This window comes from Hyphomicrobium sp. (assembly GCF_036833075.1).
Classification (GTDB): domain Bacteria; phylum Pseudomonadota; class Alphaproteobacteria; order Rhizobiales; family Hyphomicrobiaceae; genus Hyphomicrobium_C.
This window is the reverse complement of the sequence record NZ_DAITQL010000015.1, coordinates 1-55489: the sequence shown is the minus strand read 5'-3', so window position 1 is coordinate 55489 and position 55489 is coordinate 1. Positions and strand designations below refer to the sequence as shown.

Below are 55489 nucleotides of genomic sequence, written 5' to 3'. Positions count from 1 at the left end.
GAGACCGAAAACGGGGGCCGGCCCCCGTCGGATCGGGCCCGGATCTCGTACGAGGCGAAGGCATGGTGCAGCACAGGCGAGTCCGCGCGGCGCGGAGAGGCGGCAGTCCCGTGACATCGTCGGGGCTGCGGCTCGGCGCGTGCGCCGGTCGCGCGGGCTTGGGCGGGTGCGCTCGCGATAGGGGCATCACTTTCGATGGGGTTCGGCCGTGGCGTTCGGGCTGACCGTCTCCATCCTCATGCATGGCGGAGCCCTTCTGTGGATGTTGCTCGCCATGGCCAACACGCCGCCGCTGAAGGACCCGGAGCCGGAGCCGATCGCGGTGGCGCTGATCACGCCTTCGGAGCTGCTCGCTCTCAAGAAGGGCAGCGAGACGGCGACCGAGCTCGAAGCAAAAGCCAAGGAGGAGCCCAAGCCCGAGGTGTCGAAGGTCGAGGCCGAGAAGCCGAAGCCCATCGTCGCGCCGGAGCTTCCCGTCGAGCCCACGCCGCCTGAGCCGCCGACAAAAGAGGCCGAGGCGCCGCCGCCCGAGCCGCCGAAGAGCGAGCCGCCGCCCAAGTCCGATCCGATCGCAGAAAAGCTCGCCGCGCTGCCGATCGAGCAGCCGCCGCCCGGGCCCACGCCCGAGGAGCTGAAGAAGATCGAGGACGAGAAGCGGGCCGAGGAGCAGCGGCAGGAGGAGAAACGCAAGGCCGAAGAGCAGAAGAAAAAAGAAGAAGAGGCGAAAAAGAAGAAGGCCGAGGAAGAGAAAAAGAAAAAGGAGCAGGAGCGCAAAAAGAAGCTCGCCGAGCAGAAGCGCAAGGAGGAGGAAAAGAAGAAAAAGCAGCAGCAGGCCGATCGCCTGGCCGCGCTCCTCGACAAGGACCCGACGCGCAAGGGCGCTCCCAACTCGGCGACCCAGCCCCAGAATCCCACAGACTACATGGGACCGACGGCGGGCGCGCGCGAAGGCGATGCGCCCGTGCTCTCGGTGCGCGAGCAGGATCTCCTGCGCTCCCAGATCAGCGCCCAGCTCCGGCAATGCTGGAAGCTGCCGGGCGGCGGCGGTGGCATCGAGACGATGGTGGTCACGCTGCGCTGGCGGCTCAGGCCCGACGGGTCGCTCGACGGGGAGCCGGTGCCCGAGGCGCCGCAATCCGGCCCGGTCTATCAGATAGCCGCAGAAGCCGCGATGCGGGCGGTGAAAGCCTGCTCGCCGTTCACGCTTCCGCCCGACAAATACTGGGCCTGGAAATCGATTATCTGGGATTTCGATCCGCGCGAAATGCTTTAGGTCATGAACTCATTACGGATGATGCATTGATGAGCCAAAGCGAGCGAAGGGTTAGGAAAACCGCGCAGGTCGATGCCTGCGCATCGGCTAAGCGGTCTTGGCTTACCCCGCAGGGGCGCGGTCCTTTTGCGCCCCTGGTTCGTCGCGAGACCTTGCAAACCATGGCGGTTTGCGGCGCTCTCGCTCCTGCCAGCGACGCAAAAGTCCTCGCGTCAATGCGTCATCCATAGTGAGTTCATGACCTAAATGAAGCCATCCGGTATGCATCGCAGGTGACAATGACTGACGCCCTTCCTCCTTTCGCCTGCGTGTTCCGCCGGCCGTTCTCCGCGCTCGCCTTCGTGCTTCTGGTGCTGGCCTGCCTCGGCGCGAGGCCCGCCTCGGCGCAGGTCGACGATGCCTATCGTCCGCCGCCCGTCGGCGGTGGGGGCGGCGGGTTCCAGGATCAGCTCCGCCAGCAGGGCTACGACGTGCCGCCACCGCCCCCGCCGATGGGCGGGGGAGGCGCCAGTCAAGGCGTCTACCAGGGCGGCGGCCAGGACGGGTTCAGCTCGGAAGGGCTGCGCGGCACACAGCGCCACGGCGTCGTGGCGCCGATCCCGATCGCGATTCCGGTCTTCTCGGGCGACGATCCCAAGCTCGCGCAAGAGGTGGCTCAGGTGCTGACCGCCAACCTCGAGCGCTCAGGGCTGTTCCAGCCGCTCGATCCGGCGTCGTTCCTGGACAACATCCGCGACGTCAACGCCCTGCCGCGGTTTCCGGACTGGCGCCAGATCGGCGCCGAGGCGCTGGTCGTCGGGCGCGTCACGCGCGGCGCCGACGGGCGGCTCACGTCCGAGTTCCGGCTTTGGGACGTGACGAGCGGCAAGCAGCTCTCGGGGCAGCGGTTCACGACGGGTGCACAGAACTGGCGGCGCGTGGGACACCTCGTCGCCGACCAGGTCTACGAGCGGCTCACCGGCGAGAAGGGCTACTTCGACACGCGCGTGGTGTTCGTCGACGAGACCGGGCCCAAGACCCGTCGCGTGAAGCGACTCGCCATCATGGACCAGGACGGCGCCAACGTTCGGCTTCTGACGCAGGGCCAGCAGATCGTGCTGACGCCGCGGTTCAACCCGGTCGCCAGCGAGATCGCCTACATGGCCTATACGAAGGACCAGCCCGAGGTCCTGCTCATGAACCTGCAGACCGGGAAGACGGAGGCGGTGGGCGAGTTTCCGGGCATGACCTTCGCGCCGCGATTCTCGCCCGACGGCCAGAGCGTCATCATGAGCCTGCAGGACGGGAGCGATTCCAACATCTACGTCATGGACCTCAGGACGCGGCAGTCGCGCCAGCTCACCCGGTCGGGCGCGCTCGATACCAGCCCGAGCTTCTCGCCGGACGGACGCCAGATCGTCTTCGAATCCGATCGCGAGGGGACACAGCAACTCTACGTCATGGGCGCCGACGGCTCCAACGCGCGCCGTATCAGCATGGGCGAGGGGCGCTACTCGACGCCCGTCTGGTCGCCGCGCGGCGACTACATCGCCTTCACCAAGCAACTCGCCGGCCGATTCCTGATCGGCGTGATGCGCCCCGACGGATCGGGGGAGCGGGTGCTGACGGAGGGCTACCACAATGAGGGACCGACCTGGGCGCCGAACGGACGCGTGCTCATGTTCTTCCGCGAGAGCCAGGGCGAGGAGGGGGGCGCGCGAATCTATTCTGTGGATCTCACGGGGTACAACGAGCGAGTCGTGAGCACGCCGTCGTACGCCTCGGACCCCGCTTGGTCGCCGCTCCTGAACTGATGCGTGGCTTTACGTCTCCTTAACGCAAAGAGAGCTATTCTTGCCTCAATGCCCCTCTGTCGAGATGGGGAAGTTTTGCGTTTTTAATCAATTGCTTCCGGGCGCGGCGCGGCGGCCGTGCATAGACCTGCGGAGCACAAACAACGGCGTGGCATTTTCGCATCTACGAGGGGGGAAAACAGTGCCAGGGAACCCTCAGTTCTTGATCAAATCATGCCGTGCCGGTACCCCAATATTCGGCTCGTCGCCGAACAAGCATCAGGAGATTAGACTATGCAGGGTGTGAAGGGGCTGATCGTTCTCTCGGCTGCCGTGGTCGCTGTTGCCCTCGGTGCGTGCCGTCGTGAAGAAGCGGCACCGCTGAAGCTCGGCGCCGAGGTTCCGACTGCCACGGAAGTGGCTCGTTAACGTCCGAAATTCACTTTGGGACACAACAGGAGATACTACCATGAAGGGCGCTATCGTTCTCGCTGCCGCTATCGTTGCTGTCGCTCTCGGCGCTTGCCGTCGTGAAGAGGCCGCTCCGCTGAAGCTCGGCGCGGATGTTCCGGCTGTCGCCGACGTTCGCTAAGCGAATTCAAAGTCCGGCCTGAGCTTCGACTCAGGCGGGCTTGGAGATTGGAGCTGTCACAGCCTATGCTGCGGCAGCTCTTTTCTATTTTTGCGGCCTGTCTGTGCGTGAACGCACCCCGCGCCACGCTGCAAAAGGCGCGATGTCCACCGCTGTCCCCAGACTATTTGACCGCCGGCATCTTCGCGCTTGCTGCTCCCGACGCGATCGCTCATTTTCGCCCCGAGCGCCGCGCAAGATGCGCTGTCTGGCGGCGAAGCGGATCGTCGGGCCTCGGTCCGAATCGTATCCGCAGCAGACAGGGCGTCGCCCGCGGTTTCGCGGCAGCGGATGGGAGTTCGGCATCCGGGCACCGATGCATGCGAAGGCATGCGGGGCCGGCGTCCTTCGGAAGGCATTCTTGTGCGGATCTCTGCCGTACCGAGGGGAGTGGCCACATTTTCGTACTCAAGCCTCGGGTATCTGAGGGGCCGGGTAGGGTTCACGGGGTGGTTTGAGCTCCGGCGTCACGCCGTCGAGCCGATGAAAGGATAATTTGATGGCGCCTGTTTTTCGGGCCTTCAGGTTTGCCTGTGCCGTGCTGCTTCTCGCGGGGATGGCGGGCGTCAGCGGCTGTGCGAACAATCAGAACGACCCCAACTCGCAGCTCGGCCCGGACGGCAAGGGGCCGATCACGCCCGGCACGAGCCGCGATTTCAGCGTCAACGTCGGCGATCTCGTCTACTTCTCGTCGGATAGCTCCGACCTCACGCCCGAAGCGCAGTCGACGCTGCAGAGGCAGGCGCAGTGGCTCCGGCAGTATCCGCAGTTCACGGTCACCATCGAAGGCCACGCGGACGAGCGCGGCACGCGCGAGTACAACATCGCGCTCGGTGCACGCCGCGCGACGACGGTGCGCAACTACTTGGCGCAGAACGGCGTGGCTGCGAATCGCATCCGGACGATCTCCTTCGGCAAGGAGCGGCCGGTGGCGGTCTGCAACGACATCTCGTGCTGGTCGCAGAACCGCCGCGCGCAGACCGTGCTCAACAGCCGGGTCGCCTCCTGACGGGCTCGTGCCCGGCCGGGAGACACCCGTCGGACACCTTTTGCTCGGTTATCGAAAAACTTTGTTTTTGACGTAAGAATGCCCAGCCTCCGGCGCGTGCCCGGCAAAGTTTGGCCGTATTGCGAGCGCACAGCTTTTTTCTCGTGACATCATTGGCGTTTGGCCTGTCCCAACGCATGTGAAAAAGCAGGAAGCCAACCATGCGTGCGGGATGTGCGGGGGGCGGGGAGTTGGTAAGGCGCATCGCGCTCCGCTTCGCGGTTGCCGGCCTCTGCGTGGCGCCTCTCGCGATCGGCGCGGCAACCCTCGGGATCGCGCAGGCTCACGAGCAGGAGGCGGACGGCGCGGAAGTCCCCATCGGCACGTTCACGCTCGGCCCGCGCGAGGCGACCCCTCCTCATGATGGCTTCTCGATCGTTGAGCCGCCGGCGGGTGTTCCCGAACGTCTGCGCGATTCCGCCGACGATGGCAGCGGCCGCTGGTTCTTCCAGGGCTGGGACACGCCGCGCTCGCGCGGGGCCTCGGCGGAGGATCTCTACAGGGACGGGAAAGCCGCGCTCGACCAGGGGCGGCGCGACGAGGCGCAGCGGCTTTTCGAGCGCCTCATCGCGGAGGCTCCGGATAGCCCGCGCGTGGCCGCCGCCCGGCAATACCTCGGACAGATCTATCGCAGCGTCGAAACCGCGGCGCCGGTCGCGCCCGCTCGCGGACAGCCCGGCGACCCGAGCGCGGACGCGGAGCTGCCATGGCGGAGCGGCGGGACGGCGTCGGCGGATGCGAGGACGGGGGTGGCCGGCGTTACGCAGGCCGTGCCGCGCGCCGTGCTGTACCAGGCGCGTGTGTCGCCGGTGGTCGACAGCGAATTTCTCTCCGATGCGGGCGACCGCGTGTTCTTCGGCGCCGGGAGCACCAATCTCGGCGCGCGGGCGCGGGGCGTGATCCAGGCCCAGGCGCGCTTCCTCATGCGCTATCCCGACCTTTACGCCGCCGTGGAGGGGCATGCCGACGATGGCGCCATGTCCGACATCGAGACGCTGCGCATTTCCGAGGAGCGGGCCGCCGTCGTGCGCGACCGTCTGGTTGCGGAGGGCGTGGATGCGGCGCGTCTCGTGGCCTACGGCCGGGCGCGCGAGGAGCGCGTCTCCGATTGCCCGGCGCCCGAGTGCCTCGCCCAGAACCGGCGCGCCGTGACGGTGCTTCTGAGCCGCCGGGTCGAAGCCGCCCGGCAGCCCTCGCGCCGCGCCCAGGGCGGTGCGCCGAGCTCGTCGGCCGTGTCGCCGACCCAGTGAGGGCGGGCGCACGTCGGCACGGAGGCGTTGCGAGTTGACAGGGACGGGCGAAGGGCGGACAGCAGGATGTCGACGGTCGAGGGCGTGAGCGATCCCCGTGGACCTCCATCCCGTCGCATTGGCGTTGAGGCCCCAAGGGGCCTAGGTCATGAACTCATTATGGATGATGCATTGATGAGCCAAAGCGAGCCAAGGGCCAGGAAAACCGCGCAGGTCGATGCCTGCGCATCGGGCAAGCGGTTTGACGACGCCATTGGCTCGCTTTGGCTCACCCCGCAGGGGCGCGGTCCTTTTGCGCCCCTGGTTCGTCGCGAGACCTTGCAAACCATGGAGGTTTGTGGCGGTCTTGCTCCTACCAGCGACGCAAAAGTCCTCGCGTCAATGCGTCATCCATAATGAGTTCATGACCTAAGGTGGTCCCAATCGGAACGTTGAAGGAGGAGGGCGCTTCGCCCATGGGTTCGTCCACGCCAGTCTCGAGAGGGCGCGCAGCGTCGGCGGTGGCCGGTCTTTTGCTCGCGGCGCTCAGCGTCGCAGGGCCGGCTGCGGCCCAGGGCGTGCAGAGCCAGACGCTGCCGGCGGCGCAGGGCGCCCAGGGAAAGGCGCCGAAAGGCGCGGCGGCCGGCGGCGACAGCGGTCTGCGCGGGCGCGTGGAGCAGCTCGAAGGCCAGCTCGTCGATCTGCAGGTCGTGATCGGAACGCTCGAGTCGCTGGCGCGCACCGGAGGGACCGCCCCAGCCCCCGTGCGCTCGGAAGCCGCCGGCGGCGTCGCGGCCGGCGATCGGGCGCGGCTCGACAGCATGGAAACGCAAATCCGCGCGCTGACGGCCCAGGTCGAGCAGCTCGCGGCCGAGCTCCGTGCGCAGGGGGGCGTACAGCGCCGCTCCGAGGCTCCGGGCTTCGACATGGAGACGACCCGCTTCGGCTCCACGACGGTGACGTCGGACCACGCCGATCCGATCGGGGCGTTGGCCGGCTCCGGGGATGCCTATGGAGCGGAGGGGTACGCGGGCGGCATGACGGCGCCAGGGGCGCCGGATCCCTTCGCGGGCGCGGCCCCGCCGCCGACCTATGGTTCCGAATCGTTGCCGCCTCCCGGCGGGTTCGCAGCGGTCGATCCCGGCGCGGGCGGCAGTCCGAAGCAGGCGTACGAGACGGCCTACGGGCATCTGCTGCAGCAGGACTATGGCGCGGCCCAGGCCGGGTTCCGCGACTTCCTCAAATCCTATCCGCGCGATCCGCTGGCGCCCAACGCGCTCTACTGGCTTGGCGAGTCGCATTACGTGCAGCGCAACTACGCCGATGCCGCCGAGGCGTTCGATCTCGTCGTCGCGAGCTATGGGACGAGCAGCAAGGCGCCCGATGCGCAGTTGAAGCGCGGGATGGCGCTCGCCCAACTCGGCAAGCGGCAGGATGCGTGCACGGTGCTGCGCGCCGTCGGCTCGAAGTTTCCGAACGCACCTGCTCAGCTCAAGGCGAAGGCGGACGGCGAACGGCAGAGGATCGGTTGCCCGTGACCGATCGCAGGTGACCGATCGAACGGGGCTTTGATGAGGCCGGCGAGAGGCGCTTCGGACGCGATCCGAGGCGATCCGGCCCGGGACGCGCTGGCCGTGTACGATCTTCCGGATCTCGAAGCCCTGTTCGGCGTGCCGCTGGCGCCGTTCAAGCGCGCGGTTCTCGCCGTCTCGGGCGGGCCCGACAGCATGGCGCTGATGCTGCTCGTCGCGCGCTGGGTGCAGCGGGGACTTGCGCCCGGCGGGCTTACGATCGAGGTGGCGACCGTCGATCACGGGCTCAGGGCAGCCTCCGCCCGCGAGGCGGAATGGGTGGCGGAGCGTGCGAAAGCGCTGGGCTTTCGGCACACGACGCTGGTGTGGGGCGGCAACACGCCGGGCTCTGCGCTCCAGGCCCGCGCGCGGGAAGCGCGCTATGCGCTGCTGGTCGCCCACGCGCGGACCGCCACACCCGCAGCCGTCGTCACGGCGCACACGTCGGACGATCAGGCCGAGACGCTCCTCATGCGGCTCGGGCGCGGCAGCGGGCTCGACGGTCTGGCGGGGATGGCGCCCGCGCGGACGCTCCTGGCGGATGGCTCGGTCTCGCTCGTACGCCCGTTGCTCGGTGTCCCGAAGAGCTCTCTCATGGCACTGCTTGAGGCGCAGGGCGAGGGATGGATGGACGACCCCTCGAACCAGCGGCTCGATTTCGAGCGCGTGCGGATCAGGGCGGCGCACGGCCACCTGGCGCCTCTCGGCCTCTCAAACGAGAAGCTCGCGCTCAGCGCTCAGCGCCTCACGAGGGCGCGCGATGCGCTCGAGCAGGTAACCGGCGCCCGGCTCGCCGAGCTCGTCGATGTCCACGAGGGCGTATTCGCCTCGATCGACCGGGCGGCCTGGGAGGGCGAGCCCGAGGACATTCGCGTGCGTCTCCTCACGCGCCTCATCGCGACGTTCGGGGGCGAAGCGAAGCCTCCGCAGCTCTCGCAGGTCGAGGCGCTCGTTGCCGCCATCGCGCGCGGACGGGCGCTCGCGCAAACGCTCGGCGGCTCAATCGTCTCGCAGGGACGCACGAGGCTGCGCCTCTATCGCGAGCCGGGCCGTCGCACGCTGCCCGAGGTCACGCTCATGCCGGGCGAGGAGGTGGTGTGGGACTGGCGATTCCGCATCCGTTACGCCGGCGCGGCGGATGAGGACGCGTCCGAGGCTCGCGATGATGCGTCGGCGGAGGGCGTTGTCGTCCGCCCGCTCGGGCTCGCCGCCTATGCAACCTTGAGGGGGGCGCTCACTCCCCGGGATCGCCCGCCGGCGCGGGCGGCCGCGTCCCTGCCCGCGGTGTGGTCGGGCGAGCGGCTGGTCGCGGTGCCGGGCCTCGCGGGCGCGCTGCCCCCCGACGACCGCTTCAGCGCCGTCTTTCTCGGCTTCAAGCGCGCCCCGCGCTAAGGTCTGATGAGAGGGGATCACGCTTCGAGGGGCTGCTGCGGCGTCCTCGCACGCCCCGAACCGGCCATTAAACTTGGCAAAGATGGGTGCGGCACCTATCTTAGGGCGCAGTCAGAGGTGGATCCAAGCCGGCAGCCCTGATTTCGTGCCGGCTCGCTCGGGAAAGCAAATGAATCCGAATTTTCAGAAGCTTGCGATTTGGGTGGCCGTTTTCGTGCTGCTGGCCGCGCTTTTCAACCTGTTCAATAGCCCCACGCAGAGCCGCCGGGGTTCCGAGATCAGCTATTCGGATTTCTTGAGCGCGGTCGATGCGGGAACGGTCGCGGAGGTGACGCTGGCCGGAAACCGCATCTACGGAACGATGCGCGACAACGCCACGCCGTTCACGAGCTATGCGCCGTCCGACCCCTCGCTCGTCGAGCGCCTCAAGACCAAGGACGTGAAGTTCAAGGCGCGGCCGTCCGACGAGGACGTGCCGTCGATCCTGTCCGTGCTCCTCAACTGGTTCCCCATGCTGCTCCTGATCGCGGTGTGGGTGTTCTTCATGCGGCAGATGCAGTCGGGCTCCGGCCGCGCCATGGGCTTCGGCAAGAGCCGGGCGAAGCTGCTCACCGAGCGGCAGGGCCGCGTCACGTTTGAGGACGTGGCGGGCGTGGATGAAGCGAAGGCCGACCTCGAGGAGATCGTCGAGTTCCTGCGCGATCCGCAGAAGTTCCAGCGGCTCGGCGGACGCATCCCGCGCGGCGCGCTGCTGGTCGGCCCTCCCGGCACCGGCAAGACGCTGATCGCGCGCGCGGTCGCGGGCGAAGCCAACGTGCCGTTCTTCACCATCTCGGGCTCTGACTTCGTCGAGATGTTCGTCGGCGTCGGTGCGTCGCGCGTGCGCGATATGTTCGAGCAGGCGAAGAAGAATGCGCCCTGCATCATCTTCATCGACGAGATCGACGCCGTGGGCCGTCACCGCGGCGCGGGCCTCGGCGGCGGCAACGACGAGCGCGAGCAGACGCTGAACCAGCTCCTCGTCGAGATGGACGGCTTCGAGGCCAACGAAGGCATCATCATCATCGCGGCCACCAACCGGCCGGATGTTCTCGACCCCGCGCTTCTGCGCCCGGGCCGCTTCGACCGGCAGATCGTGGTGCCGAACCCGGATATCGCGGGACGCGAGAAGATCCTCAAAGTCCATATGCGCAAAAGCCCGATCGCGCCCGACGTCGACGCCAAGACCATTGCGCGCGGCACGCCGGGCTTCTCGGGCGCGGATCTCGCCAACCTCGTCAACGAGGCGGCGCTGCTCGCCGCACGCCGCAACAAGCGGCTCGTGACGCAGGTCGAGTTCGAGGACGCCAAGGACAAGGTGATGATGGGCGCCGAGCGGCGCTCCATGGTTATGAGCGAGGAAGAGAAGCGCAACACCGCCTATCATGAGGCGGGGCATGCCATCGTCGGCCTCAAGGTGCCCTACGATCCGCTGCACAAGGTGACGATCATTCCGCGCGGCCGCGCCCTCGGCGTGACGATGAACCTGCCGGAGGGCGACCGCCACAGCCGCACGCGGCAGTGGTGCGAGGCGCGCCTCGCCGTGCTGTTCGGCGGCCGCGAGGCCGAGATTCTGCTCGGCGGCCCCGAGAACGTGACCAACGGCGCCACCGGCGACATCCAGATGGCGACGCAGCTTGCGCGCGCCATGGTCATGGAGTGGGGCATGTCCGATACGCTCGGACGCGTGCGCTACAACGGCAACGAGCAGGAGGTGTTCCTGGGTCACTCGGTGACGCAGACCAAGAACATCTCGGACGAGACGGCGAAGCTCATCGACGAGGAGATCCGCAATCTCATCCATACCGGCGAGGAGAAGGCGAGGAAGATCCTCACCGAGAACATCGACAAGCTGCACGCCGTCGCCAAGGCGCTGCTCGACTTCGAGACCATCTCGGGCGAGGAGGTGGCGGCGATCATGCGCGGCGAGACCATCGTGCGGCGCGACGACGATTCGTCCAAGGGATCGACTGGGCCGGCCGTGCCGACGGTCGGGCGTCCGCGCCCGCGCGAGGAGCCGGGCACGGGCGGCATGGAGCCCCAGCCGCAGGCTTGATGGCCGGGGCCAGGCTCGCTTAAGTTCGGACGGCCGCGACGGTATCGCGGCCGTTTCCTTTTGATCATCGGCTCGGCACTACGCGGCTGATGCCGGGAGTCCCCCACCTGACCCCTCCCCACGTCGAGTCGAAGACTCGCCTTCGGCGAGAGGGGGAGGGGAAACGCAGCTTTTTCTGGGAGCCCCATGCAGCGCTCGATCTATATCCGTCCACTCGGCGTCTATGCGGCGCGCCGGGATGCGTCGCCGGAGACGCCGCAGGAGGTTTGGGGCGGGTTGCCGCTCGCGGGCGGCCCGCTCGCCTTCTCGGCGCTTGAGGTGCTCGAGCGCGCGCCGGGCGGCACGATCCGCCGCACCGTCGGGCTCGGCGAGCTCTTCGAGCGCGACTGGGGGCGCAATACGCTGGCGGCCTCCGACCTGCTCGAGGCCATCCGCGCGCCGCGGGCGCGGCTTGCCGGGCTCTCGCTCGACCGGCCGCGTATCATGGGAATCGTCAATGTCACGCCCGACAGCTTTTCCGACGGCGGGCAGCACGACGGGGCGGCGGCTGCGATCGCGCATGGGCTGAGGCTCGCGGAGGAAGGGGCCGACATTCTCGACATCGGCGGGGAATCGACGCGGCCGGGCTCGGACGCGGTCGCCGTCGACGACGAGATCCGCCGCGTCATTCCGGTGATCGAGGGGCTGAGAGCCAGGACCGATGCCCTGATCTCCGTCGACACGCGTAAGGCGGACGTGATGCGCCGCGCCGCGGCGGCAGGGGCCGATATCCTGAACGACGTGTCGGCGCTCACGCACGACCCCCGGTCGCTCGAGGTCGCGGCGGAGAGCGGGCTCCCCGTCATGCTGATGCATGCGCAGGGCGACCCCAAGACGATGAACGACAATCCGCAATATGACGACGTGGTGCTCGACGTGTTCGATTTTCTCGAGCAGCGCATCCGGGCCTGCGTCGCGGCCGGCATCCCGAAGGCGCGGCTGGTGGCGGATCCCGGCATCGGCTTCGGCAAGCATCTGCACCACAACGTGGCGGTGCTCAATGCGATGAGCCTCTATCATGGCCTCGGCGTGCCGGTGCTGCTCGGCGCCAGCCGCAAGAAGCTGATCGGGCAGCTCTGCAATGTCGAGGATCCCAGGGCCCGCGTGCCGGGCTCGCTCGCCGCCGCGCTGCATTCCATCGCCCAGGGCGTGCAGATCGTGCGGGTGCACGACGTGAGGGAAACCCGGCAGGCCGTCGCCGTGTGGGAGGCTGTTCAGGCGGGTTCGGAAGCCGCCCTTGCGCGCCCCGCGGCCTCCTGATGCTGTGAAACGGCCGCGCGGCCAGTCTTTTCGCAATTCTTCTTCGAAGAATGGATTAGAATGAGGGGCTTGCAACCGGCAGGGGAATTTCCCCGGGCACGCCTTGGCGTGCGCGGGACGGGCCCGTAAAATTGTCGGGGCGGGGCTCATCCGCCATCATACGAGGGGACCAGATGACACGCCGCTATTTCGGGACCGACGGCATCCGCGGGCAGGCCAACAGGCACCCGATGACGTCGGAGGTTGCGCTCAAGGTGGGCATGGCGGCGGGGAGGCTGTTCCAGAACGGCACCCACAGGCATCGTGTCGTCATCGGCAAGGATACGCGCCTTTCCGGCTACATGCTCGAAGCCGCGCTGATGAGCGGGTTCACGTCCGTTGGCATGGACGTGTTCCTGCTCGGGCCGATGCCGACGCCCGCCGTCGCCATGCTGACGCGGAGCCTGCGCGCCGACCTCGGCGTCATGATCTCGGCGTCCCACAATCGCTACAGCGACAACGGCATCAAGCTGTTCGATCCGGACGGCTACAAGCTGTCCGACGAGGTGGAGCTGCAGATCGAGCAGCTGATCGAGGGAGCCTCCGAGCCGCTGCTGGCACCCGCCGACCGCATCGGGCGGGCGACACGGGTCGACAGCGCGCAGGAACGCTACATCGAGTTCGCCAAGCGCACGCTGCCCAAGAACCTGCGGCTCAACGGGCTCCGGATCGTCATCGACTGCGCGCACGGCGCGGCCTACAAGGTGGCGCCCGAGGCGCTGTGGGAGCTCGGCGCCGAAGTGATCAAGATCGGCGTCGATCCCAACGGACACAATATCAACTACAAGTGCGGCTCGACGGCGCCCGAGGCGCTGATCGACAAGGTGCGCGAGGTGCGCGCCGACATCGGCATCGCGCTCGACGGCGATGCGGACCGCGTGGTGATCGTCGACGAGAAGGGACATATCGTCGACGGCGATCAGCTGATGGCCGTGATCGCGGAGAGCTGGCACCGCCGCGGCAAGCTCAGCGCCGGCGGCATCGTCGCGACCGTGATGAGCAACCTCGGGCTTGAGCGCTACCTCAAGGACCATGGCCTCTCGCTCGCCCGCACGCCGGTCGGCGACCGCTATGTCGTCGAGCACATGCGCCGGCACGGCTACAACGTCGGCGGGGAGCAGTCGGGACACATCGTGCTCTCGGATTTCACGACGACGGGCGACGGGCTCGTCTCGTCGCTGCAGGTGCTCGCGTGCGTGGTGGCGACGGGCAAGCCGGTCTCGGAGGTGTGCGCGCGCTTCACGCCGCTGCCGCAGATCCTGCAGAACGTGCGCTACGCCAGCGGCAAGCCGCTCGACGACACGCGCGTGCGGAGCGTGATCGAGGGTGCGAGACAGCAGCTCGGCAACAGCGGCCGCCTCGTCATCCGTCCGTCCGGAACGGAGCCGGTGATCCGCGTGATGGCGGAAGGCGATGACGAGACGCTCGTCTCGACGGTCGTCGGCGACATCGTCGAGGCCGTGAAAGCCGCCGCTGAGGCGGCATAAGCGCATTCCTCATCGATGCCGGGCGGGTGGCTGCGGCCCGCCGCGCCACGCCGTGCTTGGGCGACGTGCGCCCCCGGCGTGCGGGGTTGGAGCACAGCTTAAACTTCCATTAAGGATTGCGGGCCCAGAGTTCCTCTCGCGAACCGTGCTGCGTTGTTGCCAGATCCCGCGCAGCCCCGGGACAGCCTTCGAGAGGACCGTCATGAGATTTTCACGCGCTTGCGCCGCCGTCGGCGCAGCCGTCGGTATTGTTGTGCTCGCGGGGCCGGCCGTTCCGGCGCGCGCTGCGGACCTGGGATACGGCAGCATCAAGGATGCGCCCGTGCCCGTTGCGGGCCGGACCTGGTACCTCAAAGGTACTGTCGGGGTGAAGAACGAGGACGCGAGCTCGATCTGGACCAGCGGCGGCGGCACGGAAGGCCCCGGCTACGAGAGCGGCAACTTCATCGTTGAGAGCATCGACATCGAGCGCAAGGCGATCTTCGGCGTCGGCGTGGGCCTCGAGTACAATCGCTGGCTGCGCTTCGACGTCACGGGCGAGTACCGCGGCAATCAGCGCTTCAAGGCGCGCGACTACAATCACGTTGATGGCTACAACAACGACTACTCTGCCGACCTCGATGGCTGGCTCGGGCTCTTCAACGCGTACGTGGACCTTTATAGGTGGCGCGGCTTCACGCCCTACGTCGGCGGCGGCATCGGTATCAGCGCGTTCGAGGTGGAGAACTTCAAGGACGTCAACGTCGTGAAGGTTGCCACCTTTACGGGCGACGCGAGCAAGACGACGACCAACTTCGCCTGGGCGCTCTATGCGGGCGTGGGCTACGACGTGACACCCAACCTCGCGCTCGACGTGGCCTACCGCTATGCGGATCTCGGAGACGCCAAGACAGGGCGCGCTTCTGACGGTCTCGGCGGGTGGTACACAGGACTCGAGATCCAGGACATCACCTCGCACGACGTGCTGGTCAGCCTGCGCTACCGCTTCGGTCAGTCCGGCGCGTCTCCCGTGGCTTTCAAATAGGGTTTGAAAAGCGGGCGCCCGGCAAAGGTTTCGAAACCGGCGTGCCCGCCATCGCGATGCTGCTTTGGGAGCGGACTACAGGACAACGACCCGGGCGCCGTCCCGGACGGTTCCGAACAGCTCGAACACGTGCTCGTTCAGCATGCGAATGCAGCCGGAGGAGGCGGACTTCCCAATGCTCCACGGCTCGTTGGTGCCGTGGATGCGATAGAGCGTGTCCCGGCCGTCGCGATAGAGGTAGAGCGCGCGGGCGCCGAGCGGATTGCGCGGCCCTCCGGGCACGTGAGCCGGCAGCGACGGGTTGCGCCGGCGCATGTTGGCGGTCGGTGTCCAGCCCGGCCATCTGGCCCTTCGTCCGATGATGGCTTCGCCGCTCCAGCGCCGCCCATCCTGGCCAACGGCAACGCCGAAGCGAATGGCGGTTCCCGGCCCGTCGATGTAATAGAGCATCCGCTCCTGCTTATTGATGAGGATCGTGCCGGGCTGCTCCGGTCCCGTGTACCGTACCGACTGGCGATGGAACTGCGGCGGGATACGCGTCTTGTCGACCAGCTTGATATTGAACGGGTGGTCGGGGATTTTCCCGATGTACCAATCCGATCGCGCCGCCAGAGCCTCGCGGGGAAACGCGAGGGCGGCGGCTGCGCCCATCAGAAAACCGCGCCGATCGAGTGACAGGCTCATACGCATTCCCCCCTACAAAGTGCGCCGGAGGGGCACCATACATGCGCGATCCCAGGCCAGCAACGGATCGTGCCGCAGCTGTCCTGCGTCAGGTCCGGAGACTTGCCGATTTGCGCCGGGTGAACGCAAAATCGGGATGCCGGTCATAAATTCGTCGCGAACCGACCGCAGGCAGGGATGGGTCCAGGATGCGTCGCTTGGCGGGTGCAAGCTCCGCGGTATCCCATTCTCTTCTTTAGGATAATTCTCAACTACATCCCGAGAGGTCGCCCCGTGAAGCAGGTGCTTGCCGTCGCGCTTCTTTCCCTTGCAGCCTCCGCAGGCGTCACCCGCGCGGCAGAGGTTGAGGCCGTGTCGCGGATCAATGCCGTCACCGTGTTTCCCATGGGCGCCGAGGTGACGCGCGTCGCGAAGGTCCAGCTCGAAAAGGGCGAGCATACGATCGTGTTTCGCGATCTGCCGGCCGGGGCCGTCGAGGGGTCGATCCGCGTTGAAGGGACCGCATCGGGTAAGCTCGAGATCGGATCCGTGGATACGCGCCGCCTGTTCGTGCCGCGTGCCGATGCCGAGGCGGCCGCCTCCGAGCGCCGCCAGCTCGAGACGGAGATCGAGGCGTTGCGGGACGAGCGGGCACGGCTCGATGCGCAGGTCCAGGCGGCAGAGACGCAGAAGTCCCTGATCGGCAACCTCACGCAACTGCCGACGCGGCCCGCGCCGACCTCGGGAGACGGGCGTACCGAGGACTGGACGGGTGTTCTGGCATTGATCGCTGCCGGCTCGGCGGAAGCGCAGCGCGCGATCCAGGACGCTGAGATCCGCATTCGCGAGACGGACCGAAAGGTCACGGACCTCGAGAAGAAGCTTTCCGAGATGGCGCCGGAGCGGACGGAGCTCACGGAGGCCAAGGTGTTCGTCGTCGCGCAGTCGCCTCTCGAGGCGGACATCACGGTGCGCTACCAGGTCTCGCACGCGTCCTGGACGCCGCTCTACGACGTGCGGCTCGCGACCGGCTCCAAGACGGTGGCGCCCAAGATCGATCTCACCCGGCGCGCCTCCATCAGCCAGAGGACGGGCGAAGCCTGGGATGCAGTCGCCGTCACGCTCTCGACGACGCGGCCCTCGGCGGGGGCAGCGGCGCCGGATCTCCAGCCGCTGATCGTGGATTTCGAGCCTCCGCCGAGGCCCGCGCCGACGATGTCCATGGCTCCGGCTCCGGTCGGGCGGGCCGCAGAGGATGGCATGGTCCAAGCCGCGCCCGAGGCCGAAGCCGCCGATACGCACGACGGTCTCGGCGGCGAGACGCTGCGGTACAAGAAAGCGATCGTGGCCGAACGGCCGGCGAGCGTCGTGCAGGCGCCGTTCCATGCGCTTTACACCGTGCCGGGACGGCTCTCCATTCCCGAGACGGGCGAGGCCAAGCGCGTGCAGCTCGGCGAAGAGACGATTGAGCCGCAGCTCACCATCCGCACCGTGCCCAAGGTCGATCCCAAGGCGTATCTCTATGCCAAGTTCGCCTTGCCGAAAGGCTCGCCGCTGCTTCCCGGGGCCGTCTCGCTCTTCCGTGACGGCACGTTCGTAGGCTCCGGCCGACTGCCGATCCTGTCGCCCGGAGAGGAGCACGAGCTTGGCTTCGGCATCGACGATCTCGTCCGCGTGCGCCATACGATCTCCGAGGAGACGCGGGGCGAGACAGGGCTGATCTCCACCTCACGCACGGACAACCGCAACTTCATCATCTCGGTCAAGAGCATGCACGAGCGGCCGGTGGCGCTGGTCGTCTTCGATCAGGTGCCGGTCTCGGCCAACCAGGACATCAAGGTCGAGTTGACGGGCAAGGCACCTACGAAACAGAACGTCGACGACAAGCGCGGCATCGTCGTGTGGGAGAGCAAGCTCGAGCCCGACCAAGAGCAGACCATCGCGTTCGGGTATCGGGTGTCGTGGCCGTCGGCGAAGGGCGTAGTGTATCGGCAGTAGGGAGTGGGGCAGCAGGCAACGGGCAGCAGGCAGGATGTGTTAAGGATTTTGGGGTGCTGAGATCAGCGTGAGGGGCTGGGGCAGGGGCGAAAACTGCTTCCACTTTTCCGCGGGCGCTATAAACCTAGGCTTTTGGTTCGGCCCCGGCTCGATCAGCCGGGGCCATTTCATGACACGTGGTGAGAAGAATGGCGAACGTGGTGGTCGTCGGCGCCCAGTGGGGCGACGAGGGAAAGGGCAAGATCGTCGATTGGCTCTCGGAGCGGGCCGATGTGGTCGTGCGATTCCAGGGCGGCCATAACGCGGGCCATACGCTCGTCATCGGCGACACCACCTACAAGCTGTCGCTGCTGCCGTCCGGTGTGGTGCGGCCCGGCAAGCTCGGCGTGATCGGCAACGGCGTGGTCGTCGATCCGTGGGCGCTCATGGCGGAGATCGAGAAGCTCAAGAAGCAGGGACTCGAGATCGGCCGCGAGAACCTGCGCATCGCGGAGAATGCAACGCTGATCCTGCCGTTCCACCGCGAGCTCGACATCATGCGCGAGGAGGCGGCGGGCGATGGGAAGATAGGGACCACGGGACGCGGCATCGGCCCGGCCTACGAGGACAAGGTCGGGCGCCGCGCGATCCGGGTGCAGGACCTCCGGAACCAGGCGACGCTCGGATCCAAGGTCGACCGGATGCTCCTGCATCACAACGCGCTGAGGCGCGGGCTCGGCAAGTCCGAGGTCAGCCGGGAGGCGGTGATGGCGGAGCTCGCTGAGATCGCGCCCAAGGTGCTGCCTTATGTCGACGTGACGTGGGAGCTGCTCGACCACGAGCGCAAGGCCGGCAAGCGGATTCTGTTCGAGGGCGCGCAAGGGGCGCTGCTCGACGTCGACCATGGAACGTACCCGTTCGTCACGTCGTCGAACACGGTGGCGGCGCAGGCCGCGACAGGGGCGGGTATGGGACCCGGCGCGCTGGGCTTCGTGCTCGGCATCGCCAAAGCCTACACGACGCGCGTCGGCGCGGGACCATTCCCGACGGAGCTCACCGATGCCATCGGCGAGACGCTCGGTGAGCGCGGGCACGAGTTCGGGACGGTGACGGGGCGCAAGCGGCGCTGCGGCTGGTTCGATGCCGTGCTGGTGCGGCAGGTGGCCAAGGTCTCCGGCATCAGCGGCATCGCGCTGACCAAGCTCGACGTGCTCGACGGCTTCCCCGAAGTGAAGGTATGCGTCGGCTATAAGCTCGACGGCGAGACGCTGACGCGGTTGCCGGCCGGCCAGAACGCGCAGGCCCGCGTCGAGCCGATCTGGGAAACGTTCGAAGGCTGGTCGCAATCGACGCGTGGCGCGCGGCGCTGGGCGGACCTCCCGGCGCAGGCGGTCAAGTACGTCCGCTTCATCGAGGAGCTGATCGAGTGCCCGGTCACGCTGCTCTCGACGAGCCCGGAGCGCGACGACACGATCCTGATGAAGGATCCGTTCGAGGATTGATGGAGTGGGCAGCGGGTAGCCGGGCAGCAGGCAGGGAAGTGAGACGTGGGCAGTAGGCAGTAGGCAGTAGGCAGTAGGCAGTAGGCAGTAGGCAGTAGGCAGTAGGGATCAGCGGCCGGAGATGGGGCCGTGGTATTCGGAGAGGGCGCCGTTCTCGAGCTCGGCGGCGAGAAGGCGGGTGGGGTCGACGGGGCCGGGGAGCGTGATCGTGCCCGGAGCAACGGGCGCGAAGCCGAAGCGGCCGTAATAGGATTCGTCGCCGACCAGGATGACAAGGCGGTTGCCGGCGGTGCCCGCGGCATCCATGGCCTCCTTGATCAGCGCGCGGCCGTACCCCTGCCCGGCGTATTCGGGCGCGACGACGAGGGGGCCGAGCAGCACGGCGCCGGGCCTGCCGCCGATGAGGATCTCGGACAGGCGGATCGCCGCGACGATGCGCTCGCCGGCCATCGTCAGCCGGCAGAAATCCGAGATCTCGCGGCCAAGTCCCATCTGCTCGCGCACACGGTAGGCCGTGCGTGCGAAGCGACCGGGGCCGAAAGCCCGGTCGTGGAGGGCGGAGATCAGGGGGATGTCTTCCGGCGCGGCGGGCCGGGTCGTGATTTTGGCGAGCATCGCTTGGGGTCCTGGCGTGCGTTCAGACAGGTGGCGCATCAACGCGCGCGGCGCGGCGGGCGCGCTCGTCGGCGGCAGCTTTCGCTCAGGATGGTGGACCGGGTGCTCATGGGCGGCGCTTTAGCATGGCGGACCCCGAGGGTCCAGAGTGCGGAACGGCGTGCCGGCCGTGCCCGAGCGGATCCCGATCCCGCGGCCGGAGGCGTCCGCCGTGCAGCAGGCCCGTCAGGGGGACCAATGCGGTGTGCGGGGCGCGGCGCTCATGATCTCGCGGATGCGCTGGCGGGTCGGCGGGTTTATGGTTTCCGGCAGCGCATCCCAGGGGACCAGGACCTGCTCGGCGATCTCCGCATTGGGCTTCGGCACGGCCTCCTGGTGCCAGGCGCGGACGACGAAGAGGGCGATGTGATCGCCGGGAAACAGACGATGGTTGGCATAGAGGCCGAACAGCTCCGGCGGGCCGGTCAGCGTGACGCCGGCTTCCTCCCGAAGCTCGCGGCGGAGCGCGTCCTCGGCCGTCTCTCCCTTTTCGACGCCTCCGCCCGGGAAGTGCCAGCCCGGGCGATAGGTATGCCGGATCAGAAGCACACGGTCCTGAGCGTCGAGCACGACGCCTTGTGCGCCCAGCGTCAAGCCGCGAGAGTAACGCCAGTAGCGCTGCAACGCCTTGTGGATCATCTTCTCCGGCGACACCACGGCATCTCCTGGGGCACAGCCTCGGGCCCCGAGGGCCTATGACCGAGACCTTCACGCTTGTCCACATCTCCGACGTGCACCTGGGGCCGCTCGATGGATTTCATCTCCGGCACCTCAACACCAAGCGCGCCCTCGGATACCTCAACTGGCAGCGCGGGCGGCGGCACGTCCATTCGCGCGGCGTTGCGGACCGCATCGCGGCGGATGCGCTCGCGCAGGCGCCCGATCATATCGCAGTGACCGGCGATCTCGCCAATCTGGGACTGCCCGGCGAGTATGCGAACACGCTCGCCTGGCTCGAGGCGCTGGGCGATCCGCGGCGGGTTTCGGTCGTTCCCGGCAATCACGATATCTATACGCGACGGCTCGGCGGCGCCTCCTGCCTCGAGACATGGGCACCGTTCATGCGCGGCAACGAGACGCCGACGGACGAGACGGGGCCGGTGCGGTTCCCCTACGTGCGCCGGCAGGGGCCGGTGGCGCTGATCGGGCTCAACTCGGCCGTGCCGACGCCGCCGTTCGTTGCCGCGGGACGGCTCGGGGAGGCGCAGATTGCCGCGCTTTCGCAGACGCTCGTGCGGCTCGGAGAAACGGGGCTCATCCGCGTCGTGCTGATCCATCATCCTCCGCTGCCGGGGCAGGCGCCGCCGCGGCGCGCGCTCGAGGATGCGGCGGCGCTCGCCGAGGTGCTCGAGCGTTGCGGCGCGGAACTCGTGCTGCACGGGCACAACCACCGGCAGATGCTGGCCTGGCGCCGGCATGGGGTGCGCGGCATTCCGGTGCTCGGCGCGGCGTCGGCCTCGGCTGCAGCCGCGCACAAGGCCGAACCGCTCGCGCGTTATCACGTGCTTCGCATGCGGCGCGAGAGCGGGCTTGCGCACATCGATTGCGAGATCCGCGGACTGGCCGAGACGGAGGGCGAGATCGTCCGTCTCGCGCGTGAAGATCTCGTCATGCCCGGCCGATGACCGATGCGTCGCGCCTCGATGCTCCGTGCTGAGCGGTGCCACAATTCGCGCACATTTTGTGCACGCTCAAGACGGCGTTCCGAGGTCCATGCGGCCGATTGCGAGGGTCACCCGGGTCCGGTTCGTGCTAGTGTCCGCACCTTCGGAAACGGATGCGGAACAACACCGATTGTCGCGTTTCAGGCGTCATCTCAAGATCAATCTGGCCTTGCAGGGCGGCGGCGCGCACGGCGCCTTCACCTGGGGCGTGCTCGATCGCCTGCTCGAAGAAGAGCATCTCTCTTTCGGGTGGATCTCGGCAACGAGCGCGGGTGCGGTCAATGCAGTCGCGCTGGCGTCGGGCCTCGTCACCGGCGGCCGCGAGGGTGCACGCGCCAAGCTGCGCGAGGTATGGGAAGGCGTGCACAAGGCAGGCGTGCCCGATCTGTTGCGGCTCAATCCATTCCTGGCCGGCCTCAGCAGTCCCAACGCGCTCGCGCATGTCACGAGCTTTCTGTCGCCTTACGACTTCAATCCGCTGGGCTACGATCCGCTGCGCACGCTGCTGTCCGATACCATCGACTTCGAGGGCATCCGCCAGCGCGCCCCCGTCGAGCTTCTGATCGCCGCCACGGAGGTTGCGACCGGGCGCCCGCGCCTCTTCCGGCGTGCGGAGATGTCCGTCGAGGCCGTGCTCGCGTCCTCATGCCTGCCGACGCTGCACCGGACGGTCGAAATCGACGGCGTCGGCTATTGGGACGGCGGCTTCTCCAAAAACCCCGATCTCGTGACGCTGGCGACGGAAAGCCCGGTCAAGGACACGCTGATCGTCGAGCTCAATCCGCTCGAGCGGCGCGAGCTTCCCAAGGGTGTCCGCGAGATTGCAGGTGGGGTGAACCGGCTTACCTTCAATGCGCCGCTGCTGAGGGATATCGAGATGATCCTCGCGGTGCGCAATTCCGTCGGGGGATGGTTCGGCACAAAGCGCGGACCGCAGGGGGCGCTCGCGGCGCATCGGTTCCACATGATCGAGGCGGGGCGCTACACAGCCTCGCTCTCCGATGACAGCAAGCTCAAGCCGGATCTCGGGCTCCTTACCTATCTCCATTCGGCGGGCCGCACGCAGACCCACAAGTGGATCGGCCAGCATATGCGCGCCATCGGGCGGCGCGAGACGGCCGACCTTGCGCACCGCTTTCAGGGGCGGGGAGGGATGCCAGCATCGGAGGACGAAAGCGACAGCGGAACCGCGCCCGACGTCGCGGCATCGCGGGCTTGAATGCGGCGACATGCGGCGGGCGTGTCTGAACCCCGATCGTCCATGCGGAGCATGGCTCCGCCATGATGTCGGGGCGATGTTGCTATGTGTCCCGGCGGATCGCCGTAAATACTCCGTCATCCCGGCGCAGGCCGGGATCCAGACACGTGGAACCCCGAGCGCTTCCGACGAGGAGTGTCAACTGTCAGGGACCGACAAGGCGGGCGTAGCCTTCCTCGATCGAGGTCTCGAGCATGCCCTTGTAAAGCCTGTACTCGGGGGCCTTGGGCGTGATCTCGCCGAGGGCGAGCGATTTGAACTCCTGGCGCTTCATGTAGACGATCGGCGAGGCGACAGGCATGAACGTCGCGCGCTGCTTGTTGAGCGTCGTGATGATGCCGCGCATCTCGTCGTTCTGATCGATCTGGGACACCAGGACCATGCGCATGGCGCCTTTGGTCAGCGAGACCAGATGAATGTACATGGAGGCGGCCGGCACGTAGAGGCGTCCGCGGTGCGAGAAGGGCGCATCGGGGCGCTCTCGCTCCTCGAACAGCAGGCTCGGCCATTCCGGATCCCAGACGATGTCCGTGCGGTAGGCGACGATGGCGTCCGGCTTGGCGAATGCCGGGCGGATCGTGAGGTAGCTGCCGATGTAATGGTCCACGGCGGCGCGCGTATAGGCACCCATGTAGACCGGTGCGACGACGCCGCCCTCGCCCTTGAGTTCCATGGGCTGGGCGGTGGACATGGAGCCGAACCAGGACTCCTTCAGGCGCTGGTAGTCGAGCCCCAGCACCATCGCCACGTCGAACAGGGTCTGCTCGCGGACCGGCTTGCCGTGTAGGAGGTTCTGGATGGTCTTCTCGTGGCAGTCGGCCGCGTCGGCGAGCTCTGCTTGGGTGAGTTTCTTCTCGACCATTGCGGTGCGAATGATCTGCACCGCCGCAACGCGCTCCTTGCTGCTCGGCGTCAGTTTCATGCGGCGGCCCACCCCGTGGATAGCAACTTTCTGCAATATACTGGATTTTTCCGCTACCCCAAGGCTCCTGCGGAACAGAGTCAACGTCAACGAGGGTCCGCCGGCCATGAAAAAGGCGGGCCGTTTGCGCGGCCCGCCCCTGCAACTCGAACGTGCGACAGATGTCAGCCGCGGCCGAGTACCGCGATCGTGACCGGAGCCACGCCCGACTGCGTCATGCCGATGACGCCGGCAGCGCCGCGGGAGAGGTCGATGATGCGGCCTTTGATGAAGGGGCCGCGGTCGTTGATGACCACGGTCACCGAGCGGCCGTTGTTGCGGTTGGTGACGAGAACGCGCGTGCCGAAGGGCAGCGTGCGGTGTGCGGCCGTCATGGCGCCCGGGTTGAAGCGGGCACCGGACGCCGTCATCTGGCCCTGCCAGTAGTAGGACGCCATGCCGTGCGAGCCGCCCGAGGAGCCGACGCTCGCGACCGGGTGGTGCTTGGCCGAGCGGCGATCCACGCCGCCCCGGCGAGAAGCCTTCTTGTGGCTGGCCTTGCTCGCATGGTGGTGGGCCTTTTTGTGGGCCATCTTCCTGCAGGATGTCTTCTTCGCCTTGTGCGTGCTGCCACAGGCAGCCCGCGACCCCGTGTACTCCGAATGGGCCGCGCTCGCCGGGCGAGCGTCAACGAAACCAACCGAAAGTGCAGCCAGGGCTGCAAAAGCGAGATACCGCATAATTGTCTCCATCTTCCCAGCGACAGTGCTGCGGCTCGAATGCGGCTTTACCCCCGTCAGGCCGCCGGCTCCCCCGAGGAACCAAGGTCGGGCCTTCCGCCTCTTGGGCGGGTCGTCACTTGTTCACCAAAGTGATGGGCAACCGATACGCAGAGAATTCCTCAGCACAACTCCAGAACGTGTTCTGTCGCTCCGATATTCCGGGGCTCCCTTATCGAGCACCCGTTCTGGTGGCGCGCACCTGATCAGCCGAATTGGGCAAAATCAACGGTTGGAGTTGAACGTCGTTTTATTTCGATACATGTTGTGTTGATTTAATTTCGTTTTTTATTTTGCACTGCAAAAACTGCGACGGCAGGTCGCACAATATGGTTTATAAAGCTTGCTTCGCAAGCCTCAGAAAATGCGGCTCTTTTGTGGCAAACGGAGCGATGCGGCAAGAGTTTGAATGGCGTGCAGGAGTTCCTGCCCGCCTTGAACTTCCTCCGCTGCGCACCATACTTTTCCGCAAGCTTTCCAGGAGAGTATCGGCTGCTATCCGGTCCTCTCCCGCCTCGGTCCTTCCGGGCGCCTTACCGTCTCGTGCGAGCCGGCGGGCTGCCCGCATTGCCGCTTTTCTCATTGGAGCTCCCCATGACCTCACCTGCGGACACCCGGTGCCGGCGGACGCTGGGCCAAGTCCTCGCTCTCGCCGCGCTTCTCGCCGTGCCGCTGCTCGCCTTTGCGCCGACGCCGGCGGACGCGGCGGGCATCAAGTGCATCGACGGTTTCCAGATCGTCAGCGGATCGCGGATCGCTACGCCCTATTGCCAGGACAAGCTGGTGGCGCAGGTCGCGCGCGAGCACGGCATGAAGGTCTCGGAGGCCGAGATACGAAACAACCCGAACTACAAGCGGCACATCTGCCAGTTCGTCGGCCGCGATATCCGCATCTATCAAGCCTGCATCGACGCCAACAGCCTCGGGCGCCGGCCGTTCTGACACCCGCGCGCCGATCCAGAGACATCGAGCCCCGCCCAGGATCCTGGGCGGGGCTCGTTTGCTGCTTCCCTCAGCGTTGCGCTTTGCGCGAACCTTATCCGGCCGCGGGCTGGGATGGCGCCGGGTAGCTGTTGACGTCCAGATTGGGGGCGATCTCGGCTGTGTCCTTCGCGCGGCGCACGCGGCCGTCGAACTGTGCGCCTTCCGAGATCGAAAGCGTCTGATGGAAGATGTCGCCCTCGACCACGGAGGTCGGGTGCAGCGTCACGGACTGGGCTTTGATCGCTCCCCGCACGCCGCCGCGCACCTCGATCTGCTCGGCGCAGACGGTGCCGATCACCGAACCGTCCTCGCCGATGACGACCTGCTTGCCGGTCACGTCGCCGCGGATGTCGCCGTCGATCTGCAGCTTGTTCTGGGAGATGATGGTGATCTTCTCACCGAGGATGGTGAGGTCGGTGCCGATGACGGAGGTGCCCATGGCGGCAGCGGCGCCGAAGGGAGATGCGCGTCCGTTGCCGGATGACGGCACGGGTCCGGCCAAGCCGCTCGGCGGGCTCGGAGGCTTCGGTAGACTGGGATCGGAACTGGAACCGCGACTGAACACACTAACCTCCCCTGGTACTCACAAGCCTGATTGGCGTCCAATATGGACGGAAACACGGTGAGATGGAGGAAATTTGTCGTCAGAGAGTGAAGTAAGGCGAAACAGGCGGGTTCCGGTGGAAGAGTAAATTATTCCGGCTGACGTGCAAAAATTTCAAACCGCGCGTCAATCCTCGCCGCTCGCGCCAGCCAGCTCGCCGGTCAGGAACTGGGCGCGCCCATGCCCGAACGACCAGTCCTCGTCCGTGTTCTCGACCATCGACACCATGACGTCGCTCGGGGCGATGCCGCAGCTCCGCTCCAACTCCTCCACCAGCAGGCGATAGAAAAGCTCCTTGGCCTCGCGCCCACGCGGACGCGTCGTAACCTGCAGAATGATGACGTCGTCGGTGCGCGGAATGTCGAGGCCCGTGTCCTCCACGATCATGCGCGAGCGCTTGTGCTCGTGGACGATCTGGTAGCGATCGCGCTCGGGCACCTTGAAGGCGGCCAGCATGGCGCGGTGGGCCGCGTCGAGAAGCGCCTTGAGCTCGGACTTGGAGCGGCCTTCGATGAGGTCGAAACGCAGGAGGGGCATGGGGACACCAGGGGTAAAGGCAGGGCCGGACGATTAGGCCGTAGGGAGTTTGCGGCGTGGCGGCAATTGGAAATAGGTGGTGGGGGGAGGGAAGTGGGCAGCAGTAGGCAGTAGGTCGGCAGCGGGCCGCAGGCAGGAAGTGGGCAGTGGGCAAGGTTTGCGGTGGGAGGAATGCGGGGCGGAAAAGCAAAGGGGCCGCCCTGTGGGCGGCCCCCGTGAGATTCGGGCGGCGTTGTCCGGCGGTTGTGGCGCCGGGCCGCGAAACGCTGGCCTTCAGACGGTCCCCAGAGGCAGACCCGGCTTGAAATCCAGCGATCCCGACATCGCCGTCCTCAAGATCCCACTCGACATCGGATCACCTCCTTCCAGTTGTTGAAGCCTGGAGAAAGCGTGCCATGCTTCGCCAAAAATGCAAAGTTAAGGTTTGGATAGCCGACGCAACCGGCGTGCACCCGCGAGACGTCATGGGTGCCTCGCCGGAGCGACGCGGCGGGCATCGGCGCTCTTAAAGAGACCGGCCAGGAAACCAGGAAAAGGAGTTCGTCCCGTGGGCTTCAAAGCTGTTGCTTCGGTGGCCGTGATCGGGCTTGCTGCGATGGTCGGCGGTGTGTCGGCCGGTGCCGGAAGCCAGAGCGGCAAGACGGCATGGGACTTCGCGTTCACCTCCATCGACGGCAAACCGATGCCGCTCTCGGACTTCAAAGGCCGCGTGCTGCTGGTCGTGAACACAGCCTCGTTCTGCGGCTTCACGAAGCAATATGAGGCGTTGCAAGCGCTCAATGCTAGATACGAGGCGCAAGGCTTCAACGTGATCGGCGTGCCCTCCAACGACTTCGGCGGGCAGGAGCCGAAGGCTGAGGGCGAGATCAAGGAATTCTGCGAGGGCATGTTCGGCGTGACGTTCCCGCTCGCGGACAAAAACGTCGTGTCGGGCGCCGACGCGCATCCGTTCTATGCGTGGGCGCGCGAGGAGCTGGGCTGGCTCAATGCGCCGAAGTGGAACTTTCACAAGTATCTCGTGGGGCGCGACGGCAGGCTCGTGACGAGCTTCTTCTCCGCGACGGCGCCCGATGCGGCGCGCTTGATCGCGGCCGTGGAGGCAGAGATCGCGAAGCCTCGGGTGGCGGCGGCGGACTGATTGAAGTTGCGCAGGCCCGCGCCGTGCCGGAACGCCGTCTACGGAAACGACGTTGGCTTAGAGCAACATTCTTTCGGAGGCTGCGTCATGTGCCGCAACATCAAGACGCTCTACAACTTCTCGCCGCCCGCGACGGAGGACGAGATCCGCGCGTCGGCGCTCCAGTTCGTACGCAAGATCTCGGGTTTCGCGCATCCCTCGAAAGCCAACGCGGCGGCGTTCGATCTGGCCGTGGACCGCGTGGCGTCGGCGGCTCAGGAGTTGCTCGACGAGCTCGTCACGCTCGCGCCGCCTCGCGACCGGGATGTCGAAGCGGCCAAGGCGAAGGCGCGCACTGCGGCACGGTTCGGCGGCTGAGGCGGTCGCCTCGCAAGTTATGGCTGGTCCGTGCTTTTCCGATCGCTGTCGATGCGCTCGACCTTGGCGGCCTGGTTCGGGACGAGCATGACCTTGTAAGTCACGCCTTTGCACGTGAGGATCCAGGCCGCTTCGTCGGGCTTTGCGGCCTCCGGATCGCGGGTGGCGCTCTCGGGGTTCTCGCAGGCGAACCCCTGCTTGCGGATCTGCACGGCGATGATGTCCTTCGACACCTCCTTGGGGGCGGCGGCCTCTGCGACCGTTGCTGTCGCCGGTAGTCCGATACCGCCGGCGACGACGCCGGCCATGGCAATGCGCGTGATCCTCATCCGTCCAGCCTCGCGCGACTGTTGAAGACGCGCTCAATCTATACCAGTTCTCCGCCCGGCGGCTCATGTGTCCGCCGTGAGCCTTAGGATTTTGCGACTGGCGGATACATCTCAGACCAGGGCGTAGCCTTTAGCGGTCAGGAAGGCGCCGAGCAGCAGGGATACGAGCGCCCAGGCGGTAATCGCGTTCTCGCTCCGCATCAGGGCGTTGCGCAGCCCCGTCACGCGCTCGGGCCAGATGATGCGTGCGGTGCCGCCGATCACGCACAGCCAGCCGAACACCGTGACGAGCAGCGTCCATTCCGCCGACCAGATGTTATGGGTGCGCACGATGGCGAGACCCGCAAGCAGCGTGAAGATGCCCGAGAAGAATATGAACTCCGGGCCATTCAGTGTGCCGGTGATCAGGTTGGCGACCGTGCGCCGGTTGATCAGGAGCGCGGCTGCGACGGCCATCAGCAGAGGGCCGGCGAGGCCCGCGATCAGCTCCGAGTTTGTCATATCGCTCATCCCCTGGTCGGTGTGAGCCGGAACCATTTAAGTTTCGCGCCGATGGCGGCGCCTTGCAAGGGACCGCAAAGAAATCGGGCCGATCTTGCGATCGGCCCGGATGTGCGTGGCCTACCAGCCGCGATGGTGCTTGTTGCCGTACTTCCACGCGTAGAAGTGGGGTTTCCAGTGATGGCGATGTCCGCTCTTCCAGCTCCAGCGATTGTGGACATGCTTTCCTGCGTGCTTGTGCTTTCCGGCGTGGTGATGGACGCCTTTGCCGTTGTGGCCGTAGGAGTGCTGCGGCTTGCCGCGCCAGTCGGCGAGCGCCGGCGAGAGCGTGATCGCGGTTGCGGCTGCGGCGAGGGCGAGCTTGGTGAAAAGCGAGGATCTCATGTTCGGTCTCCTGTTTCGTTCGGGCCTGGCCTACGCGCGGGGTGCGCGCCCCAAGCCTTCGAGACCGATCGTGACGGGGCGCGCTTGAACTCGCCTTGAATGCCCGGCTCATCTGCGGTTCATGTCTGTGGCCACCGACGGGCCGCGGAGGAAGAAGGGGGGCCGCGCAAAAAAAAGCCGATCCAAAGATCGGCCCAGGGGGAGGACGCAGGGGAGATAGAAATCAGCTCAGGTGCGGCGCTTACTTGCCGACGCGGGGGAGGCCCCAGAGGCGGTGCCAGCTGTCGTGGGATTCCTTGCGAATGTTCTTCGATGCATCGGTCTGCATTGCGGCGAGCTTGGCGCGGTCGCTGCGCGTCAGGTAGCCCTTGGTTTCCATGGAGGCCTTGGTGCGGGCGATCCGTTTCTGCTCGGCGCGCAGCTTGATGCCCTCGGTCCACGTGATTGCACCGGTCTCGCGGCCGTGCTCGATGCGGTCGGCCTGACGGTCCATGCGGTTGCCGATCGCGTCCGCCGATGCGACCGCGGGGGCGGCGATCGCGAGCATCAGGGCGAGGGGGATCGTGCGGTTCATCATCGTTCTCCTGTTCCATCTTCGACCGGCGAGGAAGGCCGGCGTGGTGACAGGAGGAATACGGGCTCTGCTTTGAACCGGCCCTGAATGGGGCTTTCAGGCGCCGTTCATCCCGCGGCTCGCTTGCCGCCGGCGTTCGGCCGCGGCGCGGATGGCGCCGGACCATGGGCCGGATAGGGGAGAAGGGCCGGACAGAGAAACGCCCAACCCCGGGGGGCGGGGCTGGGCGCTCAAGCGCTCTCGCGCGCAACGCCGGGAGGGAAGCCGGCGTTCCAGGCCGATGCCTCGGTTAGACGGGGGGAGCTACCGATATGTATGGCATCGCCTGAGTAATGTTGACATAAGCGCAACACGCCAGCTTTCAATAGGGGGCAAGCGGCCCGATCACGAAAATGTGATTTACTTTTCCACGATATCCCCCGGTTATCGTGATTCGGGCGTGGGGATCGGCGAATATGCCTTGATTTTAGACACTTCCGGCTCAGCCGTTTTCCCCAGCAAGCGTTCATCCGGGGCGATGCCACAGCCCGGACGCGCCCTGAGGCCGGTCAGGGATGGAATTTATTCAAAGTCACCGCCTGGATCTTGAACAGCCGGGCATCGAGCTTCTCGCTCTTGTCGAGCTGGGAAATCTCGACCCGGGTATCAAGGCCCTGGGCGTCCGTGGTTAACCATTCCTTGAGCTCCAGCTCCGGTGCCTTCGTCATGTAGAGCTTGATTTTGCCCGGTGCGTCGGGGCTCTTGTCGCGCAGCGCGACGACGAGCTGGTCGTCGCTCTCCTGCACCTCAACGATCATGGCGTCGCGGATCAGATCCACATCCTTGCGCAGGAGCAGCCGGAACGGAGTCTGGTCGAGCGCGACGCGGTCCTCGTTGTTGAGGTCTAGGTCCTGGATGGCGAGATACTCGCCGTCGGAAATGATGATCTGGCGTGAGGGGCGCGCGTAGTCGAAGCGGAAGCGGCCGGGCCGCTTGACCATGAACTTGCCCTTCATGCGCTTGTTGTCGGCCGTGGTCTGCACGAAGTTGCCCTTAAGGTCTCCGAGGGTGTTGAAATAGCCGTTGACCCTCCTCACCACCTCGGTCTGCGCGTCGTTCAGCATCAGGCCGCCGCCGGGCGTCGCGACCTCGGCGTTCCATCCCGACCTGTCGGCCGCGGCGCGCTCGGCGCCGGCAGGAGGCTGGGCTGCGGGCGCCTCGGCACCGGGGCGCGTCGCAGGAACGGGGGCCGGAACGGCGGCTGCGGCAGGCTGATCGCCCGAAGGCGGCGGCGTTGCGTCCCCGGCATGGACGGCGGTCGCGAGAAGCGCGAGCGAAAGGCCCGCCGTGGCGGCCAGGTCCAGTATCTTCATATTCCGTCTCATTGAGCCCCCCGCCCCCGAAAGCCTGGAGGCACCCCTGCTGTCTGACCGGACAATGCGTCCACAAGTGGGCAGGTGTAGCCCCGTGGGCATGCGTGTTCCGGCGTCCGGTCGATGGCCGGGGAGATCGCCGGTCAGCGCCAGAGTGATAGGATCTGGCGCCGCGGCCGTCCAGTCGCCGCCGGCCTCGTCTGGGGTTTTCCAGAGGTTCAGGCGACCGAGCGGCCCGGTGCGTCGCCGGCCAGGATCTCGCGGCGGCCGGTGTGGTTCGGCGCGCTGATCAGGCCGTCGTGTTCCATGCGCTCGATCAGGTCGGCGGCGCGGTTGTAGCCGATGGAGAGGCGGCGCTGCACGTAGCTCGTCGTGGCCTTGCGGTCGCGCAGCACGAGTGCGACGGCGCGGTCGTAAAGGCTGTCGCCGCCGTCCGTCTCGCTTGCCTCCGCTGGGCCCTCGTCGGTCGGCGCGGCGTCGATGTCCTCGACGTAGCGCGGGGCGCCCTGCGCGCGCAGATGGGCCGCGACGGCCTCGACCTCCTCGTCGGATACGAACGGCCCGTGCACGCGCAGGAGCTGGCCGGCGCCGGACGTGTAGAGCATGTCGCCCTGGCCGAGCAGCTGCTCGGCGCCCTGCTCGTTCAGGATGGTGCGGCTGTCGATCTTGGAGGCGACCTTGAAGCCGATGCGGGTCGGGAAGTTAGCCTTGATGGTGCCGGTGACGATGTCGACCGACGGGCGCTGCGTGGCCATGATCAGGTGAATGCCCGCCGCGCGCGCCTTCTGCGCGAGGCGCTGCACCGCCGTCTCGATGTCCTTGCCGGCGGTGATCATCAGATCGGCGAACTCGTCCACGACCACGACGATGTAGCTCATGGGCGCGAGGTCCATCTCCTCGCGCTCGTAGATGGGTTTCCCCGTTTCCGGATCGAACCCCGTCTGCACGGTGCGTGCGAGCTGCTCGCCGCGCTGGCTCGCGGTTTTGATGCGCGTGTTGAACGCCTCGATGTTGCGCACGGAGAGCCGGGCCATGCGCTTGTAGCGCTCCTCCATCTCGGCGACGACCCAGTTCAGTGCGCCGACCGCTTTCTGCGGATCGGTGACGACGGGCGTCAGGAGGTGGGGGATGTCGTTGTAGACCGACAGCTCGAGCATCTTGGGATCGATCATGATCAGGCGGCACTGCTCCGGCGTGTGGCGGAACAGGATCGACAGGATCATGGCATTAACGCCGACCGACTTGCCCGAGCCCGTGGTGCCCGCGACGAGGAGGTGAGGCATGCGCGCGAGGTCGGCGACGATCGGCTCGCCGCCGATGGAGCGGCCGAGCGTGATGGGCAGGATGCCGTCGGCGCCGGCGAAGGCCGGGCTTTCGATCAGCTCGCGCAGGCCGACCGTCTCGCGGCGGCTGTTCGGCAGCTCGATGCCTATGACGTTGCGGCCGGGGATTACGGCGACACGGCAGCTCGTGGCGCTCATGGAGCGGGCGATGTCGTCAGCGAGCGCCATGATGCGCGTGGCCTTGGTGCCGCGGGCGGGCTCGAGCTCGTAGAGCGTGACGACGGGGCCCGGCTTGATGTCGCGCACCTCGCCCTTGACGCCGAAATCGGCGAGCACGTCCTCGAGCAGGCGCGCGGTGCCGCGCAGCACGGTCTGCGAGAGCTCGTTGCCCGCTTTCGACGGCGGGCTCTTCTTCAGCATGGAAGGTGCGGGACGCTTGAAGGTGATCTCGGTGCGGCGCTGGGCGAGGGCGCGGATGAGCGGATTGGCAACGGCGCGCGCGGCCGGCGGCGCAGGCTTCGGGGCCGGGGGCGGGGGTGGCGCGGCCTGCGGAGGGGGCGCCTCCCGCGCGCCGGTGAGGAAGCGGGGAAGATCGTGGCCGGATAGCCCGGTGTGGTCGGCGAGGTCGGCTTCGGGCGGGCGCGGGCGTGCGCCGGCGGGTGCGAAGCGCTCGGCGATGGCGCGGCTCGAGATCTCGAGCGTGTCGTCGCCTGGCTCAGCGGCGAACCCATCGTCGGTGAACGCGTCATCTGCGTCGGCGGAGGCGATGTCGTGCTCGTAGGCGATCGGAGGACGGCGCTCGAAGCGGGGAGCCTCGCGCGGCGCGCGGTCCTGCGGGCCGGGCTGGCGGGCGAGGACGCCGGGCAGCACGTGCTCCATGGCATCGAACCCGCGCCGGGCGACATGCTCCGCCGTGGCGCGCCAGGGACGCAGGGAGCCCAGAGCGGAGGCGAGGCTGCCCGGATGGGGCAGATGCTCGCTCAAGGTATGGGGCGCCGTATCGCCGCGCCACGATGCCGCCTCGCGGCTGGGCTCGTAGCGGTGCGCGGGGAATACCTCGGTGCGCGTCACGCCGAGGGTCCGTACCAGCGACGACATGCCGAAGCCGGTGAGAAGGATGGCGGCGGCGAGGCCGGCGGTGTCGGAGCTGATGAAGCCCAGGATCGAGGACGCGAAATCGAAGATCGCATCGCCCAGGATGCCGCCGTAGCCATGCGCGACGGGCCAGGAGGGCGAGCGCGGGAGCGCGGAGACGGCACCGGCGAGGCCGAGCAGCGCAAAGGGGTAATAGGTGGCCTTGCCGCGCAGGTTCGGCACGTGCTCGGCGAGCACCAGCTCGAAGCCCCAGATCATCGGCGGAAGCAGCGCGACGGCGGCGGCGAGGCCGAGCGTCTGCAGCAGGAGGTCGGCCACGATGGCGCCCGGCGCGCCGAGCGCGTTGCTCACGGGGCCGTCGGTGGCGTGGGTGAGGCTTGGGTCGGCGACCGACCACGACACCATGCTGGCCCAGACGGCCGCGAGTGTCAGCAAAAGCGCAATGCCGCAGCTCCGTCCGAGGGTGCCGATCAGGCTGGCCTCGAGGGCAGGCGGCAACAGGCGCTGGCGATCGTGTCCGGCAACGGACGGCATGGCAACGAACGTCTCTTACGCAGATACATGAACGACCCGTTCGAGCGCCTCCCCGATCGTCGCGGCATCGTGGACCAATGCGACACGCACGTAAGGCGCGCCGGGATTGGTCCCATCAGCTCCGGTCCGAGCCAGGTAGGCACCGGGTATGACCTTGACTCCGAAACGTTTCCATAAGGTTAGTGCCGCGTTTTCGCCGCCTCCGATATCGTCCATATCGAGCCACAGGAAGAACCCGCCGGCCGGGCGGACGTAGCCGAATCGGTTGCCGAGCGCAGCGTCGGCCACGTCGTATTTCGCGGCATAGGCGCGGCGGTTGGCGGTAACGTGCTGCTCCTCGGCCCAGACGGCGGCGGAGGCGTGCTGGGTCGGGCCCGGCATCTGCGGGCCGATGAGGTTGCGGACCTCGAACAGGGTGTCGAGGAAGCCGGCGTCGCCCGCGGAGAAGCCGGAGCGCAGCCCGGGCAGGTTCGAGCGCTTGGAGAGCGAATTGAAGACGACGAGGTTGCGGAAGCGGTCCGGAGTTCGGGCTGCAACCTCGAGCGCGCCGACCGGCGGGGGGCCGGAATAGATCTCCGAGTAGCACTCGTCGAAGAAGAGCAGGAAGTCGTAGGCACGGGCGAGGTCGAGCGCGCGGGCAATGTAAGCCGCGTCCGCGACGGCTCCCTGCGGGTTGGCGGGCGAGCACAGGTAGAGCGCGGCTGTGCGGGCGAGGAGTGCGGTGTCGGCTGCGAGCGCGTCGAGGTCCGGCAGGTGGCCGGTTGCGGTGGTCGCGTTCAGGAACACGGGCTCGGCCCCGGCGGCGAGCGCGCCTCCGAGGTAGGCCTGGTAGAACGGATTGCACATCAGGATCGCCGGGCGGCCGTCTACGCCCTGCTTGCGGCCGACGGCGGGGAAGGCCGCATAGAAAAGACCTTCGCGCGAGCCGTTGCAGGGCAGGATCTCGCGCGCGGGATCGACGGCGCCGGCAAGGTTGAAGCGGCGTCCGATCCAGTCCGCAATGGCTCCCCGCAACGCGTCCGAGCCGCGGATCGGCGGGTATTTGGCGAACAGGGCTTCCGCCTCGGTGATCTTCGCGGCGACGAAGGCCGGCATGGTCTCGCGCGGCTCGCCGAGCGTGAGGTCGATGGGCGGCCGTCCCGGCGGGATGCCGTCCAGCAATTGGCGCAGACGCGAGAAGGGGGAGAGGATGGTGCCGTCGGCAAGCGAGGCGAGGGTGAGGGCGTGGGACATGGGGCTTTGTAGGTGGGCAGCGGGCAGCGGGCAACTGGGGGTGGGCAGTAGGCAGTAGGCAGTAGGCAGTAGGCAGTAGGCAGTAGGGAGTGGCACGGCGCGCGGTTCGCGGGCAGCGAGTTCCGTCTCCTATCGCCCCCACGCTGCGTGTCAGCGCGCGCCGTCTGGCGGGACTGACGGTCGCGGCCGGCTTACGGGATGGGGTCGCGGTGGGTGCGGTCGTAGTTGGTGGCGGTGGCGAGGCCGATGGCCTGGTCGAGGCCGCGCGTGCCGCGCAGGTCGGCCTCGTCGAGGTTGGCGCCCGTGAAGTCCGCGCCCGTGACGTCGGCGCCCGAGAAGTCGGCCTGCGTGAGGTTGGTGCCGATCAGGTTGGCGTCGCGCAGGTCCGCGCCCCTAAAGCGCGCGTATTTCAACGATGCGCCGGGGAACTTGGCCTGCCGCAGGATGGCCTTGGTGAAGTTGGCGCTGACCAGGCTCGCCGGCGAGAACAGCGTTTCCTCGCGCGAGGCGCCGCCGCCGAATACCGCACCCGTCAAGTCTGCGCCCGAGAAGTCGGCGCGGTCGAGCCAGCCGTCGGAACGGATGCGGATCAGCTTGGCATTGGTGAACCGGGGTGCCTCGGCCGTCTCGACTTCGAGGGTGGTGAAAATCGTCGGGCGCAGGATGCGCGCGTCGGTGAGGTCGGCGCCGGTGAAGTCGGCCGAGGTGATGGTCGCGCGGTCGAGCCGCACGCCGACCAGGACGGCCCCTCCGAGCTTCGCGCGCGAGAGATCGGCGCCGTAGAGGTCGGAGCCCGTGAGGTCTGCACCCTTGAAGTCGAGCTCGGCCAGATCGAGCCGGGTGAGGTTCAGCCCGCGCAGGTCGGGAGGCGAGCCCGGCGTGGCCTTGAACAGGCGTGCGGTCACGGTGCCCGCGGTGAGCGTCGTGTCTCCGCGCGCGGCCGACGTGTCGCCGGCGGGCGCCGTGTAGCTGGGCAATCCACCGCCGGCCACGGCGCCGGAGGTCGCCGCCGCTGAGTAGGCCAGGATGGCAACCGCGGTTTCGAGGATCCGAGGGAGGCGGAGCAGTGCCATCCTTCGACGTGTCTGGACTCCGGCCTTCGCCGGAGTGACGGAGAGTTTTTGGCAATCGGCGCGACCGCCCAAGAACGTCATCCCGGCGAAGGCCGGGGTCCAGATACGCCGACGCATCGCCGATCGCCGTGCCTCGTCGTGACAGGTCTGCCGAGCGTGGTTCCCGGCGATTGGGCTAACTCGGGCCGTGGAAATCCCAAGGTGCATGCGCTTCAATTGCTCCGGGTTCTATCAGGCCGCCGCGGCGCCGTCCTTCAACAGCTTGTAGTTGATGGAATCGAGCAGCGCCTCGAAACTGGCGTCGATGATATTCGGTGAAACGCCGACCGTGATCCATCGTTCGCCGGTTGCATTGTCGAGCGTCTCGACGAGCACGCGCGTCACCGCCTCGGTGCCGCCGGTCAGGATCCGCACCTTGTAGTCGACGAGCTCGATGCTCTCGATGTGCTTCTGGTAGCGGCCGAGGTCCTTCCTGAGCGCGCGGTCGAGCGCGTTGACCGGGCCGTTGCCTTCGCCCACCGACCACAAGAGCTCACGGTCGCCGTCGATGAACACCTTGACGGTGGCCTCCGAGACCGTGACCAGCTCGCCCAATGCGTTATGGCGGCGCTCGACCATGACGCGGAAGCTGTCGACCGAGAAATAGTGGGGCACGTTGGCAAGGTGGCGGCGGGCCAGGAGCTCGAAGGAGGCTTCCGCCGATTCATAGGCGTATCCGGCGGATTCGCGGGCTTTCACCTCGTCGAGCAGGGCCTGGATGCGCGGATCGTCCCTGTCGGCCGCGAAGCCCAGGCTCTCGAGCGAGGCCAGCACGTTGGAGCGGCCGGCCTGCTTCGAGACGAGCAGGCGGCGCTCGTTGCCGACGGAGTCCGGCGGCACGTGCTCGTAGGTTCCGGGGTCCTTCAGGATCGCGGACGCATGGATGCCGGCCTTGGTGGCGAACGCGCTCTCGCCGACGTAGGGCGCGTGCCGGTTCGGCGCCTCGTTCAGAAGCTCGTCGAGCACGCGGCTCGCGTGCGTCAGCGTGCGCAGACGCTCGGGCGTGATGCCGGTCTCGAAGCGCTCGGCGAAGTCTTTCTTCAGGAGCAGCGTCGGGATGATCGAGGTCATGTTGGCGTTGCCGCAGCGCTCGCCGAGGCCGTTCAGCGTGCCCTGGATCTGGCGGCAGCCCTGGCGCACAGCGGCGAGCGTGTTGGCGACGGCGTTGTCGGTGTCGTTGTGGGTGTGGATGCCGAGGCGGTCGCCCGGCACGTGCTTCACGACGTCGGCCACGATGCGCTCGACCTCATGGGGCAGCGTGCCGCCGTTGGTGTCGCAGAGCACGATCCAGCGCGCGCCCGCCTCGAGCGCCGTTCTGGCGACGGCGAGGGCGTAGTCGCGGTTGCCCTTCCAGCCGTCGAAGAAGTGCTCGCAGTCGAGCATGGCCTCGCGGCCCGAGGCGACGACGGCGCGGATGCTCTCGGCGATGGCGGCGAGGTTCTCCTCGTTCGAGATGCCAAGCGCGACGCGCACGTGGTAGTCCCAGGACTTGGCCACCATGCAGATGCTGTCGGCGGCGGAGGCGAGCAGCGCCTGGAGACCCGGATCGTTCGAGACCGAGCGGCCGGCGCGCTTCACCATGCCGAAGGCCGTGAAGCGGGCGTTCCCAAGGGTGGGCCTCGCCTTGAAGAACTCCGTATCGGTGTCGTTGGCGCCCGGATAGCCGCCCTCCACATAGTCGAGGCCCAGCTCGTCGAGGATGGCCGTAATGCGCCGCTTGTCCTCGAGCGAGAAGTCGACGCCGGTCGTCTGCGCGCCGTCGCGCAACGTGGTGTCGAAGAGGTAAAGGCGTTCCTTGCTCATTGTCGGTCTCGTTGGGCTCAGCCGTCGTTGGCGGCGCCGAGCCGCTTTTTCATCGTCGTGTTCGGGAGCCAGAGGTCGTCGCGCGGCACCATGTTGCGCCGGGTCGCCTCGTAGCCGCGGGCTTCGAAGAAGGGCTCCGCCGTGTCGCTGGTCTCGACCGTGATCTCCCTGGCGCCGCGGCCCTGGGCCAGGCGCTCGATGGCGTCGGCCAATGCGTTGCCCACGCCCTGGCCCGCGAAGTAGGGGTGCACGTAGAGCATCTCGAAGGTGTCGTTGCCCTTCAGGGAGGCGAAGCCCGCATACTCGCCATCGACCTGCACGATGAGGGTCGTCATGGAGCCGAGACGCTTCGCGAAGGCTTCGCCGTCGGCAGCCGTGCTGGCCCAGGCCAGGCGCTGGTCCTCGTCGTAGTCCTCGGCGGTCAGCTCCTCGATCGACTGTGCGAACAGGTCCTGCAGCGCCGGCGTATCGGCGGGCAGGAAGGGACGGAGCGGGTAGGGCGCGTTCATCGGTGCGTCGGGACTCAGATGTAGCCGTAGGAGCGGGCGAGATAGACGGCGAGCGCCAGGATGGCGATCTTGATGACCACGTAGACCATCCAGTGCCGCGGGAAGGGGACGTCCTTTCTCCAGTCGCTCATCGGGTGGCTTCCTTTTCGTCCGGCGTATGAAGGCCTACATCGCGGACGATTGTATCCATTACGGACAACGTGTTTGCGAGAACATCGTTGTTCCAGAATCGCAGGACCCGATAACCGTTCTTTTCGAGCCATCGTGTACGAGCAGCGTCGGTTTTCTGCGCCTTGGGCTCGCCGTGCTGCCCGCCGTCCAGCTCGATTACGAGCTTCGCGCCGTGATCGGTAAAGTCCGCGATGTATGGGCCGATGGGGGCTTGCTGCCGGAAGTGAAAGCCTTGGCGGTTAAGCTCACGCAGCTCGCGCCATAGCTTTCGCTCTGCCTCAGTCTTGTCTCGTCGGAGCCTTCGGGCCCGCTCGCTCATGATGTTGGTCATGATGCGCTTCGCACAAAATCAACGGCGCCATCCCCCTCCCCCTTGTGGGGAGGGGTTAGGGGTGGGGGGAGTCCAGAACGCCGGCGTTGGGGTTCCCCCCCTCCCGACCTCCCCCACAAGGGGGGAGGAGAAGCGAGGTGGTTCCGCGTCTGGCCGTCCTTACAAGGGGGGAGGACAAGAGACGTGATCGCCGTGGTCATCGGGCGATCTCCCATGTGGTGACGAGCTCGCCGGTCGTGGGGTCCTTGGCGTCCTTCAGCGCCACGCCCATGGCGGCAAGCTCGTCGCGCAGGCGGTCCGATTCCTTGAAGTCCTTGGCCTTGCGCGCGGCGAGGCGAGCGGCGACGAGGGTGTCGACCTTGCCGGCGTTGACCGAGACGGTTTCCACGCCGACGTTCAGCGCCTCGCGCGTTTCGCCGTCGTAGAGGCCCATGAAGCCGAGCGTCGCGCGCAGCTCGGCCGCCGCACCGGGGTTGCGCCTGGCGGACTTGGCGAGGCCGTGGACGATGGAAAGGGCGCTCGGCGTGTTGAGGTCGTCGGAGAGCGCGGCCACGACATCGGCGTTTGGCGCATCGGCGGGTTCAACGTTGGCCAGCAGGTCGGCGAAATCCAGGAGCGTGCCGCGCGCCTGCAGCAGGCGCTCGGCCGTCCAGTCGATAGGCTGGCGGTAGTGCGTGCCGAGCATGGCAAGGCGGATGACGCGGCCGTGCCACTGGCTGGCGCCGAACTTCCTGGTCGCGAGCAGCTCGTGGATGGTGATGAAGTTGCCGAGGGATTTCGACATCTTCTCGCCTTCCACCTGCAGGAAGCCGTTGTGCATCCAGACGTTGGCCATCACGGGGAGGCCGTGGGCGCAACGCGATTGCGCGATCTCGTTCTCGTGGTGCGGGAACACGAGGTCGATGCCGCCGCCGTGGATGTCGAACTCCGGACCCAGGTGCTTCTCGGACATGGCCGAGCATTCGATGTGCCAGCCGGGGCGGCCGGGTGCCGCGATGCCGGCCGGCGAGGGCCAGGACGGCTCGCCGGGTTTGGACGGCTTCCACAGCACGAAGTCCATGGGGCCCTTCTTGTAGGGCGCGACCTCGACGCGGGCCCCCGCCTCCATCTCCTCAAGGGAGCGGTTCGAGAGGCGGCCGTAGTCGGGCATGGACGAGACGTCGAACAGGACGTGGCCCTCGGCCACGTAGGCGTGACTGCGGGCGACGAGCGCCTCGATGAGGCGTTTCATCTCGTCGATGTGCTCGGTGGCGCGCGGTTCGACCGTCGGCGGCAGGACGCCCAAGGCCGCGATGTCGCGGTGGAACTGCTCTTCGGTCGCGCCCGTCACGCGCCGGATGGCCTCGTTCAGGGGCAGGCCGGGGAAGTCCTGGGCGGCGCGCGCGTTGATCTTGTCGTCGACGTCGGTGATGTTGCGCACGTAGGTGACGTGGCCGGCTCCGTAGACGTGCCGCAGGAGGCGGAACAGCATGTCGAAGACGATAACGGGGCGCGCGTTGCCGATGTGGGCGTAGTCGTAGACCGTCGGCCCGCAGACATACATGCGGACGTTCGCGGGGTCGATCGGCTCGAACGGCTCCTTGCGCCGCGTCAGCGTATTATAGAGCGTGAGCGACACGCTTTTTCTCCTCATGCATTCGCCGGCCTGCGAGGGCCCGTGCGCAGACCGGTGCTCCGTCTGGCGGGGCGATTCTCTGTCTTGTCATGAGGCAAAGAACGAGGCCGCGCGCCAGCCGTGCAGGCTAGCTCGAAATGATAATAATGCCGCAAAGGGTGGCGGCGGGGTCGCGCAGCGTGGTTCTCATGGCCCGGAGTTATGCGGGCGGGCGAGGGGCGCGTCAAGCGCCGCCGCCGGGGCATTCCGCTGCATCATTTCCCGGGACAGGCCGGGGACCGGCGAGACGCCGCAATTCTCCCGCATTGACCCCTTATCCGGGCCCTCACATATATAGAGCCGAGGCGCTTCGTGTTTCAGAGGTATCTGGGCCTCTTCAGGGGGCTATGGCCCCCAGGTGATCGATGGGGTCGATGACAGGACACGGCGGACGCGGCCTCAGGGGTCGCATTCTCGAATTCTCGGCGAAAGCCGGCCGGTTTCTTCCGGCCGCGGCGTGCGTTGGCGCGCTGGCGGTGCTTGCGGTCGCGGCGGCGGGCGTGCCCGCGGTGGCGCAGGGCTGGTGGCCGTTCGGCGGCGACGAGCCGCAGCCGCAGCGACAGCGCGGGCCCGTTCCAAGCGAATCGATCTACGGCGACCCGGCCGCGTCGGACGGGCAATCCGGTTTGCGCGGCAACTCGGTCTGCCTCGAGCTCGAGCAGCGGCTCGTGCAGGAGGGGCAGCGGGGCGGCGACACGCGCAACCTGATCCCCATGGTCGAGAACGAGCGTCGGCAGGTCGAGCAGGCCTACCGGTCGCAGCGTCAGGAGCTCGATCGGGCGGACTGCTACGAGTATTTCCTGTTCTCCAAGACGCTGCGCAAGACGCGCCGCTGCGTCGACCTCGCCAACCAGGTGGATGCCTCGCGCCGGCGGATCGACGACCTCGCGGTGCAGCTCCAGCAGCTTCAGGGGTCCTCGAACCGATCGTACCAGGACGAGATCATCCGGGAGCTTGCGCGCAACAACTGCGGCGCGAGCTATCAGCAGCAGGCGCGCCGCCAGGGTGGCGGCGGTCTCTCCGGCTTCTGGGACGACGGCGAGAGCAGCGGCTACGGCGGGAGCTCCAGTTTCGGCGCCTTGCCTTACGCGACCTATCGGACGGTCTGCGTGCGCCTCTGCGACGGCTACTATTTTCCGGTGAGCTTCTCGACGCTGCCGAACCATTTCCAGCGCGACGAGGACGTCTGCCACGCGAAATGTGCCGCGCCCGCGGCGCTCTATTACCATCAGAACCCGGGCGCCGGCATGGAGCAGGCGGTGGAGGCACGCTCCAACGTCCCCTATACGCAGCTCAAGAGCGCGTTCCTCTACCGCAAGCAGTATGTGCCGGGATGCTCGTGCAAGCTGGCCGAGTATCAGCCTCCTCCCGGGGCCGAGGCCCCGAGTGTCGCGGGGAATGCCGGCGGCTGGGCGGCCCAGGCGCCGACGGGTTCGACCGGTCAGCCGGCTCCGCCGCCGCTTCCGCCGGTCCAAGAGGATCCGCAGGGCGGCGAGCGGCTTCCCTGGGCGACGGAGCCTCAGTGATGGCTGCGTGACCTCGCGCCGACGAACGGGCGGAATTGCAGCATAGGCTGCTGTTTGTCTTTCTCTTCAAATGTATCTGGACTCCGGCCTCCGCCGGAGTGACGTCAGTTTACGGGACACCACGCGCCAGCAAACATTATCCCGGCATCATGGCGGAGCCATGCTACACATGGACGGGCGGAGCCATGCTCCGCATAGATGGCCGGGGATCCAGACACGTCAGCGTGCGTGGACGCTCAGCCGCGGTGGCCGCGGAGGCGGGCTTCGGCGCGGGGGCGGCCGATCAGAGGAAGCAGCGCTTTCAGCTCCGGACCGGCGTCGCGGCCGGTGAGGGCGAGGCGCAGCGGGTGGAACAGGGCACGGCCCTTCAGGTCTGTTGCTTTTGCAGCCTCTGATGTGAAAGCGCTCCAGGTGGTGCCGTCCCACGGCTCGGGAGGAAGCAGGTCCGCCGCCCTGGCCGTCAAATCGGAATTTTCGATCACCGGGTCGATCTCGCCTGCGACGATGGTCCACCACTCACGCGCGTCGGCGAGCACGGTGACGTTGCCGCGCACGGCCTCCCAGAAGGGCGCGCCGCCCGTGATGGCGAGCGCGTCGAGCCGCGCGGCGACATCCTCGTAAGGGAGCCTGTGCAGGAGCTTGGCGTTGAGCGTCCTCAGCTCCTCGACATCGAAGCGTCCGGGGGCGGTCGAGATCTTGCCGAGATCGAAGAGGGCGGCGAGTTCGCCGATCTGCCGGTGCGGCTCGATGGCGTCGGACGTGCCGAGCAGCGCGGCGTGGCTCAGGATCGCCATGGGCTCGAGGCCGTCGTTGCGGAAGGTCTCGATCGAGAGCGTGCCGAGGCGCTTCGAGAGCGCGTGGCCGTCGGCGCCGATCAGGAGACTGTGGTGGGCAAAGGCGGGAGGCTCGGCCCCGAGCGCCTCGAAGATGGCAATCTGCACGCCCGAGTTGGTCACGTGGTCCTCGCCGCGGACGATGTGGGTGACGCCGAAATCGGCGTCGTCGACGACGCTGGTGAACGTGTAGAGCGGCGTGCCGTCCTCGCGGATGAGCACGGGATCGGACAGCGAGCCGAGGTCGACGGTCTGGTCGCCGCGGATGAGATCGTTCCAGGAGACGATGGTGGGCTCGGGCCCCAGGAGGCCGCTTGCCGCATCCGTGTTCGGCAGGCGGAACCGCCAGTGCGGCCGGCGACCTTCCGCCGCGAGCTTCGCCCTGTCCAGATCCGAGAGCCTGAGACCCGTGCGGTCGTAGATCGGCGGCAGGCCGCGGGCGAGCTGGCGCTTTCTCCTCCGGTCAAGCTCCTCTTCGCTCTCGTAGCAGGCGTAGAGATGGCCGGATGCCTTGAGGGCCTCTGCAACCTCGCCATAGCGCGCGAGGCGGGTCGACTGGCGCTCCTCGCGCTGCCAGGCGAGGCCCAGCCAGCGGAGGTCGGTGCGGATGCCTTCGGCGAAGGCCTCCGTCGAGCGTTCGCGGTCGGTATCGTCGAGGCGCAGAAGAAACGTTCCGCCCGCCTTGTACGCCAGGAGATAGTTCAGGATGGCGGTGCGGATGTTGCCGATGTGGAGCCGGCCGGTGGGGCTCGGCGCGAAGCGGACGAAGGGTTTCATGCGGTGGCGTGGCCCGGCGATGGTCTCGATTTCCGCGCCACCCTATAGAGAGCCTCCGCAAAATGCAGCCCTCCCGGTCGCGAGGGCCGGGGATGCGCCCGCGGCCCTCGCGCAACACCTTGGCGCGCCAGGGGTTCCCCGATTTCAGTCCGGGGCGGGCATTAGCCGATTGGTAAGGTTGCTCGCCTAGCTTCAAAGCCGTTGGACGGGTTGTTGGGGACGTTGCATGCGCGTGGTCAAGTCGGTTCCGGTCGAAGATTTCGAATTCCGCGGCAGCATCAAGGACAGCGACGTCGCCCGGCTCAGACAGGCGTTTGCCGAAGACCCGCTCATCCGCGACGCCGAAGCCGATACGCTGCTCCGGCTCAACCGCTCGTGCCCCGTTCAGGCGCCATCCTGGAGCGGCTTCCTGATCGATGCGATTGCCGACTACATCCTCAACCAGAGCGGCCCCGAAGGCTATATCACCGCCGACAAGAGCCGCTGGCTCATTGCCAAGCTCTCGAGCGACGGGTGGATCGCCAACAGCGCGGAGTTCGATCTGCTCGTCGCCGTTCTCGGACGGGCGCGCTGGTTCCCGCTGAGCCTCGCCGCATTCGCCCTCGAGCAGGTCGCAGGCGCGGTCAACCACGGCTTCGGCCCCCTGCGCCACGGGCAGAGCCCGCTGCAGATGCCGGGCGCGGTGCCGGGAAGCATCCGGGATGCGGAGATCGGTCTCATCCGCGTGATCCTCAACGCGTTCGGCGGCGACAGCGCGTTGCCGTTGACGCGCCCGGAGGTCGAGATCCTGATCGGCATCAACAAGATCGTCGCGCCGCGCTCGGTGCCGCCCGCCTGGGTCGATCTCTTCGCCAAGGCGATGGCGAACGTTCTCCTGGCCGAGCATGGGTATGCGGTTCCGCCGCGTGCGGTCGCGCTGCGTCCGGGCGTGGCTGCAGCCGATGGCGCCCCGACGCTCGAGGAGCAGGTGGCCTTCTCGCTCGGACGCCTCAGGCACGACTATCACACGCAATCGACCGAGGAGCGGGCGCTCGCACGTCTCGAGCGTCAACGCATCGAGATCGTCACGGGTGAGGAGATCGCGGCCGAGGAGACGGCATGGCTCACGGACCGGCTGCTCTCCAGCCAGAGGCCGACGGCGATCGAGGCAAACGTGCTCGCCTTCCTCGACCGGGAATGCCTGATCGGCGAGCCCGGCGTCCGGCTGGGCGCCGGCCGGGGCGGCTTCGCCGCCTGAATGCCAGGTGAGCGGGCGGGTCGCTCCCGCCGTATGGTTACTTCAACGCGTAGGTTCGCCTTTCCGTCTGGCCGTGCGATGCCAGGCGGTTGAAGTCCGGCTGCTCGGGCGCCGGGGCGAACCCCGCCTTATCGCGGTTTACGCGCTCGCTGGAGTTAGTCTAGAAGAGCCTCTTCGACCTCTTCCCCGACATTCAGACAGGGCGCCAAGGGATAATGTTCAAAAAGATCCTCATTGCCAATCGCGGCGAGATCGCCTGCCGCGTCATCAAGACCGCGCGCAAGATGGGCATCAAGACCGTGGCCGTCTACTCGGACGCGGACCGCGACGCGCTGCATGTCGAGATGGCGGACGAGGCGGTGCATCTCGGCCCGCCGGCGGCGGCCCAGTCCTATCTGCTCATCGACAAGATCGTGGATGCCTGCCGGCAGACCGGTGCCGAGGCCGTGCATCCGGGCTACGGCTTCCTCTCGGAGCGCGAAGCGTTCCCCATCGCGCTCGAAAAGGCCGGCATCGTGTTCATCGGGCCGAACGCCCGCGCGATCGCCGCCATGGGCGACAAGATCGAGAGCAAGAAGGCGGCCGCCAGGGCCAAGGTCTCGACGGTCCCCGGCTACATGGGCGAGATCGAGGACGAGAAGCACGCCGTCAAGATCGCCGAGGAGATCGGCTATCCCGTCATGATGAAAGCCTCGGCTGGCGGCGGCGGCAAAGGCATGCGCATCGCGTTTTCCCGCAGGGAGGTCGAGGAGGGCTTCCCGCTGGCGCGCTCGGAGGCCAAGGCCTCGTTCGGCGACGACCGCATGTTCATCGAGAAGTTCATCGTCGATCCGCGCCACATCGAGATCCAGCTCATCGGCGACAAGCACGGCAACGTCATCTACCTCGGCGAGCGCGAGTGCTCGATCCAGCGGCGCAACCAGAAGGTCATCGAGGAGGCGCCCTCGCCGCTGCTCGACGAGAAGACGCGGCGCGCCATGGGCGAGCAGGCGGTCGCGCTGGCCAAGGCCGTCGGCTACGATTCGGCCGGCACGGTCGAGTTCGTCGCCGGGCAGGACCGGAGCTTCTACTTCCTCGAGATGAACACGCGCCTGCAGGTCGAGCATCCGGTGACCGAGCTTGTCACCGGCGTCGATCTCGTGGAGCTGATGATCCGGTCGGCGGCCGGCGAGAAGCTGCCGCTCAAGCAGTCGGACGTGAAGCTCAACGGCTGGGCGGTCGAGAGCCGCGTCTATGCAGAGGACCCGTTCCGCAACTTCCTGCCCTCGATCGGGCGCCTCGTGAAGTACCGCCCGCCCGACGAGGGCACCCGGGACGGCCTCACGGTGCGCAACGACACCGGCGTTTACGAGGGCGGCGAGATCTCCATGTTTTACGACCCGATGATCGCCAAGCTGGTGACGCACGGGCCGACGCGGACCGCCGCCATCGACGCGCAGGCGGAAGCGCTCGACGCGTTCTATATCGACGGTATCCAGCACAACGTGCCGTTTGTGACGGCGCTCATGCACCATCCGCGCTGGCGCGAGGGAAAGCTCTCCACGGGCTTCATAGCGGAGGAATATCCCGAGGGCTTCAAGAGCCGGCCCGCGGAGGGCGAGGAGCTCAGCGTGCTCGCCGCCGTCGCGGGCGCTCTCGACCATCTCCACAACGCGCGCCGGCGCAAGATCAGCGACCAGATGACGAACGGGTCGGTGACCTTCGCCAAGCGGCGCGTGGTGGACGTCGGCGGCGCGCGGCAGACGATCGAGGTCAGCGCCGCGGACGGCGGTCCGATGCACGTGAGCTTCATCGGCGTCGAGGGGACGGTGCAGCAGTCCGTGACCGTGGCCTCGTCCTGGGTGCCGGGCGAGCCGGTGTGGTTCGGCGAGGTCGGCGGCAAGGCGGTGGCGGTCCAGGTGCGGCCGATTCTGAACGGCGCGACGCTCTCCTATCGCGGCATCCAGGCCCCGGTCTACGTCTACACGCTGAAGGAGGCCGAGCTTGCGGCGCTGATGCCCGTGAAGGCCGCCGCGGACATGTCCAAGTACCTGCTCTGCCCCATGCCGGGCCTCGTCAAGGCCATCCACGCCAGCGAGGGCCAGGAGGTGAAGGCGGGTGACGCGCTGGCGGTCGTCGAGGCCATGAAGATGGAGAACATCCTGAGGGCCGAGCGCGACGGCAAGGTCAAGAAGGTGAACGCCAAGCCCGGCGATAGCCTTGCCGTGGATGCGGTGATCCTCGAGTTTGCGTGAGGCGGCGGGAGGCAGACCGTCTCCTCGTGTGATGTCGATGCGCCTTCCTTCCCGGAGCGGGGAGGAAGGCGTATTTTTTTGGCAGCGGGCAGCGGGCAGCGGGCAGGACGTGGGGCAGTAAGGCAGTAGGCAGTAGGCAGTAGGCAGTGGGCAGTGGGCAGTGGGCAGTGGGCAGTGGGTGGGAGTGGCGTGGTGGTGCGGTCGGTGCGGGTTAGGGTCGGGGGACGGGTGCAGGGTGTCGGCTATCGGGCCTGGGCGCGGCGTACGGCGCTGTCGCTGGGACTCGAGGGCTGGGTCCGCAATCGGCGGGACGGGTCGGTGGAGGCGGTGCTCCAGGGAGCGCCCGATCGCGTCGAGGCGATGATCGCAGCCTGCCGGGAGGGGCCGGCGGACGCGTCTGTCACCGGCATCGAGGTTCTGGCCGATGAGGCCGCCGGCGCCTTTACGGGCTTCGAGATCCGCGAGACGGCGTAGCGCCCTCCTTCCGATGGCGCCGACATGGAGAATTGCGTGGGGGCGGCCCTCCGTGCGCAGCACGGCTCCGCCATGACGCCGGCATGACGTTTCATTTGCAGATTGCCGATTGCCGCAAAACCGACGTCACCCCGGCGCGAAGGTCGGGGCCTACGCAAGCGTCCACGCGCAACCGGGCTGGGACATAGTGGGCATCCGCGGGGCGCGGCATTGCCGCGACGAGGCGGTCGTCGAGAGGCAAAGCTCTCAACTGTTTGCGTGCTGGCCCTGGATGGCCGGGCAAGCCCGGCCATCCAGTGTGTGAGGGAGCGACGAAACCAGGGGACGAAATCGGGGGCCGGTCGCCGTTGGAATGGCCAGATCCAGCGATCGCTCGACCTCAGCCGAGGCGGGCGGCGGCGCTGCGCAGGCCCCGGATCACCTGGTCGTAGGTCTCCTCGTCGCGCGCTTCCGGATAGACCATGTAGACGGGATAGACGAAGCGGCGCGCGCGTTTCGGCTGACGCAGGCGGCCGCGCGCGACGTGGGGCTTGACGATGCGGGCCGGGAAGTAGGCTGATGCCTCGTTGGCGAGAAGGTATTCGATGCTGATCGACCCGAGGTCGAGGTGCAGGCCCGGGTTGGTCAGCTCCGGGTAGGCCGCGGCGTGGTCCTGCTGAAAGTCGGGGCCCCAATCGACGAAAATATAGTCGTTCCCGGCCCGGCGACCGGCCGGTTTGGCGCTCGTCACGAGGACGAACTCCTCGTCGAAGAGATGCTCGACCACATGCCCCGGCGGCTGGATGGGCCGGTACATGACCGCGAGATCGAGCGTGCCTTCGATCAGCCGCTGCGTGAGGACGGAGGAGGGCGCCGAGGCCGCGGATACGGCGATATCCGGGCTGTCGGAGCGCAGGCGCGCGACCCATTTGAGGAGAAAGCCCTGCCAGAGCCCGAGCGGCGCACCGACCGCGAGATGATCGCGGTGCTGGTCCGAGAGGCTCACCTCGAGCTGCGCGCGCTGCCAGACGCGCACCAGGGCGAGCGCGTGTTTGCGGAACTGATCGCCCGCCGCCGTCAGGTCCGCGCCCGACTTCGATCGCTCGAAGAGCGGACGCCCGAGCAACTCCTCCAGCCCCTTGATGCGGGCCGAGACCGTCGATTGCGTGATGTTGAGCTTCACGGCGGCTTCGATGAAGCTGCCCGTCTCGGCGACCATCAGAAACGTTCGTGCGAGATTGATGTCCATCGATGGCTCGCATCGCTTCGGAGCGCTTGAACGCTATCTATCGAAATCTTCGATAGCAGTCACCGGAATTTTCCGTTTGAAGAGGTCATTGATTCTGACCAAATTGAGAATCGGCCCGACTCGAGTCGGGTCAGTTTCGGCTCAGCGCAAGGCTGAGCGTTCAATGGAAGGACTAACGACGATGGCTAAAGCTGCTAAGAAGCCCGCGAAGAAAGCTGCCAAGAAGCCCGCGGCGAAGAAGAAGAAGTAACGAGTTTCTGCCTCGAGCTCTCGGAGCTGACCGTGCTTTCCGATCGCGTCGTCCCCGGGTTCCTGATCGCAGCTCTTCTCTCTCCCTCGGCCGTTCATTCGGCTTCGATCACCAATCGGGATGATCGGGATCACAAGATCACCGTCATCGAGGGAAGCTCCCAAAAAGACCATGTTCTCAAGCCGAACGCGGTTCTCGATGGGATTTGTGGGGCGGGGTGCTTGATCCGGATCGGCGACAGTCAGGACGACCCGTTCGAGCTTGAAGGCTCGGACGTCACGTCGATCGAGGAAGGGCAGCTCTACGACGACGAGGCGGGGGTGCCGCCGGAGCCTGGTGCAGGCGCGTCTGATCCAGGCCGTGGCGTCCAGCCTTCTCAACCCGGCTCTCGTCCGTAGGCGAGGCTCGTCGTAGTGATAAAGAGACCCGGCCCCGCCTACGGCGGGCCGGGTTTTCCTTTATGGCCGGCATGTCTCATTTCGGGACGGTATCGTCCGGCCCCATTCCGGCCGCCGCGGAAGTGAGGAGGTCGGTCTCGCTGCCGAAGATGCGCTCGAAGCTCCGCCGCAGAACTATATCCACATCTTTCATAGACGCCGGGCAGCCGAGGTCGGCGAGGCTCGTCACGCCGCGATCGGCGATGCCGCACGGCACGATGCCGTCGAAGTGGGTGAGGTCCGGCGCGACGTTCAGGCTCACGCCGTGATAGCTCACCCCGTGGCGGATGCGGATGCCGATGGCGGCAATCTTCCTCTCCGGCGCGCGGCCCGGCGAGGCGACCCAGACGCCGATCCGCCCCGGCCGCACCTCGGCGCTGATGCCGAGCCCGGCCAGGGTCTCCACGATCCATCGCTCAAGGCTCGACACGAAAGCGCGGACGTCGGCTCCGAAGCGACGCTGGACGTCCAGCATCACGTAGGCGATGCGCTGGCCGGGGCCGTGGTAGGTGTACTGTCCGCCCCGACCGGTCACATGGACCGGGAACCGGTCGGGGTCCTTGAGGTCACCCGGGCGGGCGCTGGTTCCCGCCGTATAAAGGGGCGGGTGCTCGAGAAGCCAGACCACTTCGGGGGCCTTGCCGCGACGGATTGCGGCAACCCTCCGCTCCATGGCAGCGACCGCAAACGGGTGCCCGACGAGGCCCGAACTCGTGCTCCACTGCACGCGGCTTCTATCGAAATCCGTCATGGATCGCAGCCTCGAGCGTGATCATTTTTGATTGAGTGGGGATCACGCTCTATCTCTTTGATGAGACCGATTTTTCACACCTCAGGCTGATAGGGCCTGAAGTGATCATGGTCTAGCACCTTTCAGAAATGGCCGAATACGCGCGTTCTGGGCTGGCCTTGCACGTGCGGCGTTTCGCGCTTGCCCTCGCCCGACCCCTGTGAGAGGTGGGCTGCTTCCCCGGGGCAAGGTCCGTTCTTTCGGGCGGCGCCGATGAAGCCGGCCTGCTTCGGCCTTTGTGCCCTCGATGCCGCATTCGGCCCCTCGGCTCTCGGGGCCTCTTGTCCCTCTGCCGCGGGTTGGTTATATGGGGGCGCTTCGAGCCATGATGCGGTCGTGGCGGAATTGGTAGACGCACTACCTTGAGGTGGTAGCGGGGCAACCCGTGGAAGTTCGAGTCTTCTCGACCGCACCATATGGCCGGGCTGAACGGTTTTCCGATCGCCCTTTAAAGATGACGAAGGCTCCCGCCCGAGCGGGGTCAGCCTCTGCGCATGCGCCATTTTTCGCGTGAGACCTGGTCTGGTCTCGTACCGAGGGCGAAGCCCGGCGGATCAGGCCGCGCGCGTTGAGGAAAAGACGCCCGGGGGGCTCTGCGGTAATCGAATCTTTACCGTCTCCGCGTGTCGGCCTCCTTTATCAACCAATCATATATATGAGCGGCTCTAACTTCAGGGGAGAGCGTCAACTCCCGGTGCCGAGCCCCATGCCCTGCCGCATCCCGAAATTTGAGCGCCTTCGCGCCCGTGTTGCGCTGGGGGCTTGCCGTTTTCGAACGGACGCCCGCGGTGCGACCGCCGTCGAGTTCGCGCTCGTGATCTTGCCTTTCCTCATCCTGGCGATGGGGATCATCACCATCGGCATGCACTACATGACCGTGAATTATCTGGAACTCGGCGTGGAGGTGGCGGCGCGCCAGTTGCGGACGGGCGAAGCTCAGAAGGCCGGCGTCACGGTCGGCCAGTTCCGGCAGCTCGTCTGCGACGGTGCTGGCCCCATGATTGCGTGCGATGAGCGTCTCGTGGTTCACGTTAAAAGCCGGGCGACGTTCGCCGAACTGATGCCGATCACGCCGTGCGTCACGAACGGCAGATTGACGCCGTCCGAAGGCGAACCGGGCGATTCCATCAGTACCCGGGCGGGCGATGCAAGCCAGGCCGTGCTCGTGAACATCTGCTACGAGTGGGATGCGGGGTTGGGATTCTGGCAACTGATCTGGAACCTTCTTGCGTCCGAGCGTGTCGACCGGGGCGCCCCGATCCTTTCGGCGGCATCCGCATTTCGATCGGAGCCTTTCCAATGACCCGGATGATCCGCCTGGCCAGGCTCGGCTCCCGCTGGCTCCGTCGCGACGTGCGCGGCGCGGCGGCGGTGGAATTCGCGCTCGTCGCGCCGGTTCTCCTGGTGATGCTGATCGGTGCCATAGACGTCAGCCGTGCCGTCGCCATCAATCAGCGGGTCAGTCTCGTCACCCAGATGGTGGCGGATCTCGTTGCGCGCGAAACGCAGCTCACGGCGAACGATGTCGAGGCGATCTACGACATCGCCGAGCTGGCGATGGCGCCGTATTCGACCGAACCGCTCCAGATCGCCATCATCCCGGTCATGTCGGCTGCGAACGACGCGACGAGAACGCTCGTCTACGCGTCGAAGACGAACCGGCCGACGTATCCTGCGGGATCCGAGCTGTCGGCGTGCGACACCTATCCCTTGACCCGGGATTTCCTGGCGGCCAACGAAAGCGTGATCGTGGTCGAGAGCACGTATGCCTATCAGCCGCTGTGGGCGCGTGAGGTCATCTCGCCGGCGAACTGGGAGAAGAAGGCCTACGCGAAGCCGAGGAAAGCGCTCTGCGTCGGTTTCGACGGCCCCAACTGCCAAAGCTCCTGCTTCGCCTCCTGACGCAGTCCGACGCCGCCCATCCCCTTTTGCACCCGCCTTCGGTTCAGGCGTTTTTCGCGCCTGACAGCGCGTTGCGGGCGGCGTGAACATTCAGTATGCTGTCAAGAGGCAAGGTCGGATATTGCAGGAGTGCTTGCGGATAGCTCCGGCGATGAGGGAACGAAACCAGGCTTCGTCGGTTCGTGTTGCGCCTTCTTCGGCGAAGAGGCATGCGAACGGAGGCTCCCGCGGATCCCTCCCCCTTCCCGGCGCGCTTCCAGATGGTCACCCGAGCCGCCAGATCCCGGCTCGCCATGCGATGGGCGAAAAGCATTCATGGGCCGCCGATCTCTCCATACGGCCGACGAGCTCAGGGAGCTCATCATCGGCGCCTCGACAGAGCTGATCCAGGACGCGGGCCTCGGGGGGCTCTCGGCACGGGAGATCGCGCGGCGCATCAACTATTCGCCGGGCACCCTCTACAATTCCTTCGAGAACCTCGACGATCTCATTCTGACGATCGAAGGGCGGCTCCTGGATGGCCTCATCGAGACGCTGTCGGCGCTGCCGCAGGAGGGCACACCGCGCGAGCAGGTGCATCGCGTGGCGAACGCCTATCTTTCGTTCGCCGCCCACAACCCGAAACTCTGGAGCCTGATCTCCGAGCACCGCGTGCCGGCGTCGCAAGGCGTGCCGGCGTCCTATCGCCAGAAGCTCGAGACGCTGGTGGGGGCGGTCGAGGACGTGCTCCGTCCTTTGGCCAGGGAGCGCGAGGACGAGGACATCAGGCGTGCGGCGCTGGCGCTTTGGGCCGGCATGCACGCGATTGCCTCGCTTTCGGCCGCGGACAAACTCTCGATCATCGCGGCGGGGGACGCCGGGGCGCTGATGGACGATTTCGTCGGAACCTACCTGGACGGATTCGAAGCGGCCCGCCGCTAGCGTGTTTCCGTTTCAGGTGGAAACAGCGGTTCGGGATCCGGACACGCCGATGGCTCGCACGGCCATGGGGGCTCTCTACGGTGCCGCGGGTGCGGCGGCCGGCGTGTCGGTGTCGGCTGCCGGGAGGGCGCCGGTGGTTATGGAGCTTTCATCCGGCGCCGTGCCGGCGAGGGAGCTCGGCAGCTTCACGAGGCCGAACCACTCTTCCTTCGGCAGCAGACGCTCGTTGAGGCCGGCCCACATATCGCGCGAGGAGAGGCCGGTCACGAAGGTGGCGGGAGAGGGCGCGAGCCAGACCGCCAGCGCCAGGGCGCCGGCCATCCCGGCCGTGGCATAGGGATGGCGGACGTCGACGAGTTTCAGCGCCGTGCCGAAGGAATGCTTGAGGCGCCTGTCCGCCACGTCGACGGCATAGATCTCGTCGAGCGCGAGATGCACGAGGAAGCCGACGAACATGAAGCCACCGGCCAGCCAGGCAACGCCCGCATGGCGGTCCAGGACATTGCCGAAGACCACCGCCGTTGCCGCTGCCGAAAAAAGCCCGGCGAGGACCGAGTGCCATATGCCGCGATGGACGGCCAGATGATGGAACAGCGTGTGAAGTCCATAGCGAATGCCGACCAGCGCGCCGAGCCAGAGCAGCCAGAGCTCGGCGATGGAGTAGCGGTCGGCGACGGTGAAGAGGACGGCGAAGGAGAAAAAGATGGCGAGGCCGGAGAACATCGCCCGGCTGGGGCGGCTCTCCTTGAGGTCGATATCGGGCAGCACGGAGCCCAGAACGCCGGCCAGCGTGACGGGGATGAGGTTCTCGGGGGCGATGACGTTCGCGGCCAGCGTGAGGGTTGCGAGCGAGCCGGAAACGATCGTGCCGACAGCGATATGCGTCGTGAAGTTGGCCATGGCGATGCCCTCCCGGTCCGGGACCATGCGCCGCCGTCCCACGGGTCCCGGCGCCTCTTCGACCTTGGGACCAGATTCGTACGGCGCAAGGGAGGTTCGCGGGTGCAATCCCGTGTGGATAACGGACGCGAGGGCGAAATGCGTCCGGCGCGCCGAGTGGTCACAGGCCGTGAGGGGTGGCGCATTCGCCCCATCTCTGGCAGGACAACGCCTGACGTGATCGGCGCCCGGCGCCAGGCCGCACCCCCTTAAACTCAGGTTTCGCCACGTGTCCTCACCGGCAGATTCCCGCACAGTCCGGACGCTGCATGTCATCGGCGTGGGCAGCATCGTCGTGGCTCTCGCCGTCATGGCCCTCAAGTACTGGGCCTATCTGGTGACGGGCAGCGTCGCGCTCTATTCGGACGCGCTCGAGAGCATCGTCAACCTGGTCGCGTCGCTCGCGGCGCTGCTCGCCATCAACATCAGCGCCCGGCCCGCAGACCGGAAACACCCGTTCGGACATCACAAGGCCGAGTACCTGTCGGCGGTGCTCGAAGGCGTGCTCATCATCATCGCGGCCGTCTTGATCATCCGGGAAGCCTATGACGCGTTCATCACGCCGCGCACGATCGAAGGCTTCGGCCTCGGCATCGCCCTCAGCGGTCTCGCGACGGCTCTCAACGGCGGCTGGTCGGCGCTTCTGATCCGCCGCGGCCGGGCGCTGAGGTCGCCGGCGCTGGTTGCCGACGGCTGGCACCTGCTCTCCGACGTGATGACCTCGGTCGGCGTGATCGCGGGCCTGACGCTTGCCGCCGTCACCGGGCTCAACGTGCTCGATCCGCTGCTCGCCGTGGCGGTTGCGGGCTACATCCTCTGGAGCGGCTTCAAGATCATTCTGTCGTCGATGAGCGGGCTCCTCGACGAGGCGGCAGACGCGGACATCCAGGCGCGCATCCGCGATGTGATCCGGCGCAGCGGGGACGGTGCGCTCGAGGCGCACAACGTGCGCACGCGGCAGGCGGGGCGCGTCATCTTCATCGAGCTCCATCTCGTGGTGCCGGGCACCATGACCGTCAACGAGGCGCATGCGATCTGCGATCGGCTCGAGGATGCGCTCGAAGCGGAGATCGAGGGCTCGGAGGCCGTGATCCACGTCGAGCCCGAGTACAAGGCCGAGAAACGCTCGAAAGGCACCATTCCGCTCTAGGCTCCGGACTCAATTGCACCACCAGACGGTCGCGGCAGCGATGAGCAC

54 protein-coding genes and 1 tRNA gene (1 of these 55 cut by a window edge) are annotated in these 55489 nt (G+C 67.1%); 32 read left to right on the top strand and 23 right to left on the bottom strand.

What is annotated here, in order from left to right; genetic code table 11:
* The 14 genes from tolR to V7082_RS06750 form a co-directional block, all read left to right on the top strand.
* Window positions 1–2 carry a 2-nt sliver of a protein TolR gene (gene tolR / locus V7082_RS06815; RefSeq protein WP_334147044.1) on the top strand. The gene continues 451 nt to the left of window position 1, outside the view, so only 2 of the gene's 453 nt are visible here; the start codon falls outside the window, past its left edge; only part of the stop codon is in view: it crosses the left edge, with 2 bases visible at window positions 1–2.
* Between the two features lie 206 nt (window positions 3–208).
* Window positions 209–1273 carry a protein TolA gene (locus V7082_RS06810; protein WP_334147043.1) on the top strand — a complete coding sequence of 355 codons (1065 nt, stop codon included), beginning with the start codon at window positions 209–211 and terminating at the stop codon, window positions 1271–1273.
* 278 nt (window positions 1274–1551) lie between these two features.
* A complete protein-coding gene (tolB, locus tag V7082_RS06805) occupies window positions 1552–3066 on the top strand; it encodes a Tol-Pal system beta propeller repeat protein TolB (protein WP_334147042.1) in 1515 nt (504 codons plus the stop codon).
* 273 nt (window positions 3067–3339) lie between these two features.
* Complete coding sequence (locus V7082_RS06800) at window positions 3340–3474, top strand: hypothetical protein (protein WP_280173052.1); 135 nt, start codon at window positions 3340–3342, stop codon at window positions 3472–3474.
* Between the two features lie 40 nt (window positions 3475–3514).
* On the top strand, window positions 3515–3637 hold the full coding sequence (locus V7082_RS06795) for a hypothetical protein (RefSeq protein ID WP_291151118.1): 123 nt from the start codon (window positions 3515–3517) through the stop codon (window positions 3635–3637).
* Window positions 3638–4175: 538 nt separating this feature from the next.
* Window positions 4176–4685: a peptidoglycan-associated lipoprotein Pal gene (gene pal, locus V7082_RS06790; protein WP_334147035.1), complete on the top strand. Its 510-nt coding sequence runs from the start codon at window positions 4176–4178 to the stop codon at window positions 4683–4685.
* Window positions 4686–4885: 200 nt separating this feature from the next.
* Entirely contained in the window at window positions 4886–5974 is a 1089-nt protein-coding gene (locus tag V7082_RS06785; protein ID WP_334147033.1) for an OmpA family protein, read from the top strand.
* A gap of 159 nt (window positions 5975–6133) precedes the next feature.
* The gene (locus tag V7082_RS06780) at window positions 6134–6370 is read left to right on the top strand and encodes a hypothetical protein (protein WP_334147031.1); all 237 of its coding nucleotides are present in this window, start codon (window positions 6134–6136) and stop codon (window positions 6368–6370) included.
* A gap of 59 nt (window positions 6371–6429) precedes the next feature.
* Complete coding sequence (ybgF, locus tag V7082_RS06775) at window positions 6430–7491, top strand: tol-pal system protein YbgF (RefSeq protein WP_334147030.1); 1062 nt, start codon at window positions 6430–6432, stop codon at window positions 7489–7491.
* Window positions 7492–7524: 33 nt separating this feature from the next.
* Complete coding sequence (gene tilS, locus V7082_RS06770) at window positions 7525–8916, top strand: tRNA lysidine(34) synthetase TilS (protein WP_334147029.1); 1392 nt, start codon at window positions 7525–7527, stop codon at window positions 8914–8916.
* A gap of 169 nt (window positions 8917–9085) precedes the next feature.
* A complete protein-coding gene (gene ftsH / locus V7082_RS06765; RefSeq protein WP_334147027.1) occupies window positions 9086–11011 on the top strand; it encodes an ATP-dependent zinc metalloprotease FtsH in 1926 nt (641 codons plus the stop codon).
* Window positions 11012–11197: 186 nt separating this feature from the next.
* Window positions 11198–12310, top strand: a complete 1113-nt coding sequence (gene folP, locus V7082_RS06760; protein WP_334147025.1) for a dihydropteroate synthase — start codon at window positions 11198–11200, stop codon at window positions 12308–12310.
* A 173-nt stretch (window positions 12311–12483) separates the two neighbouring features.
* Complete coding sequence (glmM, locus tag V7082_RS06755; protein WP_334147023.1) at window positions 12484–13836, top strand: phosphoglucosamine mutase; 1353 nt, start codon at window positions 12484–12486, stop codon at window positions 13834–13836.
* A 202-nt stretch (window positions 13837–14038) separates the two neighbouring features.
* Window positions 14039–14860, top strand: a complete 822-nt coding sequence (locus tag V7082_RS06750) for an outer membrane protein (protein WP_334147021.1) — start codon at window positions 14039–14041, stop codon at window positions 14858–14860.
* A 75-nt stretch (window positions 14861–14935) separates the two neighbouring features.
* Here the strand turns inward: V7082_RS06750 and V7082_RS06745 are convergent, their stop codons facing one another.
* Complete coding sequence (locus V7082_RS06745) at window positions 14936–15544, bottom strand: L,D-transpeptidase (RefSeq protein WP_334147019.1); 609 nt, start codon at window positions 15542–15544, stop codon at window positions 14936–14938.
* A 273-nt stretch (window positions 15545–15817) separates the two neighbouring features.
* Between V7082_RS06745 and V7082_RS06740 the strand changes: the two genes are divergently transcribed.
* Window positions 15818–17521 (top strand): mucoidy inhibitor MuiA family protein, encoded by a 1704-nt coding sequence (locus V7082_RS06740; protein ID WP_334147017.1) that lies wholly within the window; start codon window positions 15818–15820, stop codon window positions 17519–17521.
* A 188-nt stretch (window positions 17522–17709) separates the two neighbouring features.
* The gene (locus V7082_RS06735; protein ID WP_334147015.1) at window positions 17710–19002 is read left to right on the top strand and encodes an adenylosuccinate synthase; all 1293 of its coding nucleotides are present in this window, start codon (window positions 17710–17712) and stop codon (window positions 19000–19002) included.
* 108 nt (window positions 19003–19110) lie between these two features.
* On the opposite strand, the gene V7082_RS06730 is transcribed toward V7082_RS06735, so the two are convergent.
* Both V7082_RS06730 and V7082_RS06725 read right to left on the bottom strand, forming a co-directional pair.
* Complete coding sequence (locus V7082_RS06730; protein WP_334147013.1) at window positions 19111–19617, bottom strand: GNAT family N-acetyltransferase; 507 nt, start codon at window positions 19615–19617, stop codon at window positions 19111–19113.
* A gap of 225 nt (window positions 19618–19842) precedes the next feature.
* Window positions 19843–20310 (bottom strand): NUDIX domain-containing protein, encoded by a 468-nt coding sequence (locus V7082_RS06725; RefSeq protein ID WP_334147011.1) that lies wholly within the window; start codon window positions 20308–20310, stop codon window positions 19843–19845.
* A 41-nt stretch (window positions 20311–20351) separates the two neighbouring features.
* Between V7082_RS06725 and V7082_RS06720 the strand changes: the two genes are divergently transcribed.
* Together V7082_RS06720 and V7082_RS06715 are read left to right on the top strand one after the other, a co-directional pair.
* Window positions 20352–21281, top strand: a complete 930-nt coding sequence (locus V7082_RS06720; protein WP_334147009.1) for a metallophosphoesterase family protein — start codon at window positions 20352–20354, stop codon at window positions 21279–21281.
* Between the two features lie 169 nt (window positions 21282–21450).
* Complete coding sequence (locus V7082_RS06715; RefSeq protein WP_334147007.1) at window positions 21451–22539, top strand: patatin-like phospholipase family protein; 1089 nt, start codon at window positions 21451–21453, stop codon at window positions 22537–22539.
* 184 nt (window positions 22540–22723) lie between these two features.
* Here the strand turns inward: V7082_RS06715 and V7082_RS06710 are convergent, their stop codons facing one another.
* Window positions 22724–23500, bottom strand: coding sequence for a helix-turn-helix domain-containing protein (locus tag V7082_RS06710; RefSeq protein WP_334147005.1), 777 nt, complete (start codon window positions 23498–23500; stop codon window positions 22724–22726).
* Between the two features lie 164 nt (window positions 23501–23664).
* On the bottom strand, window positions 23665–24072 hold the full coding sequence (locus V7082_RS06705) for a septal ring lytic transglycosylase RlpA family protein (RefSeq protein ID WP_334147003.1): 408 nt from the start codon (window positions 24070–24072) through the stop codon (window positions 23665–23667).
* 780 nt (window positions 24073–24852) lie between these two features.
* Here V7082_RS06705 and V7082_RS06700 point away from each other — a divergent pair.
* Complete coding sequence (locus V7082_RS06700; RefSeq protein ID WP_334147001.1) at window positions 24853–25200, top strand: hypothetical protein; 348 nt, start codon at window positions 24853–24855, stop codon at window positions 25198–25200.
* Window positions 25201–25294: 94 nt separating this feature from the next.
* On the opposite strand, the gene V7082_RS06695 is transcribed toward V7082_RS06700, so the two are convergent.
* On the bottom strand, window positions 25295–25807 hold the full coding sequence (locus V7082_RS06695; RefSeq protein WP_334146999.1) for a bactofilin family protein: 513 nt from the start codon (window positions 25805–25807) through the stop codon (window positions 25295–25297).
* Window positions 25808–25972: 165 nt separating this feature from the next.
* Entirely contained in the window at window positions 25973–26383 is a 411-nt protein-coding gene (locus tag V7082_RS06690) for a tautomerase family protein (protein ID WP_334146997.1), read from the bottom strand.
* A 547-nt stretch (window positions 26384–26930) separates the two neighbouring features.
* Here V7082_RS06690 and V7082_RS06685 point away from each other — a divergent pair.
* Window positions 26931–27521, top strand: coding sequence for a glutathione peroxidase (locus V7082_RS06685; RefSeq protein WP_334146995.1), 591 nt, complete (start codon window positions 26931–26933; stop codon window positions 27519–27521).
* Window positions 27522–27608: 87 nt separating this feature from the next.
* Window positions 27609–27878 (top strand): DUF2277 domain-containing protein, encoded by a 270-nt coding sequence (locus V7082_RS06680; RefSeq protein ID WP_334146993.1) that lies wholly within the window; start codon window positions 27609–27611, stop codon window positions 27876–27878.
* A gap of 17 nt (window positions 27879–27895) precedes the next feature.
* Here the strand turns inward: V7082_RS06680 and V7082_RS06675 are convergent, their stop codons facing one another.
* The 12 genes from V7082_RS06675 to cysS all read right to left on the bottom strand — a co-directional run bounded on the left by V7082_RS06675 (window position 27896) and on the right by cysS (window position 40707).
* The gene (locus V7082_RS06675) at window positions 27896–28207 is read right to left on the bottom strand and encodes a hypothetical protein (RefSeq protein ID WP_334146991.1); all 312 of its coding nucleotides are present in this window, start codon (window positions 28205–28207) and stop codon (window positions 27896–27898) included.
* A 111-nt stretch (window positions 28208–28318) separates the two neighbouring features.
* A complete protein-coding gene (locus tag V7082_RS06670; protein ID WP_334146989.1) occupies window positions 28319–28717 on the bottom strand; it encodes a hypothetical protein in 399 nt (132 codons plus the stop codon).
* 111 nt (window positions 28718–28828) lie between these two features.
* The gene (locus tag V7082_RS06665) at window positions 28829–29092 is read right to left on the bottom strand and encodes a hypothetical protein (protein ID WP_334146987.1); all 264 of its coding nucleotides are present in this window, start codon (window positions 29090–29092) and stop codon (window positions 28829–28831) included.
* 241 nt (window positions 29093–29333) lie between these two features.
* A complete protein-coding gene (locus tag V7082_RS06660) occupies window positions 29334–29666 on the bottom strand; it encodes a hypothetical protein (protein ID WP_334146985.1) in 333 nt (110 codons plus the stop codon).
* Between the two features lie 548 nt (window positions 29667–30214).
* Complete coding sequence (locus V7082_RS06655; protein ID WP_334146984.1) at window positions 30215–31018, bottom strand: LolA family protein; 804 nt, start codon at window positions 31016–31018, stop codon at window positions 30215–30217.
* Window positions 31019–31236: 218 nt separating this feature from the next.
* A complete protein-coding gene (locus tag V7082_RS06650) occupies window positions 31237–33930 on the bottom strand; it encodes an FtsK/SpoIIIE family DNA translocase (RefSeq protein WP_334146982.1) in 2694 nt (897 codons plus the stop codon).
* Window positions 33931–33945: 15 nt separating this feature from the next.
* Window positions 33946–35163 carry an aminotransferase class I/II-fold pyridoxal phosphate-dependent enzyme gene (locus V7082_RS06645; protein ID WP_334146980.1) on the bottom strand — a complete coding sequence of 406 codons (1218 nt, stop codon included), beginning with the start codon at window positions 35161–35163 and terminating at the stop codon, window positions 33946–33948.
* A 191-nt stretch (window positions 35164–35354) separates the two neighbouring features.
* Window positions 35355–36236, bottom strand: a complete 882-nt coding sequence (locus V7082_RS06640; protein ID WP_334146978.1) for a pentapeptide repeat-containing protein — start codon at window positions 36234–36236, stop codon at window positions 35355–35357.
* A gap of 231 nt (window positions 36237–36467) precedes the next feature.
* Window positions 36468–38078, bottom strand: a complete 1611-nt coding sequence (gene cimA / locus V7082_RS06635) for a citramalate synthase (protein ID WP_334146976.1) — start codon at window positions 38076–38078, stop codon at window positions 36468–36470.
* Between the two features lie 17 nt (window positions 38079–38095).
* Window positions 38096–38587 carry a GNAT family N-acetyltransferase gene (locus tag V7082_RS06630; protein WP_334146974.1) on the bottom strand — a complete coding sequence of 164 codons (492 nt, stop codon included), beginning with the start codon at window positions 38585–38587 and terminating at the stop codon, window positions 38096–38098.
* A gap of 127 nt (window positions 38588–38714) precedes the next feature.
* A complete protein-coding gene (locus V7082_RS06625) occupies window positions 38715–39089 on the bottom strand; it encodes an endonuclease domain-containing protein (RefSeq protein WP_334146972.1) in 375 nt (124 codons plus the stop codon).
* Between the two features lie 196 nt (window positions 39090–39285).
* Entirely contained in the window at window positions 39286–40707 is a 1422-nt protein-coding gene (gene cysS, locus V7082_RS06620) for a cysteine--tRNA ligase (protein WP_334146970.1), read from the bottom strand.
* 410 nt (window positions 40708–41117) lie between these two features.
* Here cysS and V7082_RS06615 point away from each other — a divergent pair, with 410 nt between their 5' ends.
* Complete coding sequence (locus tag V7082_RS06615) at window positions 41118–42269, top strand: DUF2865 domain-containing protein (protein ID WP_334146968.1); 1152 nt, start codon at window positions 41118–41120, stop codon at window positions 42267–42269.
* A gap of 236 nt (window positions 42270–42505) precedes the next feature.
* Here the strand turns inward: V7082_RS06615 and gltX are convergent, their stop codons facing one another.
* A complete protein-coding gene (gltX, locus tag V7082_RS06610) occupies window positions 42506–43879 on the bottom strand; it encodes a glutamate--tRNA ligase (protein ID WP_334146966.1) in 1374 nt (457 codons plus the stop codon).
* 226 nt (window positions 43880–44105) lie between these two features.
* Between gltX and V7082_RS06605 the strand changes: the two genes are divergently transcribed.
* The 3 genes from V7082_RS06605 to V7082_RS06595 all read left to right on the top strand — a co-directional run bounded on the left by V7082_RS06605 (window position 44106) and on the right by V7082_RS06595 (window position 47824).
* Window positions 44106–45116 carry a hypothetical protein gene (locus V7082_RS06605; protein WP_334146964.1) on the top strand — a complete coding sequence of 337 codons (1011 nt, stop codon included), beginning with the start codon at window positions 44106–44108 and terminating at the stop codon, window positions 45114–45116.
* A gap of 215 nt (window positions 45117–45331) precedes the next feature.
* Window positions 45332–47350 carry an acetyl/propionyl/methylcrotonyl-CoA carboxylase subunit alpha gene (locus V7082_RS06600; protein ID WP_334146962.1) on the top strand — a complete coding sequence of 673 codons (2019 nt, stop codon included), beginning with the start codon at window positions 45332–45334 and terminating at the stop codon, window positions 47348–47350.
* A gap of 192 nt (window positions 47351–47542) precedes the next feature.
* Window positions 47543–47824, top strand: a complete 282-nt coding sequence (locus tag V7082_RS06595; protein WP_442909763.1) for an acylphosphatase — start codon at window positions 47543–47545, stop codon at window positions 47822–47824.
* Window positions 47825–48203: 379 nt separating this feature from the next.
* Here V7082_RS06595 and V7082_RS06590 read toward each other — a convergent pair whose 3' ends face one another.
* The gene (locus V7082_RS06590) at window positions 48204–49052 is read right to left on the bottom strand and encodes a LysR family transcriptional regulator (protein ID WP_334146958.1); all 849 of its coding nucleotides are present in this window, start codon (window positions 49050–49052) and stop codon (window positions 48204–48206) included.
* Between V7082_RS06590 and V7082_RS06585 the strand changes: the two genes are divergently transcribed.
* The gene (locus V7082_RS06585; protein ID WP_334146956.1) at window positions 49045–49302 is read left to right on the top strand and encodes a hypothetical protein; all 258 of its coding nucleotides are present in this window, start codon (window positions 49045–49047) and stop codon (window positions 49300–49302) included. The two genes, V7082_RS06590 and V7082_RS06585, sit on opposite strands and share 8 nt — an antisense overlap.
* Window positions 49303–49334: 32 nt before the next feature.
* Window positions 49335–49700, top strand: a complete 366-nt coding sequence (locus V7082_RS06580) for a hypothetical protein (RefSeq protein WP_334146954.1) — start codon at window positions 49335–49337, stop codon at window positions 49698–49700.
* A gap of 76 nt (window positions 49701–49776) precedes the next feature.
* Here V7082_RS06580 and lipB read toward each other — a convergent pair whose 3' ends face one another.
* A complete protein-coding gene (gene lipB / locus V7082_RS06575; RefSeq protein WP_334146952.1) occupies window positions 49777–50490 on the bottom strand; it encodes a lipoyl(octanoyl) transferase LipB in 714 nt (237 codons plus the stop codon).
* Window positions 50491–50859: 369 nt separating this feature from the next.
* On the opposite strand from lipB, the gene V7082_RS06570 reads away from it, so the two are divergent.
* The 4 genes from V7082_RS06570 to V7082_RS06555 all read left to right on the top strand — a co-directional run bounded on the left by V7082_RS06570 (window position 50860) and on the right by V7082_RS06555 (window position 53352).
* A tRNA-Leu gene (locus V7082_RS06570) sits at window positions 50860–50944 on the top strand.
* Window positions 50945–51184: 240 nt separating this feature from the next.
* Window positions 51185–51832 carry a TadE/TadG family type IV pilus assembly protein gene (locus tag V7082_RS06565; RefSeq protein WP_334146950.1) on the top strand — a complete coding sequence of 216 codons (648 nt, stop codon included), beginning with the start codon at window positions 51185–51187 and terminating at the stop codon, window positions 51830–51832.
* Window positions 51829–52431, top strand: coding sequence for a TadE/TadG family type IV pilus assembly protein (locus V7082_RS06560; RefSeq protein ID WP_334146948.1), 603 nt, complete (start codon window positions 51829–51831; stop codon window positions 52429–52431). The genes V7082_RS06565 and V7082_RS06560 overlap by 4 nt, the downstream gene beginning before the upstream one ends.
* 315 nt (window positions 52432–52746) lie before the next feature.
* The gene (locus V7082_RS06555) at window positions 52747–53352 is read left to right on the top strand and encodes a TetR/AcrR family transcriptional regulator (protein WP_334146946.1); all 606 of its coding nucleotides are present in this window, start codon (window positions 52747–52749) and stop codon (window positions 53350–53352) included.
* 75 nt (window positions 53353–53427) lie between these two features.
* Here V7082_RS06555 and V7082_RS06550 read toward each other — a convergent pair whose 3' ends face one another.
* The gene (locus V7082_RS06550; RefSeq protein WP_334146945.1) at window positions 53428–54279 is read right to left on the bottom strand and encodes a metal-dependent hydrolase; all 852 of its coding nucleotides are present in this window, start codon (window positions 54277–54279) and stop codon (window positions 53428–53430) included.
* A 241-nt stretch (window positions 54280–54520) separates the two neighbouring features.
* Here V7082_RS06550 and V7082_RS06545 point away from each other — a divergent pair, with 241 nt between their 5' ends.
* Entirely contained in the window at window positions 54521–55441 is a 921-nt protein-coding gene (locus V7082_RS06545; protein WP_334146944.1) for a cation diffusion facilitator family transporter, read from the top strand.
* The last annotated feature ends 48 nt before the right edge of the window (window positions 55442–55489 follow it).

Bases quoted from the DNA above. Each gene is read 5' to 3' on its own strand.
- tolB (WP_334147042.1), top strand. From the start codon at position 1,552: ATGACTGACGCCCTTCCTCCTTTCGCCTGCGTGTTCCGCCGGCCGTTC.
- V7082_RS06800 (WP_280173052.1), top strand. From the start codon at position 3,340: ATGCAGGGTGTGAAGGGGCTGATCGTTCTCTCGGCTGCCGTGGTCGCT.
- V7082_RS06795 (WP_291151118.1), top strand. From the start codon at position 3,515: ATGAAGGGCGCTATCGTTCTCGCTGCCGCTATCGTTGCTGTCGCTCTC.
- pal (WP_334147035.1), top strand. From the start codon at position 4,176: ATGGCGCCTGTTTTTCGGGCCTTCAGGTTTGCCTGTGCCGTGCTGCTT.
- V7082_RS06785 (WP_334147033.1), top strand. From the start codon at position 4,886: ATGCGTGCGGGATGTGCGGGGGGCGGGGAGTTGGTAAGGCGCATCGCG.
- V7082_RS06780 (WP_334147031.1), top strand. From the start codon at position 6,134: ATGGATGATGCATTGATGAGCCAAAGCGAGCCAAGGGCCAGGAAAACC.
- ybgF (WP_334147030.1), top strand. From the start codon at position 6,430: ATGGGTTCGTCCACGCCAGTCTCGAGAGGGCGCGCAGCGTCGGCGGTG.
- tilS (WP_334147029.1), top strand. From the start codon at position 7,525: ATGAGGCCGGCGAGAGGCGCTTCGGACGCGATCCGAGGCGATCCGGCC.
- ftsH (WP_334147027.1), top strand. From the start codon at position 9,086: ATGAATCCGAATTTTCAGAAGCTTGCGATTTGGGTGGCCGTTTTCGTG.
- folP (WP_334147025.1), top strand. From the start codon at position 11,198: ATGCAGCGCTCGATCTATATCCGTCCACTCGGCGTCTATGCGGCGCGC.
- glmM (WP_334147023.1), top strand. From the start codon at position 12,484: ATGACACGCCGCTATTTCGGGACCGACGGCATCCGCGGGCAGGCCAAC.
- V7082_RS06750 (WP_334147021.1), top strand. From the start codon at position 14,039: ATGAGATTTTCACGCGCTTGCGCCGCCGTCGGCGCAGCCGTCGGTATT.
- V7082_RS06745 (WP_334147019.1), bottom strand. From the start codon at position 15,544: ATGAGCCTGTCACTCGATCGGCGCGGTTTTCTGATGGGCGCAGCCGCC.
- V7082_RS06735 (WP_334147015.1), top strand. From the start codon at position 17,710: ATGGCGAACGTGGTGGTCGTCGGCGCCCAGTGGGGCGACGAGGGAAAG.
- V7082_RS06730 (WP_334147013.1), bottom strand. From the start codon at position 19,617: ATGCTCGCCAAAATCACGACCCGGCCCGCCGCGCCGGAAGACATCCCC.
- V7082_RS06720 (WP_334147009.1), top strand. From the start codon at position 20,352: ATGACCGAGACCTTCACGCTTGTCCACATCTCCGACGTGCACCTGGGG.
- V7082_RS06710 (WP_334147005.1), bottom strand. From the start codon at position 23,500: ATGAAACTGACGCCGAGCAGCAAGGAGCGCGTTGCGGCGGTGCAGATC.
- V7082_RS06705 (WP_334147003.1), bottom strand. From the start codon at position 24,072: ATGGCCCACAAAAAGGCCCACCACCATGCGAGCAAGGCCAGCCACAAG.
- V7082_RS06700 (WP_334147001.1), top strand. From the start codon at position 24,853: ATGACCTCACCTGCGGACACCCGGTGCCGGCGGACGCTGGGCCAAGTC.
- V7082_RS06690 (WP_334146997.1), bottom strand. From the start codon at position 26,383: ATGCCCCTCCTGCGTTTCGACCTCATCGAAGGCCGCTCCAAGTCCGAG.
- V7082_RS06680 (WP_334146993.1), top strand. From the start codon at position 27,609: ATGTGCCGCAACATCAAGACGCTCTACAACTTCTCGCCGCCCGCGACG.
- V7082_RS06675 (WP_334146991.1), bottom strand. From the start codon at position 28,207: ATGAGGATCACGCGCATTGCCATGGCCGGCGTCGTCGCCGGCGGTATC.
- V7082_RS06670 (WP_334146989.1), bottom strand. From the start codon at position 28,717: ATGAGCGATATGACAAACTCGGAGCTGATCGCGGGCCTCGCCGGCCCT.
- V7082_RS06665 (WP_334146987.1), bottom strand. From the start codon at position 29,092: ATGAGATCCTCGCTTTTCACCAAGCTCGCCCTCGCCGCAGCCGCAACC.
- V7082_RS06660 (WP_334146985.1), bottom strand. From the start codon at position 29,666: ATGAACCGCACGATCCCCCTCGCCCTGATGCTCGCGATCGCCGCCCCC.
- V7082_RS06655 (WP_334146984.1), bottom strand. From the start codon at position 31,018: ATGAAGATACTGGACCTGGCCGCCACGGCGGGCCTTTCGCTCGCGCTT.
- V7082_RS06650 (WP_334146982.1), bottom strand. From the start codon at position 33,930: ATGCCGTCCGTTGCCGGACACGATCGCCAGCGCCTGTTGCCGCCTGCC.
- V7082_RS06645 (WP_334146980.1), bottom strand. From the start codon at position 35,163: ATGTCCCACGCCCTCACCCTCGCCTCGCTTGCCGACGGCACCATCCTC.
- V7082_RS06640 (WP_334146978.1), bottom strand. From the start codon at position 36,236: ATGGCACTGCTCCGCCTCCCTCGGATCCTCGAAACCGCGGTTGCCATC.
- cimA (WP_334146976.1), bottom strand. From the start codon at position 38,078: ATGAGCAAGGAACGCCTTTACCTCTTCGACACCACGTTGCGCGACGGC.
- V7082_RS06630 (WP_334146974.1), bottom strand. From the start codon at position 38,587: ATGAACGCGCCCTACCCGCTCCGTCCCTTCCTGCCCGCCGATACGCCG.
- V7082_RS06625 (WP_334146972.1), bottom strand. From the start codon at position 39,089: ATGACCAACATCATGAGCGAGCGGGCCCGAAGGCTCCGACGAGACAAG.
- V7082_RS06615 (WP_334146968.1), top strand. From the start codon at position 41,118: ATGACAGGACACGGCGGACGCGGCCTCAGGGGTCGCATTCTCGAATTC.
- gltX (WP_334146966.1), bottom strand. From the start codon at position 43,879: ATGAAACCCTTCGTCCGCTTCGCGCCGAGCCCCACCGGCCGGCTCCAC.
- V7082_RS06605 (WP_334146964.1), top strand. From the start codon at position 44,106: ATGCGCGTGGTCAAGTCGGTTCCGGTCGAAGATTTCGAATTCCGCGGC.
- V7082_RS06600 (WP_334146962.1), top strand. From the start codon at position 45,332: ATGTTCAAAAAGATCCTCATTGCCAATCGCGGCGAGATCGCCTGCCGC.
- V7082_RS06585 (WP_334146956.1), top strand. From the start codon at position 49,045: ATGTCCATCGATGGCTCGCATCGCTTCGGAGCGCTTGAACGCTATCTA.
- V7082_RS06590 (WP_334146958.1), bottom strand. From the start codon at position 49,052: ATGGACATCAATCTCGCACGAACGTTTCTGATGGTCGCCGAGACGGGC.
- lipB (WP_334146952.1), bottom strand. From the start codon at position 50,490: ATGACGGATTTCGATAGAAGCCGCGTGCAGTGGAGCACGAGTTCGGGC.
- V7082_RS06565 (WP_334146950.1), top strand. From the start codon at position 51,185: ATGAGCGGCTCTAACTTCAGGGGAGAGCGTCAACTCCCGGTGCCGAGC.
- V7082_RS06560 (WP_334146948.1), top strand. From the start codon at position 51,829: ATGACCCGGATGATCCGCCTGGCCAGGCTCGGCTCCCGCTGGCTCCGT.
- V7082_RS06555 (WP_334146946.1), top strand. From the start codon at position 52,747: ATGGGCCGCCGATCTCTCCATACGGCCGACGAGCTCAGGGAGCTCATC.
- V7082_RS06550 (WP_334146945.1), bottom strand. From the start codon at position 54,279: ATGGTCCCGGACCGGGAGGGCATCGCCATGGCCAACTTCACGACGCAT.